Origin of the sequence: Geobacillus zalihae NBRC 101842 (assembly GCF_001544135.1) — a bacterium.
Lineage (GTDB): Bacteria > Bacillota > Bacilli > Bacillales > Anoxybacillaceae > Geobacillus > Geobacillus zalihae.
Genome location: NZ_BCPV01000008.1, coordinates 1 through 52,788, shown reverse-complemented (window position 1 = coordinate 52,788; position 52,788 = coordinate 1). Strand labels below are relative to the sequence as shown.

Below are 52,788 nucleotides of genomic sequence, written 5' to 3'. Positions count from 1 at the left end.
AGGTTCATAAACAAGCCAGCATACATAAATTGTTTCATCGATCATTTTGTTATGTAGTCTTCGAGAAAAGGGTAATAAAATTCTTTGTCATAAAGATTGATTTTTTTGACCGATACCAACTATTTTTATCAAGAACTCTTGTCGAGCCGGGTATCTAGAGAAGCAAAGGAGAGAGAATAGATGGACAAACGTGATAATCGTGAGAAAATGAATCTTGAAGGACTTCGAACTGAAACCTTGGTTGTCCATGGCGATGATTGGGTCACCGATGATGGGACGGTGGCTCCGCCCATCTATTACACAGCTACGTTTCGTGCGCATAATTCCCGTGAATTCGCAGAAATGGCGGGAACACCCCGCCATTCTCGGTATTATACGCGCTACGGCAATCCATTGCATGAGCGCGTTGCGAAGATTATGGCTGAACTGGAAGGTACAGAAACCGCACTGGTAACTGGCTCCGGGATGGGGGCAATTGCCACGGCCATTCTAGCTCTAGTCAGCGCGGGAGATCATGTGATTGCCCAAACGCGGCATTATATGAGCACCGCCAAGATTATGGATGAGATGCTGCCGCGGTTTGGCGTGGAAGTGACTCTGGTCGAACAAGCGGACATCAACGCCTTTGCAGAAGCGATACGGCCTAACACAAAGCTCATCATGGTCGAGACGCCTGCCAATCCGACTTTGGTGTTGACGGATTTGGCTGCTGTGGTGGAGTTGGCGCGCCCGCATGGAATTATCGTCGTGGCCGATAACACCTTCGCATCGCCGATCAATCAGCGGCCTCATGATCTAGGTGTCGATATCGTTATTCACAGCGCAACAAAATATTTGGGGGGACACCATGATTTGACAGCTGGTGTCATCTGCACCAGCGAGGAGTTAGCCGAGCGTATTTGGCATACGCATATTTCCATCGGTTCGGTCCTCTCGCCAATGGATGCATGGCTATTATTGCGCGGTCTGCGTACGCTTCCGATACGGATGGAACGCATTAATGCCAACGCTTTAGCCCTGGCTGAGTTTTTAGAGCAGCAGCCACAGGTAGAGCGTGTATATTATCCAGGTCTTCCTAGCCATCCGCAACACGAGTTGGCAAAACGTCAGATGAAAGGGTTCGGAGCAGTCATTGCCTTTGCCATTAAAGGTGGCTATGAAGAAACTCAGCGCTTCGTTTCTGCATTGAAACTGCCGCCTAACGCGGTGAGTTTGGGTGGCGTCGATTCCCTTGTGGTGCATACAGCAGCGATGTGGGAAGGAGTGATGACCGAGGAGCAGATGAAGACAGCTGGGATTCCGTCCAACTTCGTGAGATTCTCGGTCGGCATCGAGCATATCGATGATCTGAAAGCGGATGTGTGGCAGGCGCTGCAGGTAGTTTAACGTTGTCCCGAAGAGTCTCTCTCCTTGAAACGAAGGCAAGGGGGGAGATGAATCGGGAAGTTTTTGATTCATAAAAGCGAATATATGTGCTATCATCGAGCCAGCCAATCAGGCAAGTAAAAAAGACAATTCTCCTATTTCGTGGCCAAAAAGTGTTTTTTCGAGAACAGGTCACGAGCCAATCTTCCAATCAACATAACATTACTTACTTTTCAATTTCAAGAGATTCGCAGGATTGTGCAAAAAAGCACCTTGCCGCCCTAGAGAATCATGGTAAAATGAAGGTGCTCTTTTTAAAAGCTGGCCTCGTTCAGAGGATTGAAACGCTTCCGCTTTGATGTGAATGAAACGGTTCATAAACCTTTTTTAAAGCAGGTCTTGTTTAGAGGATTGAAGCATCTCTCTTTAATCACACAAAAAATTCTTTTCAAGATTTTTTTAAGCTGACCTCGTTGAGAGGAAAAAGAGCAGCCAGCTCCCTATTATGGAGAGTTGGCTGTTTTTATGTATGTGTTTGTATGGGAGCAAAAAGATTTTTCTGCGCGCAGAAAAGGGATGGATATGTATTTGGTGGTGTACGGCGGCTCGGTATCGTGAATTTATAAGCGGGATATTTATTTAGACGACTTCCGGATGGATTTGTTGAATTTCATGAAGGAACATAAAGAAGAGCTCGAGCGGGCGCCGTTTGGACTGTTCAGCATTACCGCTAATCAAAATGAAAAACTGAAAGACGAAATTCAGCCAGGCGTCATTTTCTGCCTAAAACAAACGGCGCCGATGGCATCTGCGCATGAACAAAACGCGCTTCATCCCTATTATTTGGTGTATGTCCGCAAAGACGGCACGGTGTTGTACCATCCTGGGCATGTCAAGAAAATGTTGGACCTGTATCGCTCGCTTTGCAACGGCAAAAAAGACGTCGAATGGGGCTTGTACAAGGCGTTTTACCAAGAGACGAAAAACGGAAAAGACATGGGGCGATACAAGGCCCTGCTGGAAAAAGCGGTGGAAGAGATCGTCGGCAAGATGGATCAGCAATTGATGCTCAACATCTTCAGCCTAGGGAACTTGGACGCCTTCGTGACGAACGCCAACACGAGCTTGCAAGATTTTGAGATCGTTTCGTATTTGATCATTAAAGGGTGAGGATCATGGCCGCATCCGCATTTTATGCTACAATAGGACTGGACGAGCGCGTCCGCCCGTTGCATAAAAAGCTTGACAAAAAAATGTTTTACGACTATGCGGATTTGACGAAAAAAGAAAAGGACTATATGACGAAAGACATCGAGCGGATCGAGTTGACATACTTGTTGACCTCAAGGGTCATCAACATTCAGCCGTTCGTCAACGACGACTACCATTACGAAGGGGTCATGTTTATCACCGTTCGGCTGCGCACGGAATCAAAGGATGCGCACGTTTCCGTGATCGGGGAAATCATCCAAAAAACAGTGCCCAATCCGACCGTTATCGTGTTTGAAAAAGAAGGAAACGTTCGAATTGGAACATGCCGAAAGCGGCTGAACAAAAACGACCGAACCAAAACCGTGGCCGAAGAATGGGCGTATACGCCGTGGTTTTCACTCGATCATGCTGACGAGACGGTCAAGCAGTTTCTTCGCGCCGTCCATATGACGAAGCTGTCGTTCGCCAACTTTTTTCGGTTTTATCAAGACATCCATCTGGCGGTGCAGGCGTTCCAGCACGCCAAAGCGATCGGCGCCTTTTACATCGCCGCTGATGAACAATCCAAACAGCTCGTCGCGCAAATCGAACAGGCGGAAGTCGAAATCGCAAAATGGAAAAACGAAATCAAAAAAGAAACACAGTTTAATCGAAAAGTAGAATACCATATGAAAATTCAACAGCTAACGAAGCAAATCGAACAATGGAAGCAACAATTGCGCGGAAAGGAGCAGCACGATGGAGAAACTGGATGGAAAATCGCTCGACCTTGTCAAAACAAACATTGAAGCGTTAAAGCAACTATTCCCAGAAGTTGTCACGGAGGGGAAAATCGATTTTGACAAATTGAAGCTTGTTCTCGGCGAAGAGATCGAAACGCGCAACGAAAAGTACGAATTCACCTGGCACGGCAAAACACAAGCGATGAAACTCGCCCAAACGCCGTCCACTGGCACCTTGCGGCCGGACAAAGCATCAAGCAAAAACTGGGAGACAACGGAAAACTTGTATATCGAAGGCGACAACTTGGAAGTACTGAAACTATTGCAAAAATCGTATTTCGGCAAAATCAAAATGATTTACATCGACCCGCCGTACAATACGGGGAAAGACTTTGTGTACAAAGACGACTTTCGCGACAATATCCGAAATTACAAAGAAATCACGCAGCAAACGACTAAGGCAAATACGGAGACAAACGGGCGCTACCATACCGATTGGTTGAATATGATGTACCCGCGGTTGAAGTTGGCGAGGAATTTGTTGCGGGAGGATGGGGTTATATTTATAAGTATTGATGATACGGAGGTATCAAACCTGAAAAAAATATGCGACGAGATATTTGGTGAAGTCAATTTTATAACAATATTTATTTGGCAAAGAGCTTTTGCCCCTGTTAATATGAATAAGTTTGCTTCTCGTAATCACGATTTTGTTTTGTGTTATGCAAAACAAACTGATTTTCTATCTTGGTATGGATTACCGCGTAGCCAGGAAGCTGACACCCGTTATTCCAATCCCGACAATGACCCACGTGGTCCTTGGACATCAGGAGATTTATCAGTTGGGCCGCCTGTGCCAGAAAAAATTTATGAAATCGTTACACCAAGTGGACGAGTCGTTTATCCGCCTAAAGGATATTGCTGGAGAGTAACCAAGGAGAGGTTTGCCGAACTTTTAGCTGATAATCGTATCTGGTTTGGTAAGGATGGTGATAGCGTTCCACGTTTAAAGCGTTTTTTAAGTGAAGTAAAATCTACTATTACTCCATTGACTGTATGGACGCATCAAGAGGTATCGCACTCACAAGATGCAAAAAAAGAATTAAAAGAATTATTTGAAGACCAGTCAGTGATGGATTATCCTAAACCAGTAAAGTTGATGAAGAGAATTTTAGAGTTATCAACAAGGGAGAATGATATAATATTAGACTTCTTCTCCGGCTCCGCCACAACTGCCCATGCAGTCATGCAGTTAAATGCGGAGGATGGCGGCAATCGGAAGTTTATTATGGTTCAGCTGCCGGAAAAAACGGATGAAACGTCCGATGCGTATAAAGCGGGATATAAAAACATTTGCGAAATCGGCAAGGAACGCATCCGCCGTGCGGGGGAGAAGATCGTTCAAGAAACCGGGAAGACGGATTTGGATATCGGCTTTAAAGTGTTTAAGCTCGATTCTTCCAATATTAAAGAATGGGATCCGGATTTTGAAAACCTCGAGCGGGACCTTTTCGACTTGCAAAACAATATTAAGGAAGATCGGACGAAAGAAGATTTGTTGTATGAGATTTTACTGAAAATCGGGCTGCCGTTGACGGTGCCGATTGAGGAAATCGACTGCCGCGGCAAAACGATTTACAACGTTGCCTATGGTTCCGTACTTATTTGCTTGGAAGACGAAATCGATCTTGACCTTGTTCAGGAGATGTTGAAACACCGTTCTGAGCATATGCCGCCGAAAGTTATTTTGAAAGAATCCGGCTTTATGAGCGACGCGGTGAAAACGAATGCCTTGCAAACATTGAAAAAGCACGGCATCACGGATGTGAGGAGTGTATAACCGATGAAGCTGAAGTTTCACGCGGATTTGGACTACCAACGGCGCGCGATTGAGTCGGTGGTGCATATTTTCAAAGGACAGGAACTGAGTCAGTCGAACTTCACCGTTTCGTACGGCCCTGATGCGGGAATGCTTCAAACGGACTTAGGCGTCGGGAATCGGCTTGACCTGACGCCTGAGGAAATTTTAAAAAACGTCCAAGACATCCAGGTGAGAAACGGACTGCCACGCAGCGAACGGCTCGATGGCATGCATTTTACGATTGAAATGGAGACCGGAACAGGAAAGACGTACGTATATTTGCGGACGATTTATGAGCTCCATAAACATTATGGGTTTACAAAATTTGTTATCGTCGTCCCGTCAGTGGCAATTCGTGAAGGGGTGTATAAAACACTGCAAATCACCCGCGACCATTTTGAAGAACTGTACGACCGCACGCCGGTTGAGTACTTTATTTACGACTCGCAGAAGCTTGATCAAGTCCGCAATTTTGCGACGGCGACAACGATTCAAATTATGATCATCAATATCGATGCGTTCCGCAAAAGCTTTGAAGATCCAGAAAAAGAAGATAAAGCGAACGTCATTCATCGGCCGAACGACCGTCTAAACGGATACCGCCCGATTGAATTTATCCAACAGACGAATCCGATTGTCATCATCGACGAACCGCAAAGCGTCGATACGACGCCGAAGTCGAGGGAAGCGATTGCGTCGCTGAACCCGCTTTGTACGCTGCGCTACTCGGCGACGCATGTGGATAAATACAATATGATATATCGCCTCGATGCGGTCGATGCGTACAATCAAAAGCTTGTGAAAAAAATTGAGGTCATGTCTGTCCGCTCTGAGCCGTCGTTCAATGTGCCGTACATCAAACTTGTCGAGGTGAAAGAGCGGAAAGCGAAACTTGAGCTCGATGTCGAATCGCGCGGAAAGGTGAAGCGAACGACGAAAACGGTCAAATACGGCGATGACTTGTATGACGTTTCGGGGGAGCGCGAACTGTACCGCGGCTATATCGTCGAGCAAATCGATTGGACGGAAGGAAATGAAGCGGTTGAAATCAACGGCTATCGACTCAGGGTGGGCGAGGCGATTGGGGATGTCGATGACGATGCCATCAAGCGGTATCAGATCCGCAAAACGATTGAAGAGCATTTAAATAAAGAATTGTGGCTTCGCCCGCGCGGGATTAAAGTGCTCAGCTTGTTCTTTATCGACAAAGTTGCCCATTACCGCGACTATGATCAAGAAGGCCAGCCGGTAAAAGGAAAATATGCGATCATGTTTGAGGAAGAGTATCGGAACTTAATGCAAAAGCCGAAATACCGTCCCCTCTGGGAAGATCCGGGCATTGACCAAGATATCGAGAAGGTGCATAACGGATATTTTGCCCAAGATAAAAGAGGACGGTTGAAAGATACAAAAGGAAATACAGAGGCGGATACGGATGTATACAACCTTATTATGAGAGACAAAGAACGGCTGCTCAGCCTCGATGAGCCGCTCCGCTTCATTTTCTCCCATTCCGCGCTCCGTGAAGGATGGGACAACCCGAACGTCTTCCAAATTTGCACGTTGAAAGACTCCTCCGGCACGTACGTATCGAGGCGCCAGGAAATCGGGCGCGGATTGCGGTTGGCTGTCGATCAAAACGGAGAGCGGGTGCATGACGATCATGTCAACATATTAACGGTGATGGCGAATGAGTCGTATGAAGAATTCGTCGCTACGTTGCAAAAAGAGATTGAAGAGGATACGGGCATTCGGTTCGGCAAAATTGAAAAGCATGTCTTTGCGAAACTCATCTATTTGGACGAGGCGACGGACGAGCCGGTGCAAATGGGTTATGATTTATCATTGAAGCTGTATGAGGAATTAAAACAAAACGGCTATATTGACAAACAGGGCAAAGCAACGGAAAAGCTCAAGCAGGCCATTGAAGACTACGACCTCCGTTTAGGCGACGAATTCCAGCCGTGGCGGTCGTCCATCGTGAAAGAGATCAAACGGCACTTGCAAGCGTTGCCGATCAAAGATGGGACGAAAAAGAAAAAAGTCAATGTCAATATGGCGGTTCTCAATCAAGAAGAGTTTCGGCAATTGTGGGACAAAATCAAATACAAAACCGTCTATTCGGTCGATTTTGACAGCGAACAGCTCATTGACTTGTGCATCGCCGCCATTCAGGAAATGAAGCCCATTGAAAAAATCCGCATTGTCAGCCGGAAAGGACGGGTTGAGATCGACCATGTGACAGGCGTACAGGCTCAGGTGGTCAGCGAAAAAGTGGAGGATTACGTGAGCTTGCACCATACGCTTCCGGATGTCATCACGGAGCTGCAAAACCGGACGAATTTAACGCGGAAGACGATCGTGCGCATTTTGACCGGCTGCAAACGGCTCGATGATTTCAAAAACAATCCGCAGAAGTTTATTGAAGAAGTGGCAAACATCATCCAGCGCCAAATGAGGCTGTTGCTGAAAGATGGCGTGAAATATTACAAAATTGGTGATGATGCGTATTACGCGGTCGAACTGTTCCAAAACGAAGAGCTGCTCGCCTATTTGAACGACAACGCCATCCCGAGCGAAAAATCGCCGTTTGACCATATCCTTTACGATTCCGATGTGGAAGAGCGGTTCGCCAAACGTTTTGAACACGATGAGAACGTAAAAGTGTACGTCAAACTGCCGAGTTGGTTTAAAATTGACACACCGATCGGCTCCTACAATCCCGACTGGGCGCTTGTCATCGAAAAGGATGGAGAGGAAAAACTGTACTTCGTCCTCGAGACGAAAGGACAGGAATGGGAGGACGAACTGCGTCCCGGTGAAGCAGCGAAAATTGCCTTCGCCCGCAAACACTTCCAAGCCATCGGAACAGACGTGGAATTCATCGGACCGGAGAATGATGTCGAGCGGTTTATGTTACGAGCCTTAAGCCGTTGAAGGTGGGGACAAAACAGAAGCCAAGCGGGCTTCTGCTTTGTCTTAGCATCACATTATGAATTGACCCGGTTGAATGCAAAATCTTTGAGACATCCAAGAGCACATTCCCGAGCAGCAACAGGGCGCTAGTGTATTGCACACTTAGAGAAATAGGAGTTGATAAAAAATGAGCTTCAAAGCGGAAGCGTTGCGAGTTTTCATCGCTTCGCCATCGGAGGCAGAAAAGGGAGCGGCACCGCACCGCTCTTTTTGTATTTTTTGGTCGGTCGACAAAGTTCGACGGCAATGTTTTACAAAAATTGACACAATCAAATTGAACGTGTTGCCTATAGTGGGGAGCTGATTCATTGTTTCAGCTCCTGTTTTTGGAAGAATGGTTGCTTCACAGAATGAATCCTTGACACGCAAGGGGAGCAAAGAGGGTTGCACCTATGGACATCCGCATTCGTAAGATCTTGGTCTTCCACCATTGATTGACCGGCTGGGTGCGGTGGACTCTCAATGCCAGCCTCCTGCTGGTGCTGGCGTTCAGTGGCTCACAAAGTCCTTTGTTCTTCCTCTTGTTAAGGTGCGAAATGTGAGTTGGAAAGTCGGTGAGTATATGGCTGCCTAATTACCTTTTGCCTTGGGAAAACTGATGGGTGACCAGCTTTTGATATAAACGATGGGTAGCCAGCAATAATTCATGGTTTCCCTGTCCAGTAATGCGCCCGTCTTCGACAACGAAGATCGTGTCTGCATCGGTGACGGTAGAAAGCCGATGGGCAATAATCAACGTCGTTCGACCTTTCATCACGTTTTTCAGCGCTTCTTGCACTAGGCTTTCTGAGTCGCTGTCCAAGTTAGAAGTGGCTTCATCTAATAGCAGGAGTTTTGGGTTTTTTAAGATGGCTCGAGCAATCGCAATACGTTGTCTCTGCCCTCCTGAAAGCTTGATCCCTCGTTCGCCGACTTCTGTTTCATAGCCATTCGGCAATTTTTGAATAAATTCGTGAGCGTTGGCCAGCCGAGCGGCCTGTTCGATTTCTTCATGCTCAGGCATGCTTTCGAATCCATAACAAATATTTTCTCGAATGGTGCTTGACAAAATGGGAATATCTTGAGAAACGTAGCCAATCGCTTGTCGCCATTTTTGTAAATCGATTTCATGGATAGGTATGTTTCCTAACAAGATTTGTCCCTCGTCTGGCAGATAAAAGCGTTCAATCAGTGAAAAAATGGTGGTTTTTCCGCCGCCGCTGGGGCCAACAAAAGCGTAAATTTTGCCTGGCTCAATGGTAAAATGAATGCCTTTTAGCACCGGTTTATCTTGATGATAAGAAAAGGAAACATGTTTGAACTGCAATGTTTGATTGAAGTCGGGTTCTTTTTGTGAGCCCAGCAGTTCCCGTTGCTCTTGAAAGATTTCATTAATCCGCTCTGTAGCCCCCAATGCTTTTTGAAAGGTGGTGAAAAAGGAAGCTGTAGCAGTGAAAGGCATGACAATTTGAAAAATATAAATGATGATGGCCGCAAGCTCTCCCGCCGTCAAATGCCCAGATGCAACCTGGGCGCCGCCATAACCGACAATGATCACGACAACGAGCATCATGACGGTGGCAATCATCGGTGAGATGACGGCATAGACTTTCGCTTCTTTCAAACCGAAGGTCATTAAATTTTTGATCTCTTGATCTCCTTTTTCTGCTTCCATGTGTTGACCGTTATAAGATTTCACGAGACGGATATCTTGCAAGATCCGGCCAAGATGTCCCGAAAACTTGGCCAGTTCATCTTGCGTGCGCAAAGAAATTTGATGCATCTTTCTTCCCAACGGCATGATGATGAGCATAGCAGCGGGAACGGCCAAAAAGATAAAGAGAGTAATTCGCCAATCAATCATAATCAGTAAAATGATGGAACCGATCACAGAGACGATGCCACTAAAAAATGTGACGAGATGGTTGGAAATAAGCAATTTGATGACTGCTGTATCTTGAGTAATGCGGCTCATCGTTTCCCCCGATTCATAGCGGTCAAAAAAGGAAACAGGCAAATGAAGGATGTGGTTCCATAATCGACTTCGAATCTGGGCTACTAGAGCTTCTCCGGCATACGACATGAGATAAAACGAGATGCCGCCTGCCGCCGTTTGAATGAGAAAAGCAGATAAGAGCCAAAAAATTTGTTGCCACTTCATTCCGCCATGGGCTAAGAGATCAATAAAGTCTTTCGCAAACAGGGGGATGATCAACCCAGCCCCGCTTTCAATCAATCCAAGAATGAGGGCGAAAGCAATGAGCGATTTGTTCAATTTTCCTTGTTTGAGCAAATACCAAAATGGTTTTGGACTGCCTTGTTTCGTTTCGATCCTATTTTTCATATCCACTGTTCTCTCCTTCCTTTGATTCCTTCATATCTATACCCATGTGCTCAAGACGTTGCATGTAGTCATCCATCGCTTGTTCAAGCCACTGCGTCTCTTCTTTGGAAAAGGGGAGGGGACTAAGAACATCCCATTCTTCTTTCCACTCAAAAGAATCCCATTGGTTCTGGTTAAGTAGCTCGGTAATCTTTTCAACGGTCTCCAAGCTCAAAAGACCAAAAGTAGAGCGCAGGAACGTTTCAATCATGTGCTGTACGTCAGGGTGGTCGGCGGGGAGTCCGTACAGTTCGTGAACTTGTTTGACGAATTGGGCATAGGATTTGATCATTTCGTTCTCTTTTTGCTTGAGTTCTTCATTATGGAAGATGGCATCAACCGTTTCTTGGTCTAGGTAATGTGTCATCAATCGTTTTTGATCATCTTCTGTTTGAATGCTGCGGATTAAGCTCATCAAGAGAAGGCTGTCAATTTCTCCTTCTTCCTCTAAAAGGGTGATGGCATATTCAATGGCTTGAATGGATCTTTCTAACTGTCTTCGTTTCTGTTCTAGCATGTTTTTTTCCAGCATCAACGTTTCTTTTAAGGTAAGGTCGTATGTTGGTTGGTGAATATATTGTCGAATCTCTTCCAAGCTAAGCCCAATAAACTTCAAACTCATAATTTTGTGCAATTGAAGAATGTCCTCTTCCGTATAGATTCGATGTCCTGATGACGGATCTTTCGTTGGCTGCAGCAGTCCAATTTCATCATAATACCGCAATGTCCGGATGGATACACCTGTCTTTTTGGCGATTTCGCCGATCGAATACGTCTCCATGACAGTTGTCCTCCTTCTTTCTTTTGCTAGTCTCTCCCTTATCATACACCCTAACGCAACTGGAGGTTCAAGAGGGAATTGTTTAAAGGAAGGCGGATCGCTCCGCCTTTGTGCATGGATTGATGCACTGGAGATCATTTTGCACGATATAAAATACCTGAATCCGTGATAAAGACGCGTTCAAACTGCCAAGAAAACTTGATCAATCAACAAATATTGCACTCGGGGTTCTTCACCTGATAGGTGAACATTCGGAATAGAGTTGATACTTTGGCATGATTGGGTTTTCCAACATTTTTAATACACTTCTGTCACGGATTCGGGACATGAAAATAGTGCAGGAAATCATCACAAAAAGGGATTGATGGATCATTCAATATAACTAACACCGAAATCAAAGTTGACTTCCATCCGTCACGAATTCAGGTTTAAAAGTCAAGTACATCTTTTGGTAATTAACTAATTTATGGGCTCTTCACCACAAGTTGTACTTGAGATTTTAAGATAGGTATGCATAGGGAAAATAGAGGATACAAAAAATGGCTCTTCACCACAAAATGTACTTGAAAAAGAAAGACGATCATGATAAAGAAAAACCAAAACAGCATTTTTCCTTTTTATACCACACATCTCTTTGAACAACATTGCTATCATGTTTGTCTTTAAAAGTCAAGTACATCTTTTGGTGACGAACCAATTTATGGATAATTTGACAATGTTCAACATTTTTTTGCAACGATTGGTACAATCGAATTGAATGAGATTTTTGTTGTAGGAACGAAAGAGGGGATGATCACCAGGGCAACGATTGCAAAGCGGATTTCGTGCCGGCATTGTTTGAAAAAGAAAACGACACAAATCTATGAAGTCCGCCATTGTTGGCGTACAGGTGTAGGAGTAGGGCACCTAGTAGCGAGGGCAGGTCAACGAATCCGGAGCACGGTGTTTCGCATTGGCGCGGCGCTCTATGGGCCGCGAAGGACGGACGTGCTGCGACTCGTAGTCTGCCAACAGCTTCCGGTAATCAAGGATTGCCGGCACACCGATGATCGGAAGGTCATCGACCTGGAGTTTCCGGTACGGTTTTTGGATGGGTTCGTCCAAGTCCTCGAGATTCAAGGATTTTCCCAATATCACACCCATCAAATACACAATGATTTGATATTGGGTCTTGATGATTTCGAGCAAATAGGCTAATAATTGAGGTAACAAAGCTTGTCACTCCTTTGTTTTGGCTGTTTGGTGTCGTTGCTTCATGATGGCCGAAAATAACGAGGGGTGGCCAGCTTTTTTCTTCCGACCGTTGAAATTCAAGGAGAAAGCGTGAGTATGGAGGATGAACTTTTGACAATACCTAACGATATGCCGGGGGGATGACGATGAATGTGATGGATCCATCGAAGCGGGAAATTTGGCGCCGGTTTGTCCAAGAGGGAACGTTAGATCAAGCGAGAATAAGCAAAAGAATTGAAGAGTCGTGGTATCTTTGCCGCCAGAAAAACGTGGATCCTTATGATGGGAAAGGGAAAATGTTTTTGACTGGCCGTTTATTGCTGGAAAGAAGGGAAAAAAATCAAAGGTTGCTCCGTTGTGCTGTTCCGATTTTGGAGAAGTTGCAACAATTATTTCAAGAAATTCCTGCGATTTTTCTCCTTATCGATCAAGAAGGGTATGTGTTGTGGGCTAAAGGACATCAACAGGCGATGAAAAAGGCGAAAGAAATCAATTTTTTAGAGGGAGTCAAATGGACGGAGGAGGAAGTCGGGACGAATGCCATTGGTACAGCCTTAAGGACGAGAGAACCGATTGCGGTTGTCGGACTCGATCACTATGCAGTTGCTTCCCAACAATGGGTTTGTTCCGCGGCTCCGATTTACGATGAAAACAAAGAGTTTCTTGGTATCATTGATATGTCCTACCCAATCTATCACGGTTTGTCCGACGCTCAAGACTATGTACTTGCCACGATTGTCGCCGCCTCCTACACCATTGAGCAGCAACTGCGAATCCAACAGAAAGAAAATCTATTGGAACTTTTCCGCCACGGTTTTCAAATGGAAGATTCGGCTTCTTACTCAGTTGTATGTGATGATCAAGAGAACATTGTGTGGGCCAATCATCGCTTGCGTTCATTCTGTTCCAGCATCATCGACCAGCCGTTGCAACAATTTTGCCAACGAACGTGGAAAGTCTTCTCCAAAGTTCCCATTTTTTCTTCAGTTTACGGTCATCTTATCGGCTATAAAGTAACTTTGCAAAAAGCACAAGACGAGGAGGCTTTTTTTTGCTCCCTGCCATCATTCCGCTTTGACGGGGTGATTGGAACAAGTCCGTCTTTTGCTGCTGTGTTAAGAAGTTGTTCTAAAGTTGCGAAAACGGATGCAACGGTTTATCTCTCAGGGGAAACAGGGACAGGAAAAGAGTTGATTGCTCGGGCGATTCATCAAAACAGCCTGCGGAAGGATGGCCCATTTGTCGCCGTCAATTGCGGAGCGGTTCCGAAAGAGCTCATCGGGAGCGAATTGTTTGGGTATGTGGAAGGGGCGTTTACTGGCGCAAAGCGGACAGGGTATATGGGAAAATTTGTCCAAGCTCACGGTGGAACGCTTTTCCTAGACGAGATCGGTGAAATTCCACTAGAAATGCAAGTAGCTTTGTTAAGAGTGTTGCAAGAAAGAGAAGTCGTGCCAATTGGCGGAACCAAACCGATTTCTGTTGATGTTCGGGTCATCACAGCCACACACCGCGATTTGTATGAGTTGGTAAAGGAAGGGAAGTTGCGAGAAGATCTGTTTTATCGTTTGCATGTATATCCGATCAAGCTCCCAGCGTTAAGGGAGCGGAAAGAGGATATCCCGTTTTTTGTTGACTACTATTGCCGAAAAAACGGTTGGAATGTTTGTTTGCCTAATTCAGTGATGAACTTATTGATGGACTATTATTGGCCTGGGAACATCAGGGAATTATTTAATGTGTTGGAACGAATGAGAATTGAGTATGGAGAGGCAGTCCCCCCGATTTCTGGAATAAAGTCAATGCTTGTAGCGTTGAAGAACGACGAGAAGGGAAGAGGCGAGCTTACCTATCGGGAGCAGGTGGAAAAAGAACAAATGATGAACATGCTTGAAGAGACGAAAGGAAATATTAGCAAGATGGCGGAGCTATTAGGCATTTCTCGCAGCACGTGCTATCGCAAGCTGAAAAAGTACAAATTGATTTGAAATAAAACAAAATGACACAGATTGATGCAAAGGGGTAAAAAAGAGGGATATGAAGCATTTAAGAAAGCGCTTACAACAAGGGGGGGTGTAAGCGCTTTTTTGTTGGCATGGAGTTTGCTTTAGATAAATAACGAAACTACTTAAAACAAAGGGAGGTTTCTGTATGGCTGTTGCTCGATCACAATCCATCGTTCTTACGAAAGAAAAGGCTAAATGGATGTATCAGAAAATGCAGGAAATTCGCCAATTTGAGGACAAGGTGCATGAAATTTTCAGCAGGGGAGTGCTGCCTGGTTTCGTTCATTTATATGCGGGGGAGGAGGCCGTGGCGGTAGGGGTTTGCGCCCATTTGACGGAAAAGGACTACATTACGAGCACCCATCGCGGACACGGACATTGCATCGCTAAAGAATGTGATGTCAACGGAATGATGGCTGAAATTTATGGGAAAGCGACGGGGTTGTGCAAAGGAAAAGGGGGATCGATGCATATCGCTGACGTTTCCAAGGGGATGCTTGGCGCGAATGGCATCGTTGGCGGAGGATTTCCTCTCGCTGTCGGAGCTGGACTGACGGCAAAACTAAAGAAAACAGGATCTGTCGCCGTTTGCTTCTTTGGAGACGGGGCAAACAACCATGGCACCTTCCATGAAGGAATTAATTTGGCGGCCATTTGGAAATTGCCGGTCATCTTTGTAGCCGAGAACAATGGATATGCGGAGTCGACTCCGTTTGAATATGCATCCAGTTGCCGAAACATTGCCGACCGTGCTGCGGCATACAACATTCCGGGGGAAGTTGTCGATGGCAAGGATGTCATCGCTGTATACGAGGCGGCAAAAAGAGCCATTGAACGAGCTCGCAACGGCGAGGGGCCGACCTTGATCGAATGCAAAACATATCGAAACTATGGGCATTTTGAGGGAGATGCACAAACATATAAGTCATTGGAAGAGAAGCAAAAACATTTGCAAGAGTTGGATGCCATTGTGAAGTTTCGCGAGTATCTCCTTGTCAATCAGTTATGTTCTGAACAAGAGCTCGCAGAGATCGAACAAAGCGTCGCCAAAGCGATTGAAAAAGCAGTGGAGTTTGCCGAAAACAGCCCGTTTCCGACGGAAGAAGATTTGTTGCGAGATGTCTATGTTTCTTATTAAAACAGAAACGGTTTAGGAGGGAAACAGAATGGCGAGAACGATTTCTTTCTCAGCGGCGCTGAACGAAGCGATGAGACTAGCCATGCGAAAAGATGAACATGTCATTTTGTTGGGCGAAGATGTTGCGGGAGGCGCAACAGTCGATCATTTACAAGACGACGAAGCTTGGGGAGGGGTCATGGGAGTCACGAAAGGGCTCGTGCAGGAATTCGGCAGGGAACGCGTATTAGATACGCCGATTGCCGAGGCCGGGTACATTGGAGCGGCGGTTACTGCGGCGGCAACGGGTTTAAGACCGATTGCGGAGTTGATGTTTAACGATTTTATCGGCAGTTGCTTAGATGAAGTAATGAACCAAGCGGCCAAACTTCGCTATATGTTCGGCGGAAAAGCGAAAGTGCCATTAACGATTCGGACGATGCATGGCGCTGGATTTCGGGCGGCGGCGCAGCACTCGCAAAGTTTGTACGCCCTTTTTACCCACATTCCAGGGTTGAAAGTTGTCGTTCCTTCCACTCCTGCCGACGCTAAGGGTCTTTTGCTTGCTTCGATTTTTGATGATGATCCTGTCATCTTTTTTGAAGATAAAACGCTCTATAACATGAAAGGAGAAGTGGAAGAAGGGTTTTATACGATCCCATTCGGAATAGCGGATATTAAAAGACAAGGCGATGATTTAACGATTGTCGCTATCGGCAAGCAAGTGCATACCGCCTTGAAGGCGGCAGCGATATTGCAGGAAAGAGGCGTTGAAGCAGAAGTAATTGATCCACGGACATTGTCCCCGCTTGATGAGAACACGATTCTGTCGTCTGTAGCGAAGACAGGACGGCTCATTGTTGTTGACGAGGCGAATCCTCGCTGCAGTGTCGCTGCTGATATTTCGGCTCTTGTAGCAGACAAAGGGTTTGACTATTTGGACGCGCCTATTAAAAGGATTACTGCTCCGCATTGCCCTGTGCCATTTTCACCGGCATTAGAGGATCTTTACTTGCCGACGCCGGAGAAGGTACTGCGTGCTGCGGCGGAAATTATAGGAGACGAAACGATTGTGCCAGTATAAATGATAGAGCGTGTTGCCTTGGTTGTACGCGGCAACACGCGTTCTTTGCATTGCATTTATTTGAAAAAGGGGGAGAGAAAACGTGGCCGTTGAGATTATTATGCCAAAGCTAGGAATGAGCATGGAAGAGGGAACGGTGGTAGAGTGGCTGAAGAAAAAGGGAGATCCAGTGAAAAAGGGAGAATCGATCGTCGTCATTAGTTCTGACAAAATCGAAAAGGATATCGAAGCGCCGCAAGACGGAGTATTATTAGAAATTATTGTTCAACAAGATGAAACAGCGGAAGTAGGGAAAGTGATTGGTTACATCGGACAAGAAGGTGAAGTTTTGAAGGAAGCTGACCATGAATCGGTAGCAATCAGTATGAAAGAGGAAATCGAGGCAATATCCGAAACTATGTTACGGGTTTCTCCTGCTGCTCGAAAATTAGCACATGAAGCGGGAATAGATTTGCGTCGTGTTTCAGGTTCAGGACCAAAAGGGAGAATTACGAGAGCAGATGTAGAAAAGGCTATTCAAACTAGACAGGCGTCTTCACAACTAGAAAGCGAGGAGCAAAGGTTTACACAAATAAATAAGGAAGCCATCAACACATCAGAAAGTATAAACCTTAAGAAAAAAATGTCGGGACAAATAAGTGAGATGGCAATAGAACAAAAAGACGTTACGGTAAAACCGATAACAGGTATGCGGAAAGTCATTGCAACAAGAATGTTTGCAAGCCTTCATCAGACAGCTCAGCTGACCATTCATATGAAAGCAGATATTACAAAATTAATGGAAGTGAATGAAAATATTAAAAATGAATTGCGCGATGAGTCAACGATCAAATTCACGATTACTGATTTTATTGCTCGCGCAGTGATTTTATCACTGCGAACACATAAGCAAATGAACAGTCTTTATCAAGACGGACGTATTTATACGTATGATTCTGTTCATTTAGGAATTGCCGTTGCAGTGGAAAACGGCCTCGTTGTTCCAGTCATCCGCTATGCGGAGAAGCTTTCTTTAAAAGAAATTTCGCAAAAAATTAAGGAATTAAGTACCAGGGCAAGGGAGGGGGCATTAAGCAGTGAAGAAATGACAGGTTCGACGTTCACGATTACAAGTTTAGGAGCTTACGGTGTAGAGTTTTTCACACCAGTACTGAACCCTCCGGAAGTAGGGATTCTTGGGGTAGGGACTGCCGAAGATGTTCCTGTTTTGGTAGGAGACATTGTTGAAAAGAGAAAAAAATTACCGTTAAGCTTGACATTTGACCATCAAGTGATCGACGGAGCGCCTGCAAGTCAGTTCCTTGGTATGGTGAAGCATTATTTGGAGAATCCATATCAATTATTTTATTCATAATTTTGGGCGGCATGGCATGAGATATGGTGTTGAGAATGAAGCCGTTGGATGAGGAAATAGGAGATGGGAGAGTAGCGAAATGATAACTAGTGATTTTGCAATCGCAACGGAAACACTTATTGTTGGAGCAGGTCCGGGGGGATATGTAGCAGCCATCCGAGCCGCGCAATTAGGTCAAAAAGTAACGATTGTAGAAAAGGGAAAACTTGGTGGAGCATGCTTAAACGTAGGATGTATTCCATCCAAGGCCCTTATTTCGGCAAGTCATCGTTATGTGATGGCAAAACATTCTGAAAAAACGGGGGTTAAAGCGGAAAATGTCACGGTTGACTTTTCAAAAGTCCAAGAATGGAAAACCAGCATTGTAAAAAAATTGACCGATGGTGTTGAGGGACTGTTGAAAGGGAATAACGTCGAAATTGTCTATGGCGAAGCATATTTTGTGGATGCGAACACGGTGCGTATTATGGCAGAAAACCATGTACAAACATATGAATTTCAAAACGCGATTATTGCGACAGGCTCGAGGCCAGTTGAACTGCCTAATTTTCCATTTTCGAAGCGTGTTATTGATTCCACTGGCGCTTTGAACTTGCCGGAAATCCCGAAATCGCTTGTGGTGATCGGTGGCGGTTATATTGGTACGGAATTAGGGACGGCATATGCGAACTTCGGAACGAAAGTAATCATTGTAGAAAGCGCAGATGAAATTTTACCGGGATTCGAAAAACAAATGAGCGCGATTGTGAAACGGCGATTAAAGAAAAAAGGAGTCGATATTTTCACCAATGCTTTTGCCAAAGGGGTTGAGGAGCGTGAGGATGGTGTGACAGTGACATTTGAGGTAAAAGGGAAAACAAAAAAGGTTGCTGCCGACTACGTTCTAGTCACAGTAGGCCGATGTCCGAATACAGATAAAATTGGTATAGACAGAATCGGTGTGAAAATGAACGACCGCGGTTTCATTGAAATAGACAAACAATGTCGTACGAGCGTGCCGAATATTTATGCGATCGGTGATATCGTACAAGGGCCACCGCTGGCTTATAAAGCCTCTTATGAAGGAAAAATAGCTGCTGAAGCGATTGCGGGTTTTCAATCGCAAATCAGCTACTTAACTATGCCGATGGTTGTCTTTTCGGATCCGGAGTGCGCATCTGTCGGTTATTTTGAACAGCAAGCGAAAGAGAAAGGGATTGATGTAATGACAGCGATCTTCCCTTTTGCAGCTAACGGTCGAGCTCTTGTTTTAGATGAAACGGACGGGTTTATGAAGCTTGTTGTCCGCAAGGAAGACAACGTCGTTATTGGGGCACAAATTGTTGGTCCACACGCCTCAGACATGATTGCAGAGTTATGTCTTGTAATTGAAGCAGGTATGACAGCAGAAGATATCGTTGTAACGATTCATGCTCACCCAACATTGGGGGAAATAGCGATGGAAGCAGCTGAAGCAGTTCTTGGTACGCCTATCCATATCATAAATCGTAGAATGAGTTAATGAATGATACTTATGAATAAAATAAAGGTTCATCACCAAATTTTGTGATTTAGTGACAAAAAAGAGAAAGCACTGACGAGATCCTGGCAATAATGTTAGCGGTGAAATCAACACCGTCAAGAAAGCACTTGACTGTTTCCATTCTACCAACTTCAAGGTCTGTATACGGAAGAAGGATGTTGACTGATGAACCCATTTCATCCAGATAACATGTTTCTAGGATTGATTGGAAATCACAGAAAATGGTGAAGACTCAAAATAAATTATACGAGGAGTGTTTTAATATAGATGAAAGCGGCAAGATGGTATAATGCCAAAGATATTCGAGTCGAGGAAATTCCAGAGCCGAAAGTGGCGAAGGGGCAAGTGAAAATTAAAGTGGCGTACTGCGGGATTTGCGGGTCTGATTTGCACGAATACTTGGTCGGGCCGATTTTTATACCTGTAAGTGAACCACATCCGCTTTCAAAAGATAAAGCACCGATTGTGATGGGGCATGAATATGCAGGGGAGGTAGTAGAAATCGGTGAAGATGTGACAAATGTAAAAGTGGGCGACCGCGTGTGTGTAGAACCAATTTACAGTTGTGGTGAATGTGTCTCTTGTAAAAAAGGACATTACAATGTTTGTGGAAAATTGGGGTTTATAGGGCTATCTGGAGGGTATGGAGGATATGGGGAATACAGTGTTGTTCCTGTCAATATGGTGCATAAAATTCCCGAGCAAATGTCTTGGGAACAAGCGGCACTGGTTGAACCTACTGCAGTTGCTGTCCATGCTGTTCGTCAAAGCACGTTGAAAATTGGGGATACAGTTGCTGTATTTGGAACAGGCCCCATCGGTTTGCTTGTGATTCAGGCAGCAAGAGCGGCGGGTGCAAGTAAAATTATCGCAACAGAAGTTTCGCCTGAACGTCAAGAGTTTGCCAAAAAAATAGGAGCAGATATTGTCGTCAATCCGCTAGAAAATGATGTTGTGAACGAAATCAAGCGCCATACAGATGGGTTAGGAGTAGATGTGTCATTTGAAGTTGCTGGAGTAAATTCAACGTTAAACACAGCAATTCAATCCACGAAAAGAGAGGGAAATGTAGTAAATATCAGCATTTGGGAAAATACAGCAAATATTCCATTGAACAATCTCATTTTGACAGAAAGACAAATGACAAGTATAATTGCGTACCGTAACATTTTTCCTAACGTCATTCAGCTAATTGCGAACGGTCAAATAAAAGCGTTGGACTTAGTCACCAAAATTATCAGTTTAGATGAAATCGTATCAGAAGGCTTTGAAGCACTAACAAAGAATAAAAATCAAATTAAAATTTTGGTTAATCCATTCTTATAATGAGCTGCAATAAAGGGGCAACTTGTGGCCGTTCGCGCACTTCTACGGGCGTTCTAGGGCGATGAACAGCCGCATCCGGCGCTGAAAAAACGGTAGATCACCAAGGACAAGGGAAGTAGACCGCCCAACACCCATCAACCCGTTCTAGTTTTTTGACATCAATCTCGTCGGTGAAGAAAGGCACTTTGAGAAATGAGCTCATTTCTACCGAGACTTGTGCTTTATACAACTTCAAGATTTCTCAGGCAGCCATCGTTGGACTTCCTATTTTCTCATGCCTGTTGGTCAAGATCGATGCTAGGCGCAACTGATAACAGCGTCTCCATCTCGGGTCTGTCCCTTTTTGTGGCCGCCCGCGCTGTTATGGTAAAATGGGTTGCTAGGCACAACTCCGTGAAACTGATTGATTTAGAAGAATTAGTAAACTTGCTTGTCCATTGGTACGAGAACATGCCCAGCGATGCGAGAGCGCTGCTTCCGCTGCAGAAAATGTATGTGCCTGAATAAAAGCCGTTTGGGGCCGATTTCCTAGTTGCTCGAGGTTTTCCCGATTAAGCGAGTTGATGTTTGTTGAGCCTTTATGCCAAGGCAGGGATTTCGTCGTATTGACTTGGATGGAACACACAAGCGAAAAACGGAGAGCTTTCCCCAGCTCTCCATTTTTTCATTCATGCAGGATTTCGACCTTATGTTCACGAATGGTATTCCTTATGTTGGTTTCCTCCGTGAGGAACCGTTCTTTCCACGTGGGGGACGATTCGGCCAAGGATGTTGATGATGACAAACGGCCAACCGTTCGTCGTGCGGATGGTGCTCCCTAAGGACGCTGATCAAGTTGCGGTGTTTGCAAGGGCGGTGGCGCGAGAAGGTCGTCTTGCCTGCGATCAGGGAAGCAGCGGTTCAAGGCTGCGGCGAATCCCATCGTTTCGCGTTGCCGTGCAGACGGGGCGCCTCGTAGAAATGCGGGGGCAATGGCGGTGTGTGGCTGTAAAGATGGTGTTTTTGAGAGGGGATGAATGTTGCGAATCGTCACCTATACGTTCTATTCCATTGCCTCGGAACGAAGAGGGATTCGGCTGATCGATGCGGATTGGAGCGATCGGTGGGGATGGATCGTCGTGCAAAGAAGCCGTCGGCGGTTGAATTGCCGGGAACGAAGAGCGAACTTTGGAGAGATCGGGGGTGGAGTTCTCTATTTTGTTTGTCTATCAGCTATTGAATTTTTAGGCGCAGATGGATAGAATGAAAAAGGAGAGCCATATGGCCCCGTAGCTCAGTGGATAGAGCGTCGGTTTCCTAAACCGTGCGTCGGAGGTTCGAATCCTCTCGGGGCCGTTCCAATGATCCGACTAGTTCGGATGAACATTCGTAAACCCCTTGATACGACTGCGTTTGCAGTCGTTTTTCATTTTTTGGGAATCCGATGGGGTGAATATCATTCTTATTGAGGCAAGGAATGTAGAGTGGCGCTCACGTTGAGTTCAATGCATGTGGAAAAGACATGAAAATATATACAGTACATACAGTGGTGTCGAACGAGAAGCGGGGGACAAACATGACATTATTTGAAGAGTGTGTTTATGCAATAGGCCATGAGAACTTGAGGATGTTAACGAGCAGGGAAACCGAAACATATTTTGATTATTTGTGCACATTATTCCCGATCTTGCCTTGGGGGAGAATCGATTGGGAAAAGGTATCGGAAAAGAAACACATAAAGCATGCATCGGAAGTAGTTGATTGGCTGCGGCAAAGGGGAATTGATCATTACGATGTGATTGTGCTATGGAATTATTCTGATAACCCTGGCATCCAGACGACATTAGAGAGAGTTCTGCATGCTATTGATGATGTGGTGGCAGTGGGGTCAGACACTTTTATTCTTTGCCAACATAGAGAGTATGCAATCGAATGTTTTCATAATGGTGTTGTGACGATCGGTGTTCCTGAAAAGAAGAGGCATTTTCATGCTGGAAAGCAGGGGGAGTCAAATGATCATTGCCAACAACTATAAAGAAATCAAAGACCATTTTGACTTCACAGATAGCATTATAACGGATATCAAGTGGAACAATCCGTTAGATTTGTCTATCACAATCGACTATTATTGGGATGTACAGGAGAATAGAGAGGAAAATAGAACATTCGTGTTGCATTTTACGGATTGCTTGGCTGTAGAGTACAAAATGTGGAAGGAAGTCATAGGAATGTCGAGGGAGGATCTCCATTTTGACAGCTTGTTTACCATGATTCGCTTTGAACATGCAGCAGCAGATTCAAGCGGATTTCAGCATTTTCGTATCTATACCTTTGATTATACAGAGCCGTTGCTGCAAATTATTTGCAAGCAGGTTCAGCTGGAAGAAGTGTAGGTCATTGTTGTCAGGGGGGGAATGATCGCTTTATTTTGGGTAAAGAAAAGGCGAATCGCTCCGCCTTTTTGCATGGATTGACGCACGGGACATAAGCTTCTCGGGGCCAACTGGCTCGATGCGAATGGCCTGTTCATCTCAACTGAGGGATTTACATGCACCGTTTTTCCAATTATAATGATATTTAGAATAACCGTTGCCGTTCGGATGGATGGCAGGTCAAGAGAGGGGGCGGCATCGCCGCTCCTTTTGTATTCATTGCCATGGACGGGAGGGAATGCTTTGTATTCGCGAATTGCCTTATTCGTGGGACAGTGATTTTTTGCCCGCGTTACAAATCGCCCCAATCAGAAGGAGTGCATATCACCCTTTATTATTCCGACAGCAATGATGAGATTCGCCCGCACGATGAACTGTTAGATCTTGTCGATGACAGGAAAGTAATCGATGCGGAATTTCTCCACAGCATTCGACGGGAATGAGAAGGCGATTGTGTACAATTGTTATTTCCTAAGGGCGCTTTTTTTCGATTTCAGCCGCCTGTTTGAGAAATGCCACCGCAACATTGCACCAATTGCTCTCTTCAGCTGTGAGGCCCTCAGCAATGAACTTTCCGTGTTTTCAATGGTGTTTCCCTTTGGCGAAGTGTTGCAGTTTCGCTTTTCCCTGTGGAGCTGTGCAAGCAACACTAACGGAATGACATTCAGTATGACAATCCGGTTGCTGAATGGAGTATACTGGAAGTGAACGATTTGCATCCCCATATGTTTGACTTGACCGAAAAAGCAGTTTGGAAACATCAGCCGAGCCGAGAAAAAGTGATTGAACAATGGGAAACGAGAGTGCTCATCGAAGTATCTTAGCTAGAAAGGAGCGCACCTTGGGTCTGTAAGATATCAACAAAACTGAAAAATGATGTAAGGGATTTTGTCGGAAAATATTTTTTGGACACCCCTGAGGGGCCGAAAAGTCTTGATAGATCAACATTTCTAGAGGGAGGGAGAGGAAATTGGATTTCCGTGATATCCCGCAACTCATTGCCCGAATGCTCATGGAAGTGATTCAAACGCATATACCGCACCAATGGATATACAACGCTGAACCATTCATCAACCCCAACGGCAAGATCAGCTATGACTATTCCGGTGAAGTGAGGAAAATGAAGAAGGAAGAGTTTGCCGAGCTTGTCCGATCGTTGGGGAGAAGTAAGGGCTCGCGATTTTATTGTTCTCCGTTAGATGAGTTGTTAAACAACGTTTACATTGATCAATGGGTGCCGACGTATATGTCTAACTATGGAAAGCATTGGGTGACATACTGTGACTTGCTTAGGGAAACATTTGATCAATGGAAGTACAGCCACTTTGAGATTTATGACGAGGACGGGAATGAGGTCAATGAAGATCTCAACTTGCAACTTGATGAAATATTCGAAGATTTTTTAGAGAATACTTCGCACGAGCCATTTGTTAGAGAAATTGAAAAAACGATTGCCTAATACGATGGATGTCACCTTGAAATGTTTCGGGTGTAGATGGCTTATATGACGCTTTGGCGGCATGGAGCCGTCTTTTTTGCTGCTATAAAATGTGTTTTTCATCAGCCTTCTTGAAAAATCTCTGCGTTTTTTCTCGAGATGGTGGCGAAATATTCAACGATTTTGTAAAATTATTATGAAGGGCGATGTTGGGATGGCTGTGTTGATGTCATGAATATGCAACGGTGCATTGAATTATATTAATATATTTTTGTTCAAATCAATAATAGTGACATACTATTAACCAATTGTGTTATAATAAATGTTGGAATCGCCCTCAAAACGAAAGGGGTATCGGCGGCATTGTTTCGAGCGATCGCTCGATGCTCTTTTACAACTATTCATGGATAGGGATGGTAAACATGGGCAACAAACAAGGAAAAACGGATGTCATCTTAATCGGCGCTGGCATTATGAGCGCGACGTTGGGGACGCTCTTGAAGGAATTGGCGCCCGAGTGGGACATTGTCGTCTTTGAAAGACTGGAAGAGGCAGGAGCGGAAAGCTCCAACGAGTGGAACAACGCCGGGACGGGGCATGCGGCGCTGTGTGAGTTGAACTATACGGTTGAGAAGGCCGATGGGTCGATTGACATCGGCAAAGCGATTAAAATCAATGAGCAGTTTTACGTCTCTTTGCAGTTTTGGGCTTATTTGGTCAACAGTGGTATTCTTCGTGACCCGAAAGATTTCGTCCGTCCGCTGCCGCATATGAGCTTTGTGCAAGGGGAAGACAATGTGGCGTTTTTGAAGAAGCGCCACGAAACGATGGCGGCCAATCCGCTGTTCAAAGGGATGGAATTCACAGATGATCCGAAGAAGCTGGCCGAATGGGTGCCGCTCATGATGGAAGGGCGGGTGGTGGACGAGCCGATCGCGGCGACCCGCATCGAATCGGGGACGGACGTGAACTTCGGGGCGTTGACGCGCCAACTGTTTGAACATTTGAAACGGAAGAACGTGGAGATCCGCTACCGCCATCATGTCGAGGATATCAAACGGACAAGCGACGGCTTATGGGAGCTGAAAGTGCGGAATTTGGACACGGGCGCGGTGGAGCTTCATGCGGCCAAGTTCGTCTTCATCGGGGCCGGGGGAGGCAGCCTCCATCTGTTGCAAAAGTCCGGCATTCCGGAAGGGAAGGGAATCGGCGGCTTCCCGGTGAGCGGGTTGTTTATGGTGTGCAACAATCCCGAGGTCGTCGAGCAGCACCATGCGAAAGTGTACGGCAAAGCGAAAGTCGGCGCGCCGCCGATGTCGGTGCCGCATTTGGACACGCGGTTTATCGACAATCAAAAGATGCTGCTGTTTGGGCCATTTGCCGGGTTTTCGCCGAAGTTTTTGAAAAACGGCTCGATGCTCGACTTGTTCACCTCGATCAAGCCGCATAACGTCTTGACGATCTTGGCGGCGGGCGTGAAAAATATGTCCTTGACCAACTATTTAATCCAGCAAGTGCTGTTGTCGAAAGAACAGCGCATGCAAGAGCTGCGGGAATTCGTCCCGACGGCAAAAAGCGACGAGTGGGACATCGTCGTGGCGGGTCAGCGCGTGCAAGTGATCAAAGACACGGAAGCTGGCGGCAAAGGAACGCTGCAGTTTGGCACGGAAGTCGTCCATGCGGCTGATGGTTCGATCGCGGCGTTGCTCGGCGCGTCGCCAGGGGCATCGACGGCGGTTCATGTCATGCTTGAAGTGATGGAGAAGTGCTTCCCAGAACGGATGAACGAATGGCGGGCGAAAGTGAAAGAGATGATTCCGTCTTACGGCGAGTCGTTGATGAAAAACGAAGCGCTGTTGCGGCAAGTGCAAGCATCCACAGCCGAAGCGCTCGGATTGAACGGCCACTTTGCGATGCAGTTGGCGTAGGCCATAGGTCTTAGCAATGGAAAGGAAAGCCGAGAGCCCGTTGCTTAGAAGGAGCAGCCGCCTGGAAATGAAGGGCGGCTGTTTTTCTATTTCGTTTGCCGCTTGGTGTCGGAATGAAAGGGGCCTTGCCCTGTGGTTTTCAGATGCACGGCGGGGCGCAATCAAGTATACTGGAAAACAAAGACGTGAATGGAATAGCAATGGATCATCGAGGCTTGTTGAGACGATCTTGCGCTGCGGCCGCTGTTATCTTCCATGGAGAAGCAGTTGAAGGGGGTGAGGCTATGACGAGATGGGTGTCCTATTCAGAAAAGCGGCAGTTCTTAACAACGTTTTTGCAGCAGCATCGTTTGAAGCATCCCGATGCCCGATTTGTGCTGCAATACTTGCTTCAACACCCCCATTTGCTTGAGAACGTCCATTTTACGGAAACCGAGCAAAAGCAGGCGCGGTGGCTGATCATTTCGACTGCGATGGCGGAAGAGGAAGGGCTCGTCTTTTATCGGCGCGGTCAAAAAAGCACGAGCCTTGCCTCGATTATGGGTGATTTGGCGCTGCATCCGAACGAGCCGCTCTATTTGACGCTCCATTTTCCAGGAAAGGCAAGGAATTTTTCGTACCTTCGGCTTATTGATCACCAAGCGTTTGAAAATGTCAGACGGCACGAGCGGCATGAGAAAATGGCGAAGGCGGCCGAGCAAGTGTTGGATGAGGCGCTGAAACGTCATGAACTGTCGGTGTTGAAAATGCAAATTGACCAGGCGCTTGACCGAAAAGATATGGCGTTGTTTCAACAGCTGACGGAACAGTTGAAAAAATACGAAGGACAAAACAGCTAAACGGGCTGCGGGCCTGCATGGGGCAAGCCCGCAGCCGGCGCTGGCCGCTGAACGCGGCAGTTGGGCATCGGGTGGGAGTGCTAGTGTTGCACCGTGCGGCAGCGTCAGGAAAGCGGGATGATGGCCTCGGCGACGTTGTAGTCGAACGAATCAAGTTCGGTCGGGCGGCCGAGCACAAGCTTGGCAAGCTCTGCGCCTAAATATGGCCCGACGGTGAGCCCGGAAGAGCCAAGGCCGTTGGCTGCGTAAAGGCCGGTAAAACCGGGAAGCGACCCGAAGACAGGGAGAAATCCAGGCGTGCGCGGGCGAAACCCGACCCGTGTTTCCACGTAGGTGCACGCCGACAGCCCTGGCGCGACGGCGAGCGCTTTGTCCAGTATTTCGTGGATGCCGCCGGCGGTGGCGCGGACATCCATCCCCGCTTCATCTTCATGGGTCGTTCCGATGATGATTCGCCCTCTAGGGAAGGCGAGCATATACTGATTGTTCGGCGGCATGACGACCGGCCATCGGCCAGTCTCGCCTGCCAACCATTCGAGATGAACGATTTGTCCTTTTTGCGGGCTGACGGCAAACCGAACGCCCAGCGGCTCAAGCAGTTCGCCAGCCCATGCGCCGGCTGTGACGATGACCGCTTCGGCCGTGTATTTCGCTCCATTGACTTCCACGCCGATGACGCGGGAGCCTTCAAACAGGATCTGGGCGTTTCCGCGGATGTAGGCGGCGCCAAGCTTTTGGGCCGCGTTTGTGAGGGCGTCCCGCACCGCCCGGCCGTTCACTCGGGCGGCGCCGCTCACATATAGGGCATGATGCTCACCGCCAAGCGGCGGAAACAGCTCCTTCGCCTCATGGGGATGAAGCCGCACGATCTCTCCCATTTCCGGCGCGTCTTCGCGCCGTTTGCGAGCGCGCTCCTCCATTTGTTCCAGTTTCTGTTCGTCTGTATGCAGGCAAAGCGCCCCGACGCGCGCATAACCGGTGTCCGTTTCCCCGAGCGCTTGCAGTTCTTCGATGAGGGAGGGGTAAAACTTCGCTCCGTTTTTGGCCAATCGGTACCATTTTTGGTTGCGGCGCTGCGACAGCCAAGGGCAGACAATCCCCGCCGCCGCACCGGTCGCCTGCCCTTTGTCGCCGCGGTCGATGATGATCACGTTTGCGCCTTCCTTGGCCAAATGGTAAGCGGTCGAGGCCCCTAAAATGCCGGTTCCGACGATGATGTACTTCATTCATGAACACCTTTTCCTTTTTTCTACTAGCATACCATAGACGGCGCCAATCGGGAACCGGTGTGGGCCGGCCCGAAAGCCGGCAGGCGTCAAAAAGGCGCCCGCGTCAAACGGTGTTCGGCATATTTTTTCCGTAAAAGATCTCATCCATTTCCCTTCTCAGCTTGGCGGTTGTTTCATTCGCTTCTTGTTCGCTCAAATCCTCTTTTGCATAGCCAAACAAGTAGTTGTCCAAGTCAAACTGTTTCAACTTGCATTTTGTGTGAAAAATATTCTCTTGGTAAATGTTTACGTCGATCATATCGTACTTTTCGCGAATGTGCTCCGGGATATAATCTTGAATCGACGTAATGTCATGGTCGATAAACAGCTTGTATCCGTGAATGTCGCGCGTAAATCCGCGCACGCGGTAGTCGATGATCATAATGTCGGCGTCAAATGAATGAATCAAATAGTCGAGCGCTTTGAGCGGCGAAATTTCCCCGCATGTGACGACATCAATATCGGCGCGGAACGTGCTGATTCCGTCATTCGGGTGGTATTCTGGGTATGTATGGACGGTGATATGGCTTTTGTCAAGGGAAAGCACCACCGCCTCCGGCAAAGGGCCGTCATCTTCGGGCACCTCGACGACCGGCCCCTCGGAAACGAGCATCGTCACGCTCGCGCCCTGCGGAACGTAATCTTGTTTGGCGATGTTTAACACATGGGCGCCGATCATGTCGGCGACACGTTTTAAAAGATTCGTCAGCCGTTCGGCATTGTACACGTCGTCAATGTATTCGATATACGCCTCCCGCTCCTTCGCCGTTTTCGTATAGCAAATATCGTACATATTGAAGCTGAGCGATTTCGTCAAGTTGTTGAACCCGTGCAGCTTGACGCGCGGTGTTTCGTTCATCGACGGGACCCATCCTTTCGTTTTTTCTTAATTTGTCCCGTTGCTGGCGAAGATAGTAATTTTTCATTTGAAATGGAAGAAAACGGAATATGGACTTGCCCTAATGGTCTATGGCCATTTCCGGGAAGCGTCCGCTTCAGCTTGCCCGTTTCGCTTGATATTCTTGAATGACCGACCGGACAATGTGAAGGGAGTCCCACTCCTTCGCCGAAAAAAAGACGATCGGATATTTTTTCGGGAAAAGCGTTTCTTGAATTTGTTTCGGCGGCATGCCTTTTTCGTATAAATCGATGATGTTGCCTTGAAGTTCAAGCAAGTAATCGAGTTTTCGCTGCAAGGCCTCGCGCCCGTTTGGGAGATAGCCGGCATGGGCGCAGAAGACGTCGCCGAAATCGTATGTCAACGTGCGTTGCAAGGAGGCGATGATCGCCGGGATGTTTTCCTCGCGCAAGATGACTTTCGTTTTCTCCTGACAGTACAAGTCGCCGCTGAACAATTGCCCCGTTTCGCGGTTCAAAAACGCCACATGATCGATGGAATGACCTGGCGTCGGGATGACGTCCCACGTTGCGCTTCGCGAGGAAAACGTCGTGCCGATCGGCTTGGCGGTGAATGGATCGCGCTTGCCCCAAAACACTTTTCGGTATAGCGGATAGTCCGCCTTTTGCTGGCAATAATGGATCATCAGTTCGTGCATGTAGATGGGCAGGCCCATCTTTCGCTGCAAAAATGCCGCGCAGCCGGTATGGTCTTCGTGATAGTGGGTGATGACGACTTGATCGATGTCTTGGTGTTGAAAAAACGAGGTGAATTCGTGCTCCATTGATTTGGCGCCGGTGTCAATCAGCACCCCATCGATGACAAAGCAGCGGACGGTGAGGCGGACGCCTTGAAACGTCGCCGTTCCTTTGGCGATATGCACGTTTTGAACCACTTCCGTTTCAAACCGTTTTTTGATCACTTTCTCGATCAGCATGGCGAACGGGCCTCCTTATTGGTGTGAGGATGTTGTTACCATTATACCACAACAGAATGAATGTTCATTCATTTGTTATTGGCGTTTCACACCCATCATGTGCTTGATGGGATGGAGAAAAGCGATGCTACAGTTAAGCTTACTTCAATCAAGCGTCTGTGAATATCCCCTCTTTTGGGGGATTGAACGTTTGATCAAAAGGAACGATTCGGAAATATGCAGGGGATGGTTTTGCGCAACTTGTATGATAAAATGATAGAAGATCGTATCGGAATGCGGATGCAATGGATGGACATTTGCGCCGACGCCTCCAATGGAGGACCGTCCATATTTCCGAAAGGTGAGAAGGGGATGTTCATGAAAACCGTTATTCACGCTTTCGTCATTTCGATCATCGTTCATGTCGTGTATTTGGCATCAACCATCGGCATAGGGTATTGGAAAACGAAGCTTTACAAGCCCGATGTGGAGAATGCTTGGGAGAAAGCGGCCATGCTGCAAAATGAAGTGGTGTTTGGCCACACGGGGTCGCCGATTTTGTATTTGGTGTCGTTTGTTGGAGTGGCAACGGTCGTCGCTTTGGTAATGCACGTGTACCAAATGGTTCGCGGCTGACAAAAAGGAAAAGGAAAAAGCCGGTCCCGAAGGGGAACGAAACGTGTTGGGGCGGCTTTTCCGATTTTAGACGTTAATAGCCGTCCATCCGGCATCAGCTACAATGACCGTGCCAATGACGAGGATTTCACTACTCTATGGGAATAACGAAGAAAAAGGAGAACAAGGGGATGGCCGTTCTCCTTTTTCATGACGCAGATAGTGGAGATCAGTATTCATCTCTGTGAACATTATGGAGCAGGATCATATCCCACCACCGTCCATATTCCCGTCGCGTCTTGCCGGATCAGCCGTTTCAAATATACTCGCTTGATTGGAGTGTTGTGGGCGTCCACTTCTACGATGGCCTCCTTCCCGTTGTTTTGGATAATGCGCAAGTCTTCATAGTGAATCGGGTAATCTCCAGTAATGCCTCCAGGGGACATTTGCAGGCTGACAAATACTTGAGCCACAAACAAAGGATCCAATTTCCAAGGCGAACTTCCAGCATCGACGTTTTTTTGATCATTTTTCTCCCGTTCCAAGTCAACAGGAACTTCCACCTTCGGCTTGAATGGGAATGGATCTTTATGTGTCGGCATTTCAAAGGCTCCGTTTGTCAGCTCTTTGGTGAATGCGATCAAGTCCCCCAAAGAGGCATGGCCGATAACGGCGTATTCAAACCCGTTTTGCCGCCAGCGAATCGAATGGAGGTCCGTCAGGCCGGCATATGGTCCTCCTGCTCCGAGCACGCCTGATTCTTCCACAACCGGCGACTGAATTTCAGCAGTTTGGTGATGGATTTTCCCGACCATCGCGGTTGGGGCAAGTTTCCATTTGCCGATGGCTTTTCCTTGGGTGATGACAATCTCTTTGTCCAGTGCCCGGTAATAGAGTTTGACCAGTTTTTTGTCCGGTATGATCGCGATGCGGTCTTGGACATATCCAGGTGGGATTTGGCTGACCGTATCAGGCAGAAATCCGACGGACTCCTTTGCTTCATCGATGCTGGTGACGATTTGTTCCGGGTTTTGGCTGACTTCTTGAAACCCTTTTGGCACATGGTAAGCGAGCAGTTTTTCAGGGATCACGTCATTCCATTCAATTTTTGTGTACGTAAGTTTATATTGGATCCCATGATGCATCGCATATTGTTTTTGCAACGGAAGATGTGTTTCTTTATCAATCCATATCCGATAAGGCTCCCCTCCTTGTGGGGTGACTTCGACAATCCAAGATGGACGGTTGCCTGTCTTCTCTTCCCCGATGATGTTCGTTGATATGGCCTGTTTGATCCCTTTGATTTCGGTTCCGAGTTCAAAGGCAAAACGATACGGATCAGGAAAGGCGGGAAATCGATGAACTTGTTTTTCGGAAGGCCGGATCTGCCATTTCGTTCGCCCGTTATTGACGGTAATCAGCCCTTTGTTTGTACCTTCCAGTTCCCGTATATAATAGCGTCCGTGTTTGTCGGCCCAAATTTCCAATTTGGCTTGCGTGGTCGTCTTGCCTTGGGCGTTCGTTTCGACAATTTCCAAAAATCCATGGTAGGCGGTGACGTCTTGAAAGGCTTTTTCCATCGCCTTGACAATGTTGGGCTGATCAAAAAGTGAAACGATATGCATCAGCAACGATAGAGCCAACACAGCAGCGATGCCGACGATGCTGGCCATCCAGGCCCGTTTTTTCTTTTTCTGTTTTGTTTGCACTAGTTGATCGGTGACCGCACGGACCAGTTTGGCTGGAAAATCCCGTTCCGGCATGGCAGGCTCCCTGAGGCTGCGGACGAGCCTGACTGTATGAAACAGCTTTTGCAATTCGGGATCTGCCCCTAAATGTTCATGGTCTTTTGGTTTTTTCTCGGCGTTCAATTGATCGATATAATCGGATAATCGGCGTTCGTTGTCATGCATCGATGGACTCCTCCTTTGGATAACGGTTTTCTATGCATGTCGCTATGCCGATCTTCAAGGTGAAACAAGGACGAAGGCTGTGATCATTTCGATCATGGTGCATATCCGCGTTGTTTTGCCCATACACTGAAAGAAGAGGGGAAACAGGGAGGGAAGAGCGTGCAATTTTACTACGGTCCACATATGCCGCTGCGTATTTTGGATGAAATTGAATTTTGGAAGCATCAAGAAGCGGAACATACGATCGTCATTCGCGAGCTTGCGTCTGGATTGGAAGAGCCGTATGTGGAAGCGTTGAAAAAATGGGAGGAGGCGCTTTCGGCTGCGCATCAGCACGCGGTCCGTTATATTGAATCGGTGGTTCGGGCCGGCCATTATGTTCCTGAACAACTGCATCAACAAGTGCTCCATTTTGTGTCGTACTGCCTAGAGCAGAGCCTTCAGTTCATCGAATTATGCCGGCAAATCAAAACCCGCAGCAAAGCTGTCAGCCAAAACCCGACCGCCAAGGTGGTGCTCGATCACATCATTCGCGAATCGGAGTATTTTGTCGGCATCGCGCAGTTGTTGCTGTACGGTACTCATTCGGCATTGGCTGCACTGCGGACAGATTCATCGGCGACGTCATAGAGGCAATGTAGTATAATGGAATGGGGTACTTCCAATCTATTATGAGCCACGAGGGGGACATAGCTGTGATTGTCACGACCACCAATACCATTGAAGGAAAACAAATTGAAGAGTATTTGGGCATCGTAGCGGGAGAAGTCATTTTGGGCGCCAATGTCGTCCGCGATTTTCTCGCCAGCATCACTGACATCATCGGCGGGCGGAGCGGAACGTATGAAAGCAAGCTGGCCGAAGGGCGGGAGATGGCGATCAAGGAGATGGTCAATAAGGCGAAGCATCTTGGCGCTAACGCCGTCATCGGGGTGGATCTTGATTTTGAAACGCTGCGCGATGGCATGATGATGTGCATTGCGACAGGGACGGCGGTGCGGGTGAGATCGTAAGAACAAAAGCAGAGGGTGCTCCGCCCTTTGCTTTTTTCTTTGCTCGTGCATGACGGATGTTCATGGAGCTGGGCAGCTTGAAAGAGGATTGACAGAGGAAAAAAGAGGGTTATGATTCACATATATGAACAAATGCTCATATGTTAAAATGAGAGGGAACGATGATGAAGGCAGAAGATCATTTGTTTTTAGATGAAAGCGTCGTGGAGGAAGTGTCGAAAATCTTTAAAGCGTTGGCGGATCCGACGCGGATGAAGATGTTGTATTTGTTGTCGCAGGAAGAATGCCATGTCGGCCATATTGCGGAAGTGCTCGGCATGTCGCAGTCGGCCGTTTCCCATCAACTGGCGCTGCTTCGGGCGCTGCGGCTTGTCAAATATCGCCGTGAAGGGAAATCACTGGTGTATTCGTGCGATGACGATCATGTCATTTCGCTGCTGAGGCAGGCGATTGATCACGCTCAACATCCATAAAAGGGAGAGAAGAACGATGCATCATCATGAACACGGCCATTGCGGCCACCATCACGGGCATCATCATGGCTTGGGCAGAGAGGGGAGCCAAAAAGGGTTGGCGGCCGCTCTTGTCATTACCGTTGGGATTATGGTTCTGGAGTTTGTCGGCGGGCTTGTGACGAACAGCCTTGCTCTTCTTTCGGATTCGGGGCATATGCTGAGCGATGCCATTTCGCTTCTGTTAAGCCTGGCGGCGGTTTGGCTGGCGGCGAAGCCCGCGTCGCCGAAGAGAACGTATGGATTTTACCGGTTCGAGATTTTAGCGGCGCTAGTAAACGGGGTCACGTTGGTGGTGATTGCCGCTTGGATTATTTGGGAAGCCGTTGGGCGATTGGTGAATCCCGCTGCTGTCGCGAGCGGGCCGATGATGGCCATTGCTGTCATAGGGTTGCTGGCTAATTTGGCAAGCGCTTGGGTGTTAATGCGCAAAGGGGATGTCAAAGAGAACGTCAATGTCCGCAGCGCCTATCTTCATGTGCTTGGCGATGCGTTAGGCTCGGTCGGGGCGATCGCGGCGGGGCTTGTCATCTGGCTGTTCGATTGGTACGCGGCTGATCCGCTCATTTCCATTGCGGTGTCGGTGCTGATTTTAAAAGGGGCGTTGGCCGTGGTGAAACAGACGGTGCATATTTTAATGGAAGGAACGCCGGCGGCGATTGACCATGGGGAAGTAAAAGCGGCGCTCTCCGGCATTGATGGCGTGATCGATGTGCACGATTTGCATATTTGGACGATCACCTCGGGGCTTGATTCGTTAAGCTGCCATTTGCTCATTGAGGAAGGTTGCGATGGGCAGGCGGTTTTGCAGCGGGCGATTGATTTGATCGAGACGCGCTTTCACATTCGCCATGCGACGATTCAAATCGAAATGCCGCATATTCGCCATGGGGAGATGGAAGTATAGGGGAGGGCTGCCAAGCTTCTCCCCGTGTTTTTTAGGATCTCCAATTGTGTTGCAACGTTTCAAGGAAGATACGTACATTTTGCTTGTTTTCCATAATCGGTGCACAAATATAGGAAAACATTCGGTAAAACGGTGGATGGTTCAAGTGAACGATGGACAGATGGCCGTGCTCGATGTCGCGGGCGACGACGCTGCGCGACAGCAAGGACAGGGCGTTGCCGTTGATCAGCGTTTCTTTAATGCCTTGGTTGCTGCTGATGATCATGAGCGATTGGATTTTCAGCCCGTTCGAGCGGATGAAATGGTTGAAATATTCCCTTGTTCCCGACCCGACTTCGCGCGCCACCCACGCCTCGTTTTGCAGCTCGCCGATCGTGACTTCGCCTTTTTGCGCTAGCTCGTGCCGCTTGGAGGCGACGATGACGAGCTCGTCTTGCATAAACGGGTGGACGGACAATTCTTTTTCGTTCGTTTGCCCTTCGATCAAGCCGATGTCGACTTGATACGATTTGACGAGTTCGACAATTTCTTTCGTGTTGCCGATCATCACCTCAAGCTCCAATTCTGGATAGCGCTTTTGGAAATCGGGCAAAAGCGGGGGCAAAATATACTCTCCAATCGTAAAGCTGGCGCCGATGGTCAATTTGCCTTTCACTGAGTGATGGTGCTCCAAAATGTCTTGCTTCGTTTGTTCATAGAGCGCCATCATTTGTTTGGCGCGATCGTACAAAAGTTCACCTGTCGGCGTCATGCGCAGCCGCTTCGGGGAGCGGATGAACAGTTTCGTCTGGAACTCCTTCTCTAAATTTTTAATGTGCAAGCTGACACTTGGCTGGGATAAATGGAGAATTTCCGCCGTCTTTGTGAAATTTTTCACTTCTGCTAACGTAATGAACGTCTTCAACTCGTCGTAATACATTGGCCAACCCCTCGCATGCAGCCTGACTGTTTTGTTGCGGATCATTATTAGTGATGTTAATAGTTTTAATAATTTATATTTATTTTACTAATGTTTTGTTTTGCGGTAAAGTGTAAATATGATATTTTGGATAAAGTATACTTTGTTTATAGGGATTAATGGAATTTGGCGTCCGCCCATGATGGCGGGTTAAGCAACGCCAATCGATTCCATCTTATTTTTATATTGTGAGGTGGACACCGTTGCAGCTGCAAGTAACCAACAGTCCGTTTACCCAGGAGCAGATTGAGCTCTTGAATCGTTTGTTGCCGACGTTGACGCCGTCGCAAAAGCTTTGGCTGAGCGGGTATTTGGCTGCTGCCGAGGCGGCGGTTGCCGTTTTGGATGCCGAAGCGCCCGCACTGCTTGTCGGGGGCGGGAAACCGGTTTCGAAAGAAGTGACCGTTCTGTACGGTTCGCAGACCGGCAATGCGCAAAAACTGGCCGAAAAAGCAGGCAAGGCGCTTAAGGAGCGCGGATTCGAGGCGAAAGTGTCGTCCATGCTTGACTTTAAGCCGAATGAATTGAAGAAAGTCGAGACGCTGCTCATCGTCGTGAGCACGCATGGGGAAGGCGATCCGCCAGACAACGCGGTGTCGTTTTACGAGTTTCTCCACAGCAAACGGGCGCCGAAGCTGAATCATTTACGCTTTTCCGTCTTGGCGCTTGGCGATACGTCGTATGAACATTTTTGCCAGACGGGGAAAGATTTTGACAAGCGGCTCGAGGAGCTCGGGGGAGAGCGGTTTTATCCGCGCGTCGACTGTGACGTCGACTACGAGGAAGCGGCGGCGAAATGGCTTGACGGCGTGCTTGCCGAGCTGAGCAAAGGGGCCAATGCCGAGGCCGCGCCAGTGTTGTCGGCCGTTGCGGCCGTGCCGAAAGCCGAACCGTCGGTCGTCTATTCGCGGAAAAACCCGTTTCCGGCTGAGGTGCTGGAAAACATCAACTTAAACGGCCGCGGATCGAACAAAGAAACGCGCCATCTCGAATTGTCTCTTGAAGGATCGGGGTTGAAGTATGAGCCGGGCGATGCGCTTGGCATCTTCCCGAAAAACGATCCGGAGCTTGTCGATCTCATCATTCAAGAAATGAAATGGAACCCGGAAGAAACGGTGACGATCGACAAAGACGGGGAAGTGCGGTCGCTCAAAGAAGCGCTCACGTCCCATTTTGAAATCACCGTGTTGACCAAAGCGCTGTTGCAAAAGCTTGCGCCGCTGTCGAAAAACAGCGAGCTTCAAGCGCTCGTTGCCCCAGGCAATGAGGCGAAGCTGAAAGAATACGCCAAAGGCCGCGACTTATTGGATGCGTTCCGCGACTTCGGCCCATGGGATGCGGCGCCGCAACAAGTCATCTCGATTTTGCGCAAAATGCCGCCGCGCCTGTACTCGATCGTGAGCAGCTTAGCGGCCTATCCAGATGAAGTGCACTTGACGATCGGCGCGGTCCGTTATGAGTCGCACGGCCGCCTGCGCAAAGGGGTGTGCTCGACGTTCTGCGCCGAACGCGTCCAAATCGGCGATACGTTGCCGGTCTTTGTGCAGCCGAACCCGAATTTTAAGCTGCCAAAAGACCCATCGACGCCAATCATTATGATCGGTCCAGGCACTGGGGTCGCGCCGTTCCGCGCTTTTATGCAAGAGCGTGAGGCGACAGGAGCCAACGGAAAATCGTGGCTCTTTTTCGGCGACCAACATTTTATGACCGACTTCCTGTATCAAACGGAATGGCTCGCCTGGCTGAAAAGCGGTGTGCTGACCAAAATGGATGTCGCCTTCTCGCGCGATACGGAGCGAAAAATATACGTTCAACACCGGATGCTCGAGCGAAGCAAAGAGCTGTTCGGCTGGCTCGAGGATGGCGCTGTCGTCTACGTATGCGGCGACAAACAACACATGGCGCGCGACGTTCATCAGACGTTGATCGAGATTATCGAAAAAGAGGGCGGCATGAGCCGCGAACAGGCGGAAGCGTATTTGACGGAAATGCAAAAGCAAAAACGGTACCAACGCGACGTCTATTAATCTCTAAAGAAGGAGTGGAATCGGAAATGGCGAAAGTCGTGTTAAAAGCGCCGGACGGACCGCCAAGCGATGTGGAGCGCATCAAGCAGGAAAGCCGTTACTTGCGCGGCACGCTTGCCGAAACGATGGAAGACCCGCTCAGCGCAGGAATTCCAGATGATGACAACCGGCTGATGAAGTTTCACGGCAGCTACTTGCAAGACGACCGCGACGTGCGCACCGAACGGCAAAAACAAAAGCTTGAACCGGCCTATCAATTTATGATCCGCGTGCGCACGCCGGGCGGGGTGGCGACGCCGGAGCAGTGGCTTGTCATGGATGAGCTCGCCCGCAAGTATGCGAACGGCACGTTGAAGCTGACGACGCGCCAAGCGTTCCAATTGCACGGCGTCTTAAAATGGAACATGAAAAAAACGATGCAAGCCATTAACAACGCGCTGATGACGACGCTTGCGGCCTGCGGCGACGTCAACCGAAACGTCATGTGCAACCCGAACCCGTACCAATCGGAAGTGCATGCGGAAGTATATGAGTGGGCAAAGCTGATCAGCGACCATTTGTTGCCGCGGACGCGGGCGTACTACGAAATTTGGCTGGACGACGAGAAAGTGGCGGGCACGCCGGCGGTTGACGGCGAAGAAGAGCCGATTTACGGACCGACGTATTTGCCGCGGAAGTTTAAAATCGGCATCGCCGTCCCGCCGTCGAACGACGTCGATGTGTTCTCGCAAGACATCGGGTTCATCGCCATTGTCGAAGACGGCAAGCTTGCCGGGTTTAATGTCGCCATCGGCGGCGGCATGGGGATGACCCATGGGGACAAAACGACGTATCCGCAGCTTGCCAAGGTGATCGGCTTCTGCCGGCCGGATCAAGTGGTCGAGGTGGCGGAGAAAATTATGACCGTTCAGCGCGACTACGGCAACCGCTCATCGCGCAAACACGCTCGCTTTAAATACACGATCGACCGCCTTGGCCTTGAAACGGTGAAAGAAGAAATTGAGCGCCGCCTTGGCTGGAAGCTCGGCGAAGCGCGCCCGTACCATTTCGAGCATAGCGGCGACCGCTATGGCTGGGTCGAAGGCGTCAATGGGACATGGCACTTCACACTCTTTGTCGAAGGCGGACGCGTCAAAGACTACGACGATTACAAGCTGATGACCGGCCTGCGCGAAATCGCGAAAGTCCATACGGGCGATTTCCGGCTGACGCCAAACCAAAACTTGGTCATCGCTAACGTCACGAGCGAGAAAAAGCCGGAAATCGAGGCACTCATCGCCGAATACGGCTTGACCGACGGCCGCCGGTACACCGCCTTGCGCCGCAACGCGCTCGCCTGTGTCGCCTTGCCGACGTGCGGCTTGGCGATGGCGGAAGCGGAGCGCTACTTGCCGAAACTGCTCGATAAAATCGAGGAAATTATCGATGAAAACGGTTTGCGTGACGAAGAAATCACGATCCGCATGACGGGCTGTCCGAACGGCTGCGCCCGCCACGTGCTCGCAGAAATCGCCTTCGTCGGCAAAGCGGTCGGAAAATACAACATGTACCTCGGTGCTGCGTTCAACGGCACGCGCCTTGGCAAACTGTACCGCGAAAACATCGGCGAAGAAGAAATTTTGCGCGAACTGCGCGTTCTCCTATCCCGCTATGCGAAAGAGCGTCTTGACGGTGAACATTTCGGCGACTTCGTCATCCGCGCCGGCATCGTCAAAGAAGTGACGGATGGGACGAATTTCCATGATTAAAGTGGTCAGGGTGAAATGGAAACCAGCCTCTCCTTGTTTAGGGGAGGTTGGTTTTTTGTTGCTTTCATGCAATGGCTTCGGTGTTTTGTTCATTGTAGCCGCATTCAATCTATATGAGGTTGTAATAAAGGATTTCCGATCTCCATGTCCTATCTTTATCACCTGAAAAGCTGGCACGGTGACAAAAAGAGCGAACAATGCCATGTAAAAAAATTGCAACTTATATAATTCACAAAATATTTCAACTATATTATAGTAGTGTTATGAACTTGTATTTTTCAGATCATGACCAAGGGCAAACATTTTTTCCGAGATCGTATGCAGCGATCACGTGAATGGAAAGGGGGAGAAGATATTATGAAGATGGGAACAGAAAAACAAACATACTTGAACTACATCAACGGAGAATGGGTCCCTTCTTCATCCGGGAAAACGGAAGCCAGCCTCAATCCAGCCGACATCGATGACATCGTCGGCTATGTCCAAGAGTCCGGTGCGGAAGATGTGAACGCCGCGGTGGAGGCGGCGCGAAGGGCGCAGGCGGCATGGCGGAAGCTGTCCGGCCCGAAACGCGGAGAGTATTTGTTCCGCGCGGCTGACGTTCTTGAGAAACGGCTTGACGAGATCGCCGAAACGATGACAAGAGAAATGGGAAAAACGCTCCCGGAAGCAAAAGGGGAAGTGCAGCGGGGAGTCAATATTTTGCGCTACTATGCTGGGGAGGGGATGCGGTCCATCGGCGAGGTCATTCCATCCATGGACAGCGAAGCGTTGATGTTTACCACGCGCGTGCCTCTTGGCGTGGTTGGGGTCATCACGCCGTGGAACTTTCCAGTCGCGATTCCGATTTGGAAAATCGCACCTGCCATCGTCTATGGAAACACGGTGGTGTTTAAGCCGGCGCAGGAAACAGCTGTCACCGCCGCGAAAATCGTGGAGTGCTTTGATCAAGCGGGGCTGCCGGCCGGTGTGGTGAATTTGGTGACAGGCAAAGGATCGATCATCGGCAATGCGATCGCCGAACATCCCCACATTCACGGCATCACCTTCACCGGCTCCAATGAAGTCGGCAAAACGATCGCCCAAAAAGCGGTGGCCCGAGGGGCGAAATACCAGCTGGAAATGGGCGGAAAGAATCCGGTGATCGTGCTCGAGGACGCTGATCTTGATCGCGCCGTCGAGGCAACAATCAGCGGCGGGCTGCGTTCCACGGGACAAAAATGCACGGCGACAAGCCGTGTGTTCGTCCAGCGCACCGTCTATGATCAATTTAAGGAAAAATTGTTGGCAAAAGTGAAGCAGCTGAACATCGGCAATGGACTCGAGGACGGCGTTTGGATGGGGCCGTGCGCCAGCCAAAAGCAGCTCGAGACGGTCCTTTCTTATATCCAAAAAGGAATCGAAGAAGGGGCGACGCTCGTTTACGGGGGGCAACGTTTGACCGATGGGGAACGGGCAAAAGGGTTTTATGTGCAGCCGACCATCTTTGAAAACGTGTCGCCCGACATGACGATCGCCCGCGAAGAAATTTTTGGCCCCGTGCTCGCGTTGATCCAAGTCGATACGTTCGAGGAAGCGATCACGCTGGCCAATGACACGCCATTTGGATTGAGCGCCTCGATTTTTACGCAAAATATCGGCAAGATGCTTGCATTCATCCAAGACATCGAAGCCGGGCTCGTCCGGATTAATGAAGAAAGCGCCGGCGTCGAACTGCAAGCGCCGTTTGGCGGGATGAAGCAGTCCAGCTCCCACTCGCGGGAACAAGGGCGCGCGGCCATCGAGTTTTTCACGGCGATGAAAACGGTGTTGGTCAAAGGATAAGAAATGGAGCAAAGTGCGCTGCCGTTTAGGCAGGGCGCTTTTTTTAGCGTCAAGCCATTGGCGAAGGCGATTGTCGGCGAGCAAACGGTTTGCTTACAATAGAAGAAAGAGCATGTGCAGGGAGGGAGAGCGGCATGAGCCAATCAGGCGAGCAACGCCGGTATACGCTCGGCGAGTTCTTTTCTTTAGCTGGAGACGAGCGGATGGAGCTGTACGAAGGAACGATTGTGTTGATGTCCCCAGCTCCTTATGAACATGAAGGTGTAGTGGCCAATTTGATTGCCGAGTTTCGCATGGCGTTAAAAGGAAGTCCTTGTCTTGTGTTCGGAAGCAACCTCCAAGTCGTCCTTTTGTTTGAAGATGAACAAAAAGGAACGAAAAATGTAACGGTGCTGCCCGACCTATCCATTATTTGCGATCGAACGAAACTGCGCCAAGGTCGGTGTTACGGCGCTCCCGACCTGGTGGTGGAAGTGTTGTCGCCAAGCACGGCCCGCAACGATCGGCTGCTTAAGCGTCATTATTATGAGAAAGCAGGAGTCCGCGAGTACTGGCTTGTCGATTATCAGCACCAGGTGATGGAAAAATACGTTTGGCAATCGGGAGCGTTTCAGCTAGAAGACGTGTACGATGCAGCCAACGGGGCGGCTGCATCGACCACGTTTCCCGAGGTGCGCTTTTCCGTGAAGGAGATTTTTGCGTTTTTGACGTCGTGAAGAGCGGTGAAGCTGCATACAAAATAACAACAAACACGTTTCGCTCCAGAAGTCTGCTGTTGCTTGGCTGATAGAAACGCTTAGAAATCAAAGACAAAGGGGAGAAATAGCTTTTTTCTTTGTGGAAGGGGGAATGAAAGTGGTGAGTCGTTTCGACAAGCTCGTCAAAGATGCTGATGGACAAGCGCAATGGCTGTTCGCCATTCTTCAGTCCGTCCATGACGGCGTACTAGTGATCGATGACTGTGAGGTTGTGCGCCTTGTCAATCCGGAGTATACACGCATAACAGGTGTGAAGGAAAACGAGATTATAGGTAAACGGCTGCGCGATGTGCGGCCTAACGCCCTTCTCCCAGAAACGTTGAAGGACGGGAAAGTGAGAACCGGGGTGTACCGCAAGGAAGGTTCCAATGAGTATGTCGTTGATATGGCACCGATTGTTGTCCATGGCCAAGTGATTGGAGCGGTATCAGTTTGCAAAGGGCTGACGGAAGTGCACAAATTGACGCAGGAGCTGAAGCGAAACAAAGAAAGATTGAATGAATTGAAAAGGACCGTCTATTCGATTTATCGGGCTACTTATACGTTTGCGCATATCATCGGCCATAATGACAAGATCAAGGAAATGATCCGTATCGCGAAACGGGCGGCAGAGTCGGACTTGCCAGTGTTAATTATGGGGGAAAGTGGAACCGGCAAGGAACTGTTTGCTCAGGCGATTCACCAGGAGGGTCCGCGTGCTGAACATCCATTTGTTCCTGTAAATTGTGCGGCCATTCCTGCCGCTTTGCTGGAAAGCGAATTGTTCGGCTATGTGGAGGGATCGTTTACACATGCGAAAAAAGGAGGGAAAATCGGGCTGTTTGAACTGGCGGACGGGGGAACGATTTTTTTGGACGAAATCGGGGATCTTCCGTATGATTTGCAAGCAAAGCTATTGCGTGTGCTGCAAGAAAAGACAATTCGCAAAGTTGGAGATACACACGAAAGGAGGATTGACGTGCGCATCATTGCCGCAACAAATAAGGATTTGCGCCAGCTTGTAGCAAAGCAGTATTTTCGGGAAGACCTGTTTTATCGCCTTCATGTAATTACGCTTCATCTCCCCCCGCTCCGTGAGCGGAAGGAAGATATCCCTCTTTTGGCTCATTCTATAATACAAGCCTCAGGTGGTGGGGGACAGCGTCCTGTTTGCTCAATCAGCCAGGCTGCAATGGCTTTGTTGCAATCATACGATTGGCCTGGAAATATAAGAGAATTAAAAAACGTGATTGATTATGCCATTTGCATGACTGATGGAATGGAAATTGATCTGCATCATCTTCCCCCATCGATCATGAAAGACCCGGAGGTTTTCCGTTCCTCTACATCGATCCAACCGTTACGAAAGATGCTTGAAGAAACAGAAAAGCGTTTGATTGTCGAAGCGCTTCGTCAGTTTGGCACCGATGTACAAGGGAAGAAACAAGCGGCTAAAGAGCTTGGCGTGTCACTCGCCACGTTGTATAACAAATTGAAAAAGTTAGGGATTTCTGAGGATTTGCCTTCTTCTGCTCCTAACGGATGATAAATATTAGAGGGGAGCTGTGGTGAAGCAAATATTCTTGATTTGTAAGCGCTATCCACTAAACCTTGCCTGTTAAGGTTTTTCTTTTTTGGCAATCAATCGCTCATTGTCTTTTTTAATTTCCTAGAAACGATTCTAGTTTTTTAGAAATGAGCAGCAACAAGGAGTGCATTCATGTTTTAGCCATTCATTTTCTAAAGAATAAGAAAAGGCGCATCCGCTGTATTGAATGTAAAGCGGATGTTTTTGTTTTTGGCATTGGCACTTATTTTGCAAGAAAATAGAACGAAACAATTTTGAAGGGGGAATGGGATAATGTTGGCGTTATTGGGGTTTTTAACGATTGGTGTTTTTCTGGCTTTAATCATGGCAAGAAAAATCTCGGTATTGATTGCCTTAGTGCTTGTACCGGTGGTTTTTGGGCTGATCGGCGGGTTTGGGACGCAGATGGGAACGATGATGTTGGAAGGAATTCAAAAAGTAGCTCCGACGGGGATTATGATTGCATTCGCCATCCTATATTTCGGGTTGATGATCGACAGCGGCATGTTTGATCCGATTGTTTCGCGCATCCTTCGTTTAGTAAAAGGTGATCCGTTAAAGATTGTCATCGGCACAGCAACGCTAACATTGCTGGTTGCCCTCGACGGCGACGGGGCGACGACTTTTATGATTACCGTTTCGGCGATGCTTCCTCTTTATCGGCGTTTAGGAATGAATCCGCTTACACTATCGGGTGTCGTTTGTTTAGGGGCTGGAGTAATGAACATGATTCCTTGGGGTGGTCCGACGGCTAGAGCTATGGCAACACTGCATGTCGATTCAACCGAGTTGTTTAACCCTGTTCTTCCAGCGATGTTGGCGGGGATTGTTTGGGTGTTGTTTGCTGCTTATTGGCTCGGCAAAAAGGAACGGGAACGAGTGGGAGTCGTCGAACTGGATACGGAACAACTGACACCGTCACTTGACGGGGGAGAGGCGAAACGGCCTAACTTATTTTGGTTTAATGTCATTTTGACGATTGTGTTGCTCGTTTCCTTAATTAAAGGGTGGCTGCCGCTTCCGGTTTTGTTTATGCTTGCGTTTGCGATTGCCTTGCTTGTTAATTATCCGCATGTCAAGGATCAGCAAGAGCGGCTCACGTCTCATGCGAGCAATGTTGTATTGGTGGTGACGATGATTTTCGCAGCCGGCATTTTCACTGGCATTTTAACCGGTACAAAAATGGTTGATGCGATGGCGAAAGCGATGGTTTCGATCATTCCTGACGCGATGGGATCTTATTTGCCGCTTATAGTGGCGGTCACAAGCATGCCGTTAAGTCTTGTCTTTACCCCTGATGCGTATTATTTTGGAGTTTTGCCGATTTTAAGCGAAACGGCGGCTTCATTCGGCATCGATCCCGTCGAAATCGGGCGCGCTGCCATTTTGGGACAGATGACAACTGGTTTTCCGCTCAGCCCGCTGACGGCATCCACCTTTATACTTATCGGCTTGTCAGGTGTCGATCTTGGTGCCCACCAACGATTTATTTTTAAATGGGCGTTCGGAACGACTATTGTGATGACGATTGTCGCTTTAGCTACGGGGGCGATTTCTCTCTGATAATAACAAGGAATGTAACAAGAAAGCAAACGGAGGCGAGAAAATGGTCAGAATAGGAGCTGGAGCAGGATTTTCCGGTGATCGGTTGGAGCCTGCCGCGATTTTAGTAGAGAAGGGACAGTTGGACTATCTTGTTTTGGAATGTTTGGCGGAGCGAACGATTGCTTTGGCGCAAAAACAAAAATGGAAAAACCCTTCCCGCGGGTATGACCCGTTATTAGAAAAAAGAATGGAACTGCTTCTTCCGCTCATTGTGAAGCACCGCGTCCGCCTGATTACGAATATGGGGGCTGCCAATCCAGTAGCGGCAGCGGAGCGCATCGCCGCTATGGCGCGGGAGAAGGGACTAAAAATAAAAGTAGCGGCTGTCATCGGGGATGATGTAATGGAAAAGATTGATAAACAAATGTTGGCAATTGAGTCAGGGAAACCGATCGATAGCTACGGAACGATATTATCCGCGAATGCTTACCTTGGTGCTGATGCGCTCCTGCCTGCGCTGCAGTCGGGGGCAGACGTAATCGTGACAGGCCGTGTAGCGGATCCGTCGTTATTTCTTGCGCCGATGATTTACCATTATGGATGGCCGCTTGATGATACAGAACGTTTAGCTAAGGGAGCGATTGTCGGTCACCTGCTCGAGTGTGCCGGACAAATTACCGGCGGCTATTTTGCGGATCCGGGAAAGAAAGACGTCCCTGGCATGGCTAGACTTGGGTTTCCGTTTGCTGATGTGATGCCTGACGGTACGGCTGTGATCAGCAAGGTAGACGGGACAGGAGGGATCATTTGCCCGATGACTGTCAAAGAGCAACTGTTATATGAAGTGACTGACCCGACAGCCTATATCACCCCTGATGTGGTTGTTGATTTGACAACAGTCCAACTGCGCGAAATCGGTCCGGACCGTGTTGAGATCACCGGAGGAAGTGGCAAAACAAAACCAGATATGTTAAAGGTGAGCATTGGCTATCATGGCGGTTTTGTCGGGGAAGGCGAAATTTCGTATGCGGGGCCGAACGCTTTGCGGCGGGCGCAGCTTGCCGGGGAAATTGTGTATGAGCGGTTAAAAGACTGTTTTGTGAATCTGAAGGTGGACTATATTGGCTTATCATCAGCCCATCGGTCATTTTTAGGACAGGGCGGCGAGCCGTATGAAGTCCGGTTGCGGGTGGCAGGGAAAGCGGATACAAAAGAACAGGCTGAACTGATTGGTGAGGAAGTGGAATCGCTGTACACAAACGGCCCGGCAGGCGGCGGCGGGGCAAGGAAATACGTGCATGAGGTCATTGGCATTATTTCGACATTGATTCCACGCCAAATGGTCAATGTACAAATAACGATCCGGGAGTGACGACGATGAGAGTGAAGTTGTATGATTTGGCCCACTGCCGGGCCGGGGACAAAGGAAATACGTTAATCTTGTCGCTTATTCCTTTTCGGGAAACGGATTATCCTCTGCTGTCCCAAATGGTAACCGCAGAAAAAGTGAAGGAGCATTTGAGCTCGATTGTGAAAGGGGATGTGGTTCGATACGAACTTCCCAACATCGCCTCCTTGCAATTTGTCTGTCAAGATGCGCTTGAAGGCGGCGTCACTACCTCATTGGCCCTTGACCCGCATGGCAAAACGTTAAGCTATGCTTTGCTCGAGATGGAGATTGAGTTGCAGAAAGGAATATAAGTCTAGATACGGGAAGGCTGGACAAAACATGCTGTTGCATACAAATCGGCAGCATTTTCGCGAGAAAAAGCTGAATTATACAAGATGAAAAAGATGTTGGGACCAACAGCATGTTGTACAACATTTTCCAGCCTTCCGATCTTGCTGGTCAACAATGGATGCTGCGCCGAAATTGGCAACCTCGAGAGGTGCAGGAATTTTAGAAGGCTGAACGTATTTCGCCCCTCTTTTGCCCACCATCGTCCTTCTAGAGGAAGGGTGTCTCAAACGAAAGAGAACCTTATTTTTGTCGATAAATGAAGAAAAAATAAGAAAACAGAAAAAAAAATGATGAAAATATTGACAATGATAATTTTTATCAATTAAAATATGGTATGTGAAAATGATAATCCTTCTCTTTTTAGAGGTTTGGGCGGGAACATGGTTTTCAAAAGAATGGAGTGAGATGTGGTGGCCGCATGCGGACAGAATGGCTTGACTTGAAAAGAACAGCGATTGAGGAGATGCCAGCCATCTTGGCGGTGCTGGTTGCTTCTCAACACAAGCAGAATTTATCTTTTTAATTAGGAAAGATAATCAATATCATAATTGCACCTGTAAAGCAATTGAGTCTGGAAGGCTGGTGATTTAGTGAAAAATCGCGGAAAACGGAATCTCTTCTCAAATTGAGAAGTCCTGTAAAATCAACGCTTCTCTTTCAGCTGAAAGCAACGGGTTCGGCGAAATCGGTCGTTTTTCACCAGCCCTCTGGACATGGCATCGTCATTCGACTTGTATGATGGGATAGAATGGAAGACAGGATGAGAAAACATGAAAAAATGGATGGTGCTCCTTGTTGTTTTGGCTGCGGCATCATTGTTTGTCGGTGTGCATGATTTATCGCCTCGCGAGCTGTTTGCCGGCGACCGTGAGGCGTGGGAAGTGTTTTTGATCAGTCGCTTGCCGAGGCTCATCAGCATTCTGATCGCCGGGTCAAGCGTGAGCATTTGCGGCTTGATCATGCAGCAGTTGAGCCAAAACCGATTTGTGTCGCCGACGACGGCGGGAACGATGGATTGGGCGCGGCTTGGCCTGTTGGTGTCCATGATTGCATTCGCTGCCGCAGGGCCGCTTGTGAAGGCGGCTATTGCCGTTGTGTTTGCGTTTGCGGGGACGCTGCTGTTTATGACGGTTTTGGATCGTGTGAAGTACAAAGATTCGATCTTTATTCCGCTCATCGGCTTGATGTTTGGCAATATTGTCGGTTCTGTCACGACGTTTTTGGCTTATAAATATGATTTGATTCAATCGATGTCCGCATGGATGCACGGCGATTTTTCCGTTATGATGCAAGGACGTTATGAAATGCTGTATGTGAGCGTTCCGCTCATGGCAATCGCTTATGTATACGCCAATCGGTTTACGATCGCCGGCATGGGGGAGGAGATGGCGACGAACTTAGGGGTTCGCTACCGTTCGATTGTCTACACCGGTCTCCTCATTGTCGCTGTTGTTTCTGCTGTTGAGGTGTTGACGGTTGGGACGCTGCCGTTTTTAGGGCTGATCGTTCCGAACATTGTCACGATGTATTATGGGGATCATTTGCGCAAAGTATTGCCGTTGACAGCCATATTTGGCGCTTTGTTTGTGCTAATTTGCGATGTATTTGGCCGAGTCGCCATTTATCCATACGAAATTCCGATCGGCTTGACGGTTGGAGTAATCGGAAGCGGTGTCTTTTTATATTTGCTCGTAAGGAGAACGAAGCAGTATGTCTAATCGGATGAAAGTGGTTGTGCTCGTGGTATTGGCGCTCGGATTGATCGTGCTGTTTTTGTTTGCACACTTGCGAGGGGATTTTGACTATGTGTTGCGCTCGCGGAGCGAAAAGATTGTCGCGATGGTGCTTGTCGGTTGGGCGGGGGCGGTTTCGACCGTCTTATTTCAGACAATGACCAATAATCGTATTTTAACTCCAAGCATTATTGGGCTTGATTCCGTTTATATGCTTGTACAAACTGCTGTGGTGTTTTTGTTCGGTTCGACGACGTTGACCATGATGGGCAACACCTTGCACTTTCTCTTGTCTGCTGGGTCGATGATCGGTTTTTCAGTTTTATTGTATTCGTTTTTGTTTCGCCGTGAAGGGCAAAATTTATATTTCATCTTGCTTGTTGGGATGATTCTCGGTACGTTTTTCCAAAGTTTGACGTCTTTCATGCAATATTTGATTGACCCAAATGAATTTTCCATCATTCAAGATCGAATGTTTGCGAGCATCAACAATATAAAAACAGACTTGCTTTGGCCGGCAGGCCTGCTCATTGCGGCTGCGACATTGTATACATACCGTCATCTTCACGAGTTGGACGTGCTGTCGCTCGGCAAAGATCATGCGATCAATTTAGGCGTGGCGTATGAAACGGTCGTCAAACGGCTGCTGATGATTGTGGCGGTGTTGGTGTCGGTTTCGACCGCGCTTGTTGGTCCCATCATGTTTTTCGGATTGATAGTCGCCAATGTGGCGTATGCGTTTTTTCAAACGTATGAACATCGTTATTTGCTTGCAGGAGCGGCGCTGTTCGGCATCATCGCCCTCGTTGGCGGCCAGCTGGTAGTCGAGCGAGTGTTCACCTTTTCGACGACGTTGTCTGTCATTGTCAACATGGTCGGAGGCATCTATTTTCTATACCTTTTGTTAAAGGAGCGAAAAGCATGGTAGAGGTGAAACAAGTATTGAAGCGATACGGTGGGAAGACCGTGATTGACCGTGTATCTTTATCTGTTCCACGCCGCAAGCTCACATCGCTCATTGGCCCGAACGGGGCGGGGAAAAGCACGCTTTTGTCCATGATGAGCCGCTTAATTCCAAAAGATGGCGGAGAAATCTGGATTGAAGGAAAAGAAATTGCTCGTTATCGGACAGAAGAGTTGGCGAAAAAAATTTCCATTTTGAAGCAATCCAACCACATTGCGGCTCGCTTGACGGTACACGAATTGGTGTCGTTCGGCCGCTTTCCGTATTCGCGCGGCCGCTTGACGCGCCAAGATCGCGACTATGTGCGTGAGGCGATCCGCTATATGGAGTTGGAGCCATTGCAAGACCGCTATATGGACGAGTTGAGCGGCGGACAGCGGCAGAGAGCTTATATCGCGATGGTGTTGGCGCAAGATACGGATTATATTTTCTTGGACGAGCCATTGAACAATTTGGATATGAAACACGCCGTGCAAATGATGGAAGTGTTGCGCAAGCTGGTCGATGAGCTTGGCAAAACGATCGTGATGGTGATGCACGATATTAACTTTGCCTCCTGTTACTCCGATTATATGGTCGCGTTAAAAGATGGAGCGGTCGTCTGTGAAGGGGATGTTTCATCGATCATGCGCGATGAAGTGCTTCGCGGCATTTATGATTTGGATGTGCGCGTGCAGACGATTGAAAATCGGCGCATCTGTGTGTATTTTTAGCAATTTTCCATGAGAAAGCGTCCATCTTGACTAGTGAAAAAGCGGGCTGTGGAAGCCTATGGGCCTGCTTGGTGAAGAGCTCCGTCTCGGATTCAAACATGGGACGGGGAGACGCGATCAAAATGAAGAAGATTCCAATTAAGTAAAAAATGGTTGAGCCGGCTTTCATGTTGACATCGGCAAGAAAGGGCGCCCTTTGTCGAGTGAATACGAAAGCCGTCAACATATAATTTGAATTTCCAAAGGGGGGTATAGCCAATGAAACAGCGTTGGCTGATGGTAGTGGTTGCTTTGCTTCTCATTGTACTGGCTGCTTGCGGCAATAAGGAGAATACAAGCAACGGAGCAAGTGGGAAGAATGACGAGAAGAAAACGGAACAAGCCGAGGAAATGACGATCAAGCACCAGCTTGGAGAGGCGAAAGTCAAGAAAAATCCAGAGAAAGTGGTTGTCTTTGATTTTGGAGTGCTGGACACCCTTGATAAACTAGGGGTGAAGGTGACAGCTTTGCCCCAGATGAACGTGCCGAAATACTTGGAGAAATATAAAAGCAGCGACTACCAAAACGTCGGCAGCTTGATGGAGCCGGATTTTGAAAAATTGAGCGAAATCAAGCCGGATGTCATTTTTATTTCCGGTCGTCAAGCAAATTTGTATGACAAGTTGAAAGAGATTGGCCCAACCGTGTATATAGGGATTGACACTCAACATTATTGGGATTCATTTACAAACAATATGAAGCTGATCGGGCAAATGTTTGGCAAAGAAAAAGAAGTAGATGAGGAACTGGCCAATATTGAAAAACAAATCGAAGAAGTGAAGACAAAGGCTGCAGACAAAAAAGCGCTGATCATTTTGACGACCGGTGGGAAAGTGAGTGCGTACGGCAAAGGTTCGCGCTTTGGGCTCATCCATGATGTGCTCGGCGTGCCAGCCGCAGACCCGAATTTGAAAGTGACGAATCCTCATGGACAAAGCGTATCATTTGAGTACATTGCCGAGAAAAACCCGGATTACTTGTTTGTCATTGACCGCGACGCCGTTGTAGAAGGAAAGCCGACAGCGAAGCAAACGATTGAAAATGCGCTTGTGAAAAAGACGAAAGCATATCAAAACGGCCACATTGTCTACTTGGATCCAAATTATTGGTATCTCTCAGGCGGCGGATTGACGTCGGTGTCGGAAATGATCAAACAGGTGGAAGAAGGATTGAAATAAAAGGACAGGCGGGCTTAGGCGGCCCGCCTGCTTTATCGTCATAAAATGACATTCTTAATTTTGTAGATTTCCCGTTCGTGTTCGATGACTTTGTTCGAGAGGAAGGTGATGTCAAGTTTGATGTTGTTCAGCTGTTCATTGAATGATTGGGCATGGGAATCGACTTTTTTCTCTAAGGAGTCGAGTCTTTGGTGGATGGAAGAAACTTCACCGTGAAGTTTGTGCACGTCCATCGCGAGGGCGTCGAGTGCGGCGTCGGTTTCATCCTGGCGGTGAAGCAGGGCAGACATCAGATCATACAGTTCTTTTTGGCCGGCTTTGATATGGGCTTGTTCTTCTTCTAACCGCTTTTGGCCTTCAAGGAGAGCTTGCTGGATCCGCCGGAATTCTTCTTGCTCTTTGCGCATTTCCTG

The 52,788-nt window shown here is 48.0% G+C and carries 40 protein-coding genes, 1 tRNA gene and 3 pseudogenes; 34 read left to right on the top strand and 10 right to left on the bottom strand.

Translation table 11 applies throughout. The features are described from left to right. Window positions 1-180 precede the first annotated feature (180 nt). From GZ1_RS04520 to GZ1_RS04500, 5 genes are all read left to right on the top strand, one after another. Complete coding sequence (locus GZ1_RS04520) at window positions 181-1,386, top strand: trans-sulfuration enzyme family protein (protein WP_015374550.1); 1,206 nt, start codon at window positions 181-183, stop codon at window positions 1,384-1,386. A gap of 642 nt (window positions 1,387-2,028) precedes the next feature. After that, window positions 2,029-2,535: a hypothetical protein gene (locus GZ1_RS04515; RefSeq protein ID WP_223810898.1), complete on the top strand. Its 507-nt coding sequence runs from the start codon at window positions 2,029-2,031 to the stop codon at window positions 2,533-2,535. A 5-nt stretch (window positions 2,536-2,540) separates the two neighbouring features. Beyond that, on the top strand, window positions 2,541-3,365 hold the full coding sequence (locus GZ1_RS04510) for a DUF4391 domain-containing protein (protein ID WP_060787981.1): 825 nt from the start codon (window positions 2,541-2,543) through the stop codon (window positions 3,363-3,365). Then, window positions 3,316-5,139 (top strand): site-specific DNA-methyltransferase, encoded by a 1,824-nt coding sequence (locus tag GZ1_RS04505; RefSeq protein WP_060787980.1) that lies wholly within the window; start codon window positions 3,316-3,318, stop codon window positions 5,137-5,139. The genes GZ1_RS04510 and GZ1_RS04505 overlap by 50 nt, the downstream gene beginning before the upstream one ends. Window positions 5,140-5,142: 3 nt before the next feature. Further along, entirely contained in the window at window positions 5,143-8,097 is a 2,955-nt protein-coding gene (locus GZ1_RS04500; RefSeq protein WP_020754183.1) for a type III restriction-modification system endonuclease, read from the top strand. A 613-nt stretch (window positions 8,098-8,710) separates the two neighbouring features. Here GZ1_RS04500 and GZ1_RS04495 read toward each other — a convergent pair. From GZ1_RS04495 to GZ1_RS04485, 3 genes and pseudogenes are all read right to left on the bottom strand, one after another. Then, entirely contained in the window at window positions 8,711-10,459 is a 1,749-nt protein-coding gene (locus GZ1_RS04495; RefSeq protein ID WP_033004936.1) for an ABC transporter ATP-binding protein, read from the bottom strand. After that, window positions 10,449-11,279 carry a MerR family transcriptional regulator gene (locus GZ1_RS04490; protein ID WP_033004934.1) on the bottom strand — a complete coding sequence of 277 codons (831 nt, stop codon included), beginning with the start codon at window positions 11,277-11,279 and terminating at the stop codon, window positions 10,449-10,451. The genes GZ1_RS04495 and GZ1_RS04490 overlap by 11 nt, the downstream gene beginning before the upstream one ends. Window positions 11,280-12,147: 868 nt before the next feature. After that, window positions 12,148-12,491, bottom strand: a pseudogene (locus GZ1_RS04485) (DDE-type integrase/transposase/recombinase); the annotation flags it as partial. Between the two features lie 167 nt (window positions 12,492-12,658). On the opposite strand from GZ1_RS04485, the gene GZ1_RS04480 reads away from it, so the two are divergent. The 6 genes from GZ1_RS04480 (at window position 12,659) to GZ1_RS04455 (ending at window position 20,921) form a co-directional block, all read left to right on the top strand. Next, window positions 12,659-14,500, top strand: coding sequence for a sigma-54-dependent Fis family transcriptional regulator (locus GZ1_RS04480; protein WP_060787979.1), 1,842 nt, complete (start codon window positions 12,659-12,661; stop codon window positions 14,498-14,500). A gap of 163 nt (window positions 14,501-14,663) precedes the next feature. Then, window positions 14,664-15,656, top strand: coding sequence for a thiamine pyrophosphate-dependent dehydrogenase E1 component subunit alpha (locus GZ1_RS04475; protein ID WP_020753732.1), 993 nt, complete (start codon window positions 14,664-14,666; stop codon window positions 15,654-15,656). 28 nt (window positions 15,657-15,684) lie between these two features. Then, window positions 15,685-16,719, top strand: a complete 1,035-nt coding sequence (locus GZ1_RS04470) for an alpha-ketoacid dehydrogenase subunit beta (protein WP_020753733.1) — start codon at window positions 15,685-15,687, stop codon at window positions 16,717-16,719. Between the two features lie 82 nt (window positions 16,720-16,801). Further along, window positions 16,802-18,073: a dihydrolipoamide acetyltransferase family protein gene (locus tag GZ1_RS04465; RefSeq protein ID WP_060787978.1), complete on the top strand. Its 1,272-nt coding sequence runs from the start codon at window positions 16,802-16,804 to the stop codon at window positions 18,071-18,073. Between the two features lie 79 nt (window positions 18,074-18,152). Next, the gene (gene lpdA, locus GZ1_RS04460; protein WP_020753735.1) at window positions 18,153-19,574 is read left to right on the top strand and encodes a dihydrolipoyl dehydrogenase; all 1,422 of its coding nucleotides are present in this window, start codon (window positions 18,153-18,155) and stop codon (window positions 19,572-19,574) included. A 288-nt stretch (window positions 19,575-19,862) separates the two neighbouring features. Then, on the top strand, window positions 19,863-20,921 hold the full coding sequence (locus GZ1_RS04455; RefSeq protein ID WP_060787977.1) for a 2,3-butanediol dehydrogenase: 1,059 nt from the start codon (window positions 19,863-19,865) through the stop codon (window positions 20,919-20,921). 45 nt (window positions 20,922-20,966) lie between these two features. Here GZ1_RS04455 and GZ1_RS19545 read toward each other — a convergent pair. After that, window positions 20,967-21,177 (bottom strand): annotated as a pseudogene (locus GZ1_RS19545) (IS1634 family transposase); the annotation flags it as partial. A gap of 1,006 nt (window positions 21,178-22,183) precedes the next feature. On the opposite strand from GZ1_RS19545, the gene GZ1_RS04450 reads away from it, so the two are divergent. From GZ1_RS04450 to GZ1_RS04420, 6 genes are all read left to right on the top strand, one after another. Then, window positions 22,184-22,256: transfer RNA gene (locus tag GZ1_RS04450), tRNA-Arg, on the top strand. A gap of 220 nt (window positions 22,257-22,476) precedes the next feature. After that, window positions 22,477-22,935 (top strand): CDI toxin immunity protein, encoded by a 459-nt coding sequence (locus tag GZ1_RS04445; protein WP_157074357.1) that lies wholly within the window; start codon window positions 22,477-22,479, stop codon window positions 22,933-22,935. Next, window positions 22,913-23,293 carry a hypothetical protein gene (locus tag GZ1_RS04440; RefSeq protein WP_060787975.1) on the top strand — a complete coding sequence of 127 codons (381 nt, stop codon included), beginning with the start codon at window positions 22,913-22,915 and terminating at the stop codon, window positions 23,291-23,293. The genes GZ1_RS04445 and GZ1_RS04440 overlap by 23 nt, the downstream gene beginning before the upstream one ends. A gap of 1,009 nt (window positions 23,294-24,302) precedes the next feature. After that, window positions 24,303-24,791: a hypothetical protein gene (locus GZ1_RS04430; protein ID WP_020755097.1), complete on the top strand. Its 489-nt coding sequence runs from the start codon at window positions 24,303-24,305 to the stop codon at window positions 24,789-24,791. 392 nt (window positions 24,792-25,183) lie between these two features. Continuing rightward, window positions 25,184-26,698 carry a malate:quinone oxidoreductase gene (locus GZ1_RS04425; protein ID WP_206501597.1) on the top strand — a complete coding sequence of 505 codons (1,515 nt, stop codon included), beginning with the start codon at window positions 25,184-25,186 and terminating at the stop codon, window positions 26,696-26,698. A gap of 284 nt (window positions 26,699-26,982) precedes the next feature. Further along, window positions 26,983-27,537 (top strand): YpiB family protein, encoded by a 555-nt coding sequence (locus tag GZ1_RS04420; protein WP_033010977.1) that lies wholly within the window; start codon window positions 26,983-26,985, stop codon window positions 27,535-27,537. A 104-nt stretch (window positions 27,538-27,641) separates the two neighbouring features. On the opposite strand, the gene GZ1_RS04415 is transcribed toward GZ1_RS04420, so the two are convergent. The 3 genes from GZ1_RS04415 to GZ1_RS04405 form a co-directional block, all read right to left on the bottom strand. After that, window positions 27,642-28,763 carry an NAD(P)/FAD-dependent oxidoreductase gene (locus tag GZ1_RS04415; protein ID WP_060787973.1) on the bottom strand — a complete coding sequence of 374 codons (1,122 nt, stop codon included), beginning with the start codon at window positions 28,761-28,763 and terminating at the stop codon, window positions 27,642-27,644. A gap of 106 nt (window positions 28,764-28,869) precedes the next feature. Next, the gene (speD, locus tag GZ1_RS04410) at window positions 28,870-29,664 is read right to left on the bottom strand and encodes an adenosylmethionine decarboxylase (protein WP_015374578.1); all 795 of its coding nucleotides are present in this window, start codon (window positions 29,662-29,664) and stop codon (window positions 28,870-28,872) included. Window positions 29,665-29,800: 136 nt separating this feature from the next. After that, on the bottom strand, window positions 29,801-30,640 hold the full coding sequence (locus tag GZ1_RS04405) for an MBL fold metallo-hydrolase (protein ID WP_023633976.1): 840 nt from the start codon (window positions 30,638-30,640) through the stop codon (window positions 29,801-29,803). A 357-nt stretch (window positions 30,641-30,997) separates the two neighbouring features. Here GZ1_RS04405 and GZ1_RS04400 point away from each other — a divergent pair, with 357 nt between their 5' ends. Beyond that, the gene (locus GZ1_RS04400; RefSeq protein ID WP_033005632.1) at window positions 30,998-31,255 is read left to right on the top strand and encodes a membrane protein; all 258 of its coding nucleotides are present in this window, start codon (window positions 30,998-31,000) and stop codon (window positions 31,253-31,255) included. Window positions 31,256-31,485: 230 nt separating this feature from the next. Here the strand turns inward: GZ1_RS04400 and GZ1_RS04395 are convergent, their stop codons facing one another. After that, complete coding sequence (locus GZ1_RS04395; protein WP_060787972.1) at window positions 31,486-33,147, bottom strand: LolA-like protein; 1,662 nt, start codon at window positions 33,145-33,147, stop codon at window positions 31,486-31,488. Between the two features lie 159 nt (window positions 33,148-33,306). Between GZ1_RS04395 and GZ1_RS04390 the strand changes: the two genes are divergently transcribed. The 4 genes from GZ1_RS04390 (at window position 33,307) to GZ1_RS04375 (ending at window position 35,579) form a co-directional block, all read left to right on the top strand. Beyond that, window positions 33,307-33,777 (top strand): DUF2935 domain-containing protein, encoded by a 471-nt coding sequence (locus GZ1_RS04390; protein WP_060787971.1) that lies wholly within the window; start codon window positions 33,307-33,309, stop codon window positions 33,775-33,777. Between the two features lie 65 nt (window positions 33,778-33,842). After that, window positions 33,843-34,160, top strand: a complete 318-nt coding sequence (locus GZ1_RS04385; protein WP_033025186.1) for a YbjQ family protein — start codon at window positions 33,843-33,845, stop codon at window positions 34,158-34,160. A gap of 164 nt (window positions 34,161-34,324) precedes the next feature. Beyond that, window positions 34,325-34,633 carry an ArsR/SmtB family transcription factor gene (locus GZ1_RS04380; RefSeq protein ID WP_025951296.1) on the top strand — a complete coding sequence of 103 codons (309 nt, stop codon included), beginning with the start codon at window positions 34,325-34,327 and terminating at the stop codon, window positions 34,631-34,633. Between the two features lie 16 nt (window positions 34,634-34,649). Further along, window positions 34,650-35,579, top strand: a complete 930-nt coding sequence (locus tag GZ1_RS04375) for a cation diffusion facilitator family transporter (protein ID WP_060787970.1) — start codon at window positions 34,650-34,652, stop codon at window positions 35,577-35,579. A gap of 31 nt (window positions 35,580-35,610) precedes the next feature. On the opposite strand, the gene GZ1_RS04370 is transcribed toward GZ1_RS04375, so the two are convergent. Continuing rightward, window positions 35,611-36,498 carry a LysR family transcriptional regulator gene (locus tag GZ1_RS04370; RefSeq protein WP_049625584.1) on the bottom strand — a complete coding sequence of 296 codons (888 nt, stop codon included), beginning with the start codon at window positions 36,496-36,498 and terminating at the stop codon, window positions 35,611-35,613. 242 nt (window positions 36,499-36,740) lie between these two features. Between GZ1_RS04370 and GZ1_RS04365 the strand changes: the two genes are divergently transcribed. From GZ1_RS04365 to GZ1_RS04310, 12 genes are all read left to right on the top strand, one after another. Continuing rightward, on the top strand, window positions 36,741-38,564 hold the full coding sequence (locus tag GZ1_RS04365) for an assimilatory sulfite reductase (NADPH) flavoprotein subunit (protein ID WP_060787969.1): 1,824 nt from the start codon (window positions 36,741-36,743) through the stop codon (window positions 38,562-38,564). Between the two features lie 26 nt (window positions 38,565-38,590). Next, the gene (gene cysI, locus GZ1_RS04360; protein ID WP_060787968.1) at window positions 38,591-40,312 is read left to right on the top strand and encodes an assimilatory sulfite reductase (NADPH) hemoprotein subunit; all 1,722 of its coding nucleotides are present in this window, start codon (window positions 38,591-38,593) and stop codon (window positions 40,310-40,312) included. 357 nt (window positions 40,313-40,669) lie between these two features. Further along, window positions 40,670-42,136 carry an alpha-ketoglutaric semialdehyde dehydrogenase GucD gene (gucD, locus tag GZ1_RS04355; RefSeq protein ID WP_060787967.1) on the top strand — a complete coding sequence of 489 codons (1,467 nt, stop codon included), beginning with the start codon at window positions 40,670-40,672 and terminating at the stop codon, window positions 42,134-42,136. 134 nt (window positions 42,137-42,270) lie between these two features. Beyond that, entirely contained in the window at window positions 42,271-42,852 is a 582-nt protein-coding gene (locus GZ1_RS04350; RefSeq protein ID WP_060787966.1) for a Uma2 family endonuclease, read from the top strand. A gap of 133 nt (window positions 42,853-42,985) precedes the next feature. Further along, entirely contained in the window at window positions 42,986-44,419 is a 1,434-nt protein-coding gene (locus GZ1_RS04345) for a sigma-54 interaction domain-containing protein (RefSeq protein WP_020278757.1), read from the top strand. Window positions 44,420-44,734: 315 nt separating this feature from the next. Next, window positions 44,735-46,024: a CitMHS family transporter gene (locus GZ1_RS04340; RefSeq protein WP_015374601.1), complete on the top strand. Its 1,290-nt coding sequence runs from the start codon at window positions 44,735-44,737 to the stop codon at window positions 46,022-46,024. Window positions 46,025-46,067: 43 nt separating this feature from the next. Further along, entirely contained in the window at window positions 46,068-47,378 is a 1,311-nt protein-coding gene (locus tag GZ1_RS04335; protein WP_015374602.1) for an acyclic terpene utilization AtuA family protein, read from the top strand. 5 nt (window positions 47,379-47,383) lie between these two features. Next, the gene (locus GZ1_RS04330) at window positions 47,384-47,707 is read left to right on the top strand and encodes an AtuA-related protein (protein WP_015374603.1); all 324 of its coding nucleotides are present in this window, start codon (window positions 47,384-47,386) and stop codon (window positions 47,705-47,707) included. Window positions 47,708-48,517: 810 nt separating this feature from the next. Continuing rightward, window positions 48,518-49,465: an ABC transporter permease gene (locus GZ1_RS04325; RefSeq protein WP_013145615.1), complete on the top strand. Its 948-nt coding sequence runs from the start codon at window positions 48,518-48,520 to the stop codon at window positions 49,463-49,465. Beyond that, window positions 49,458-50,408, top strand: coding sequence for an iron chelate uptake ABC transporter family permease subunit (locus tag GZ1_RS04320; RefSeq protein WP_060787965.1), 951 nt, complete (start codon window positions 49,458-49,460; stop codon window positions 50,406-50,408). Before GZ1_RS04325 ends, GZ1_RS04320 begins: the two co-directional genes overlap by 8 nt. After that, window positions 50,402-51,157 carry an iron ABC transporter ATP-binding protein gene (locus tag GZ1_RS04315; protein WP_060787964.1) on the top strand — a complete coding sequence of 252 codons (756 nt, stop codon included), beginning with the start codon at window positions 50,402-50,404 and terminating at the stop codon, window positions 51,155-51,157. Before GZ1_RS04320 ends, GZ1_RS04315 begins: the two co-directional genes overlap by 7 nt. A 258-nt stretch (window positions 51,158-51,415) precedes the next feature. Next, window positions 51,416-52,375, top strand: coding sequence for a siderophore ABC transporter substrate-binding protein (locus GZ1_RS04310; RefSeq protein ID WP_044745224.1), 960 nt, complete (start codon window positions 51,416-51,418; stop codon window positions 52,373-52,375). 38 nt (window positions 52,376-52,413) lie between these two features. Here the strand turns inward: GZ1_RS04310 and GZ1_RS19200 are convergent. After that, a pseudogene (locus GZ1_RS19200) lies at window positions 52,414-52,788 on the bottom strand (coiled-coil domain-containing protein); the annotation flags it as partial.

What these genes read in the sequence shown, in the direction of transcription:
- GZ1_RS04455 (WP_060787977.1), top strand. Translation starts at nt 19,863, where the DNA reads ATGAAAGCGGCAAGATGGTATAATGCCAAAGATATTCGAGTCGAGGAA.
- gucD (WP_060787967.1), top strand. Translation starts at nt 40,670, where the DNA reads ATGAAGATGGGAACAGAAAAACAAACATACTTGAACTACATCAACGGA.
- GZ1_RS04440 (WP_060787975.1), top strand. Translation starts at nt 22,913, where the DNA reads ATGATCATTGCCAACAACTATAAAGAAATCAAAGACCATTTTGACTTC.
- GZ1_RS04335 (WP_015374602.1), top strand. Translation starts at nt 46,068, where the DNA reads ATGGTCAGAATAGGAGCTGGAGCAGGATTTTCCGGTGATCGGTTGGAG.
- GZ1_RS04415 (WP_060787973.1), bottom strand. Translation starts at nt 28,763, where the DNA reads ATGAAGTACATCATCGTCGGAACCGGCATTTTAGGGGCCTCGACCGCT.
- GZ1_RS04350 (WP_060787966.1), top strand. Translation starts at nt 42,271, where the DNA reads ATGAGCCAATCAGGCGAGCAACGCCGGTATACGCTCGGCGAGTTCTTT.
- GZ1_RS04505 (WP_060787980.1), top strand. Translation starts at nt 3,316, where the DNA reads ATGGAGAAACTGGATGGAAAATCGCTCGACCTTGTCAAAACAAACATT.
- GZ1_RS04470 (WP_020753733.1), top strand. Translation starts at nt 15,685, where the DNA reads ATGGCGAGAACGATTTCTTTCTCAGCGGCGCTGAACGAAGCGATGAGA.
- GZ1_RS04375 (WP_060787970.1), top strand. Translation starts at nt 34,650, where the DNA reads ATGCATCATCATGAACACGGCCATTGCGGCCACCATCACGGGCATCAT.
- GZ1_RS04395 (WP_060787972.1), bottom strand. Translation starts at nt 33,147, where the DNA reads ATGCATGACAACGAACGCCGATTATCCGATTATATCGATCAATTGAAC.
- lpdA (WP_020753735.1), top strand. Translation starts at nt 18,153, where the DNA reads ATGATAACTAGTGATTTTGCAATCGCAACGGAAACACTTATTGTTGGA.
- GZ1_RS04520 (WP_015374550.1), top strand. Translation starts at nt 181, where the DNA reads ATGGACAAACGTGATAATCGTGAGAAAATGAATCTTGAAGGACTTCGA.
- GZ1_RS04405 (WP_023633976.1), bottom strand. Translation starts at nt 30,640, where the DNA reads ATGCTGATCGAGAAAGTGATCAAAAAACGGTTTGAAACGGAAGTGGTT.
- GZ1_RS04370 (WP_049625584.1), bottom strand. Translation starts at nt 36,498, where the DNA reads ATGTATTACGACGAGTTGAAGACGTTCATTACGTTAGCAGAAGTGAAA.
- GZ1_RS04500 (WP_020754183.1), top strand. Translation starts at nt 5,143, where the DNA reads ATGAAGCTGAAGTTTCACGCGGATTTGGACTACCAACGGCGCGCGATT.
- GZ1_RS04495 (WP_033004936.1), bottom strand. Translation starts at nt 10,459, where the DNA reads ATGAAAAATAGGATCGAAACGAAACAAGGCAGTCCAAAACCATTTTGG.
- GZ1_RS04445 (WP_157074357.1), top strand. Translation starts at nt 22,477, where the DNA reads ATGACATTATTTGAAGAGTGTGTTTATGCAATAGGCCATGAGAACTTG.
- GZ1_RS04475 (WP_020753732.1), top strand. Translation starts at nt 14,664, where the DNA reads ATGGCTGTTGCTCGATCACAATCCATCGTTCTTACGAAAGAAAAGGCT.
- GZ1_RS04420 (WP_033010977.1), top strand. Translation starts at nt 26,983, where the DNA reads ATGACGAGATGGGTGTCCTATTCAGAAAAGCGGCAGTTCTTAACAACG.
- GZ1_RS04510 (WP_060787981.1), top strand. Translation starts at nt 2,541, where the DNA reads ATGGCCGCATCCGCATTTTATGCTACAATAGGACTGGACGAGCGCGTC.
- GZ1_RS04340 (WP_015374601.1), top strand. Translation starts at nt 44,735, where the DNA reads ATGTTGGCGTTATTGGGGTTTTTAACGATTGGTGTTTTTCTGGCTTTA.
- GZ1_RS04330 (WP_015374603.1), top strand. Translation starts at nt 47,384, where the DNA reads ATGAGAGTGAAGTTGTATGATTTGGCCCACTGCCGGGCCGGGGACAAA.
- GZ1_RS04315 (WP_060787964.1), top strand. Translation starts at nt 50,402, where the DNA reads ATGGTAGAGGTGAAACAAGTATTGAAGCGATACGGTGGGAAGACCGTG.
- GZ1_RS04400 (WP_033005632.1), top strand. Translation starts at nt 30,998, where the DNA reads ATGAAAACCGTTATTCACGCTTTCGTCATTTCGATCATCGTTCATGTC.
- GZ1_RS04490 (WP_033004934.1), bottom strand. Translation starts at nt 11,279, where the DNA reads ATGGAGACGTATTCGATCGGCGAAATCGCCAAAAAGACAGGTGTATCC.
- GZ1_RS04380 (WP_025951296.1), top strand. Translation starts at nt 34,325, where the DNA reads ATGAAGGCAGAAGATCATTTGTTTTTAGATGAAAGCGTCGTGGAGGAA.
- speD (WP_015374578.1), bottom strand. Translation starts at nt 29,664, where the DNA reads ATGAACGAAACACCGCGCGTCAAGCTGCACGGGTTCAACAACTTGACG.
- GZ1_RS04310 (WP_044745224.1), top strand. Translation starts at nt 51,416, where the DNA reads ATGAAACAGCGTTGGCTGATGGTAGTGGTTGCTTTGCTTCTCATTGTA.
- cysI (WP_060787968.1), top strand. Translation starts at nt 38,591, where the DNA reads ATGGCGAAAGTCGTGTTAAAAGCGCCGGACGGACCGCCAAGCGATGTG.
- GZ1_RS04345 (WP_020278757.1), top strand. Translation starts at nt 42,986, where the DNA reads ATGAAAGTGGTGAGTCGTTTCGACAAGCTCGTCAAAGATGCTGATGGA.
- GZ1_RS04480 (WP_060787979.1), top strand. Translation starts at nt 12,659, where the DNA reads ATGAATGTGATGGATCCATCGAAGCGGGAAATTTGGCGCCGGTTTGTC.
- GZ1_RS04320 (WP_060787965.1), top strand. Translation starts at nt 49,458, where the DNA reads ATGTCTAATCGGATGAAAGTGGTTGTGCTCGTGGTATTGGCGCTCGGA.
- GZ1_RS04325 (WP_013145615.1), top strand. Translation starts at nt 48,518, where the DNA reads ATGAAAAAATGGATGGTGCTCCTTGTTGTTTTGGCTGCGGCATCATTG.
- GZ1_RS04425 (WP_206501597.1), top strand. Translation starts at nt 25,184, where the DNA reads ATGGTAAACATGGGCAACAAACAAGGAAAAACGGATGTCATCTTAATC.